Consider the following 48,568-nt stretch of genomic DNA (forward strand, 5'->3'; position numbering starts at 1 on the left):
CCTGTCGCAGCGAGCGGCTGGCCATGAGCCTGCTGCCGCCCGGCCGCTTCCTCATGCCCGGCGACCTCGAAGGATCGCCGGCCCTCACCTTCGCCCCGCTGGAGGTGGAGGACGCGCCCTCTCGCGCCGACACGCTAGGCGGGATGATGGAGCGGCGTTTCGAGGCCTACAAGCACGCCGTGGTGCGGCCGTTCTTCCGCAATCACTTCGCGCGGCTCGACCGGCAGATCGTGCTGGTGGATACGCTCTCGGCGCTGAATGCCGGGCCCGCCGCCCTCGCCGACCTGGAGCGGGCGCTGGACGGAATCCTCGCCGCCTTCCGCACCGGGCGGAACAGTCTGGTGAGCACCCTTTTCCGCCCCCGCATCGAAAAGGTGCTGTTCGCCGCCACCAAGGCGGACCACCTGCATCGGGCTAGCCATGACCGGCTGGAGGCCGTGTTGGGCCGTCTCGTGGAGCGGGCGCGCGAGCGGGCGCAGGACCGTGGCGCGACTCTCGATGTGGTGGCGCTCGCCGCCATCCGCGCCACCCGCGAGGCCCGCGTGCGGCGGGGCGGGCACGAGCTGGACGCCATCGTCGGCACGCCCGAGGCCGGTCAGGACGCCGGCGGCCACGTGTTCGATGGCGAGGAGGAGGTGGCGGTGTTTCCGGGCGAGCTGCCGGCGGACCCGGATGCCCTTTTCGATCCGTCCGGTGCAGGTTTCCGGGGTCTCGCCTCATCCATGGCAGGCGACGGGCAGGACGACGTGGATTTCCGCTTCCTGCGCTTCCGCCCGCCTGCGGGCATCGGCGACGCCCCCATCCCGCACATCCGGCTCGATCGGGCGCTTCAGTTCCTGCTGGCCGACCGGCTCGTCTGAACCAGCTGGCGGTTCAGGCGTCGGAAAGTCAGAAGCCGTTCAGAACTTGGTCGAAGCCCAGCGCACCATCTGCACCAGCACCTGCTCCTGCGCCTGATCGAGGGCGGCGGTGGCGGCGGGACCGGCCGATGAGGCGGCCGGCAAGGCGGCGCGGAACACCTGCGCCGCCAGAATGCGGCCGCTCTGCGTTCCGATGAGCTTGGCGGAAATCTCCACCACGGCCACCGGCCCCTGATCGGTAATGCGCAGCGCGAAGGTGCGGATGTCCGTCACCAGCGTGTAGTCGGCATTCACGCCGTCGCCGGGACGGGCGACGCGGCGCAGCTTGCTCGCATTCTCGAACGCCTGGATGGTGCGGGCGTGCAGCAGCGCCGGGAGATTGTCGCTCCACTGGGCATCGGCGAGGTAGGCGACCTGCCCCGCTCCGGGCTCCACCATGATCTTGTCGGTGTTGAGCACGGCAAGCGCCGTCGGCGCCACCACCACCAGCTGCCCGTTGCCGCTGCCGCCGGCCGTGAAGCCGCCGGGCGCCGAGAGGTTGTAGGTGGGCGTCGGGGTCGAACCACAGGCGGCGAGAGAGAGCGCGGCACCGACGAACAGGGACGCGGCAAGCAGGCGGCGCGCCAGGGAAGCGGCCTGGGTCAGCACAGCGGTACGGGAGACGGGAACGTCGCTCATGATCGGCTCATCGCCCGTATTTCGGAATGGAGTTGCCGCCGCCCAGGATGAATTGCTGAGGGTTGCGCTCGATGCCCTTGAGCACGCGGTCGATCTCGCCGAGGGTGCGGCGTCCGTCGGTGGCCAGCGCCTCGAACTGCTTCAGGCCGGGCCCGGTGAAGCGGCTGATCTCGGTGGTGAGGACCGCCGTCCGCTGATCGAGATTGTCCGCCAGCTTGCGCACGGACGTGGCAGCCTCGGTGGCCTGGTTGAGCAGGCCGTTCTTGTCTTCAGTGGCAGCCTGGAGACTGGAAACCACCTTGTCCACCCGCTCCGCCACACCGTTAAGCTGCTTCACCAGCGCGTTCGACTGCTCGATCACACTCGTCACATCGTCCGACTTGGAGGCGACCGCCTGGGCGAAGGTGTCGATGTTGTGGATGATGTTCTTGATCTCGTCAGGATTGATCGCGTCGAGAAGAAGCTCGATCTTCTTCGCGGCTCCCTGCGCGGTATTGATCAGGCCCGACATGCCGGCCCCGCCATCGGACGCGATGCGGGGATAGCCGTTCGGGCCCGGCGGCAGCGGGGGCGCTCCCGGCTTTCCGCCGCGGATCGACACCGCGATGATGCCGGTGAGGCCTTGCGACTCCAACCCCGCGCGGGCGTCGGAGAGCACCGGCACCTTGTTGTCGATGCCGATCTGGACCAGAACCTGCCCCGGCTGCCCCGGCACGAGGCCGAGGCTCGTCACCTGGCCGACAGGAATGCCGTTGAACAGCACCGAGTTGCCCTGGCGCAGGCCGGCGACCGAGCCGTCGAAGACGATCTCATAGACCTTGCGGGCCGTGGAATCGTGCGGTCCGGCGAACCAGTACACGAAGCCGAACGCGGCCGCGATGACGGCGAGCGTGAAGGCTCCGATGATGGTGTAGTTGGCCCGTGTTTCCATGCCTCATCCCGGTTCCGTTGCAGCCTGCCCCGCTTTACCGGCCCGCTCCTTGTCCTGGCGCACCGAAAGGCGCGCAATTGCCTCGATCGCGCCTAACGGCGCGCGCTCTGAACAGCCCGTGCCCGCGTGCCGTGGAAATAGGCCCGCAGCCAAGGGTGCTGTTCCGCCATCATGTCCTCGATCGTCCCCGCCGCGATCACCTTGCCGTCAGCGAGCGCCGCGATCCGGTCGCACACCGTGTGCAGGCTGTCGAGATCGTGCGTTACCATGAAAACCGTAAGCCCCAAAGTCTGTTGCAGCGTCCGGATCAGCTCGTCGAAGTCGCCCGCGCCGATCGGATCAAGGCCCGATGTGGGCTCGTCGAGAAAGAGGATTTCAGGGTCGAGCGCCAGCGAACGGGCAAGTGCCGCGCGTTTTATCATGCCGCCGGAAAGCTCGGAGGGTAACTTTTCGGCCACATCGCATTTCAGGCCGACCATCTCGATCTTGGTGAAGGCAATCTCGTCCAGAAGCCGCTGGGACAGCTTGAGATTTTCCCGAAGCGGGAACTGGATGTTCTGCTTCACCGTGAGCGAGGAGAACAGCGCGCCCTGCTGGAACAGCACGCCCCAGCGGCGCTCCAGCGCCGAGCGCTCGCGCTCGGAGAGGTCGTCGAGATTCTGCCCGAACACCTCCACCGTGCCCGAGGTCTTCGGCACGAGGCCGAGGATGGTGCGCGTCAGCACCGACTTGCCGCCGCCCGACGTGCCGACGAAACCGAGGATCTCGCCGCGGTAGACGTCGAGATTGAGGTGGTTCAGCACCACCCGGTCGCCGAATCCCACGACGATGTCGTGGACCCGGATGATGGCTTCCCGGCCGCTGGTCTGGAGTGTGGAGGGAGAGGTCTGCGCGTCCATGGCCGCTCACATGTCGATCGCGGCGAAGAACATGGCGAACACACCGTCCATGACGATCACAAGGAAGATGGCCTTCACCACCGAGGCGGTGGTGTGCTCGCCGAGGGATTCGGCGCTGCCGCCCACCCTCAGGCCTTCCATGCAGGCGACAAGGCCGATGGTCGCGGCCATGAAGGGCGCCTTGTACATGCCGACCTTGAACTGATCGAGATCGATGGCGAGCTTCAGCCGATCGAGGAACACGTCGGGCGTGATGCCGCCATAGCCCCAGGACACCAGTCCCGCGCCGAAAATGGCGGACATGGAGCCGATGAAGGTGAGCAGCGGCAAAGCGATGACGAGCGCCAGGATGCGCGGCACCACCAGCACCTCGATGGGATCGAATCCCATCACGCGCAGCGCGTCGATCTCCTCGCGCATGCGCATGGAGCCGAGTTCCGCCGTGTAGGCGCTGCCCGAGCGGCCGGCGATCATGATGGAGACGATGAGCACGCCCAATTCGCGCAGCACCAGCACGCCGACCATGTCCACGACATAGATGTCGGCGCCGAAGCGGCGGAAATTGAAGATGCCCTGCTGCGCCAGGATGCAGCCGATCAGGAAGGTGATGAGCAGGATGATGGGCACGGCGCGGAAGCCCACCCGGTCGACCTGGTTCACCATGGAGGTGAAGCGGAAGCTGCGCGGGCGCGCCACCACCCGTAGCAAGGCGGCCACGGTGGCGCCGACGAAGTTCAGAAGCGAAAGCGCATCCTTGGCGGCATTGACGACCTCGTGTCCGAAGCGCTCCAAAATGCCTTCGTGCCGGCGCTTGGGCGGCACCGGCTCGTGCCCCATGCGGGCGAGTTCGTCCAGGAGCACCCTGTAGCGCGGTGCCAGCCCGACAACCTTGGGCTCGATGCCGGCGCCCACCCACGAGCGGCGCAGCCGCTCCAGCAGCAGGGCGCCGAAGGTATCCATGCGCTCGACGGAGGCGAGATCGATCTCGACGTCCTTGGGCTTGGCATAGGAATGGGCGGTATCGTTGACCGCCTGTTCCAGCTCGTCGGCATATTCAGACGTCCACGCACCGCGGCCGGCCACGGTCAGGCGGTCGTCCTGGCTGTGCACGGAAATCAACGAGGCGTGCGGCAACGCGGCGTCTCCAAAGGCGACCGGCGCGACACGCCGGATGGTCTCAACCCCAGAACAGACTTCGGACCTTACCGTCCGCAGCCCTACCACGACACCTGCCGCGGTCAAACCGTCGCCCCGCTTGAATCCGGCAGCAGCCCAAGCCCCTGCCGAACACGCTCCCGCCCCGCAAGGCAAGAACGCAATCTAGCCATACAGATGAGCGGAGGCGGCGTCGAGATCAGCCAGGACACACCTCGCCACCATCGTCACCTGCCCCGCGATGGGCGGCGCGGAATCGGCTATTAAGCTTAACCCATGGCCGAACTGTCTCTCAGCGTCGAGCGCTTTCCCATCGCCGGCACCTTCACCATCGCCCGTGGCTCCAAGACGGAGGCCGTGGTGGTGGAAGTGCGCCTCACCGCAGGCGGCATCACCGGTCGCGGTGAGTGCGTGCCCTATGCCCGCTACGGCGAGACCGTGGAAGGCGTGGTCGCGGCCATCGAGCAGCTCAAGGCGGACCTTGCCGCCGGCCTCAGCCGGGAAATGCTGCAGCACCGTCTGCCCGCCGGCGCTGCGCGCAATGCCATCGACTGCGCCCTGTGGGATCTGGAGGCGAAATCCTCCGGCCTCGGCTGCGCCGAACTGGCCGGCCTGCCGCCCCTGCGGCCGGTGGTCACGGCCTATACCCTGAGCCTCGATACGCCAGAGGCCATGGCCCGCGCGGCGGCCACCGCCACGGACCATCCTTTGCTCAAGCTGAAGCTCGGCGCCCCCGGCGACCGCGAGCGCCTCGCCGCCGTGCGCGAGGCGGCGCCGGACAAGCGGCTCATTGTCGATGCCAACGAAGGCTGGAAGGCCGCCGATTTGCCCACCTTGTTCGATGCCTGCGCTGCCGTCGGCGTCGAACTCATCGAGCAGCCGCTGCCGGCCGACAACGACCGCCGCCTCGCCCGGATCGACCGGCCGGTGCCGGTCTGCGCCGACGAGAGCGTCCACGACCGGGCCGGGCTCGCGGATCTGCGCACGCGCTACGACGCCATCAACGTGAAGCTCGACAAGGCGGGCGGCCTCACCGAGGCGCTGGCATTGGCGGAGGCGGCGCACGGGCTCGGCTTCTCTGTCATGGTGGGGTGCATGCTGGCGTCATCGCTGGCCATGGCCCCTGCCCTTCTGGTCGCCCAGGGCGCGAAGTGGGTGGACCTCGACGGGCCACTGCTGCTCGCCCGCGACCGCAGCCCCGGGCTTCACTACGAGGGCGCTGTCGTCTCCCCGCCCGAGCCCCTGCTCTGGGGCTGAAGCCGCGCGGCGGCTAGGGCCACGCCCGCCCCCGCCAGACCCAGCGCGCAGCCCGCCAGAAAGGCCATGGGTCCGAACACGGCCCAGAGCGGCCCGGCGGCCACGTTCGCAGCGGACGACATGAGGCTGGAAGTCCAGGCAGCGGTGGTCTGCCCCGTGCCGGAGCGATGCTCGCTCACGCCGCGCGTCACAAGATCGACCATGGCGAGATAGGTCGCCGCGAAGGTCAGGGCATGCAGCAACTGCAGCGGCAGCAACACGGCGAGGGGCGGATCGCTCGCCATCACCGCAAAGCGCACCACGGCCGCCGCACCGCCGATGGCGATCATTCCATAGGCGCCGAAGCGGCCCAGCAGTGGCCGACCGAAGCGGAACAGCACCATTTCGGCCGCGACACCCACCGCCCACAGGACACCGATGACCGTGAGCGAAATGCCCTCCGACCGCCAGTGGACGGTGGCGAAGAGGTAGAGCACCGCATGGCTCGCCTGCACCAACCCGGCCGCGACGATACCGGCGAGAAAGCCGAGCCGCGCCCGCCGGCCCGTGAGCGGAGACGGCATGGGCTCGGCCCGCGGCAGTTCCGGCAAGGCGAAGGTCGCGAGTACATAGGACACATGGCCGGCGACCATGAGCAGAACGACCGAATCCGCGCCCAGCGCGCCGACGATCACGCCGCCGGCGAGATTGGCCGCGAGGAAGCTCGCCGAGCCCCACTGCCGCGCGCGGCCATATTCCGCCCGTCCCGCCCGGGCGAGGCGCGAGGTGTAGGAATCCAGCAGCGAGAAGCCGGGGAACCACGCCGCCGACATGGCGCCGAGGATCAGGAGGATCGCCGGGAGGCTGGAGGTGAAGGCCAGAAGCACCATGGCCGCGACCGTGACCATTCCCAAGAGGGTGAGCAGCGCCCTCGGCCGTCCCAGCCGGTCCGAGAGCAGGCCGAGCAGGGGTGTCGCGGCAAGCCGGCTGAGCATGGGCACGGCCAGCACGAGGCCCATGGCCTCCGGTCCCAGTCCCCGCGCCTGCAACCAGAGCGGCAGATAGGGCTGGAAGATGCCAAGGGCGATGAAGAAGGTGCCGTAGGCTACCCCAAGCCGCAGCGCGAGCGCGCGCGGCGGCAGATTGCCCTGCCCGTTCTCCCCGGCTTCGTCCACGATGCGTCAGGCGGCGGCGAGGCAGCGGGTGAAAGTTTCCGCATCCACATTGCCGCCGGAGAGCACGATGACGGCCGTGCCGCCGGAGACGTTGAGCCGCCCCTCCAGCAGGCTCGCCAGCGCCACGGCACCGCCCGGCTCCACCACGAGCTTGAGTTCGCGGAAGGCGTATTCAACCGCCCGTGCCACCTCGGCGTCGGTCACGGACGCCGCCTCGCCGACGATGCGGCGGGTGATTTCGAAGGTGATGGCCCCGGGGGTGGGCGCCAGCAGCGCGTCGCAGAAGGAGCCATCGGGCTGGGCATTGCGCTCGCGCACGCCGGAGCGGAAGGAGCGGGCGTGGTCGTCGAAGCCCGCCGGCTCGCAGACTACCACCCGCGCCTGCGGCGCAACCCGCTTCACGGCGAGCGCGATGCCGGCCACGAGACCGCCGCCGGAGGCGTTGGCCGCCACGAGGTCGGGCACGCGGCCGAGGGCGGCGAGGTCCTGCACGATCTCAAGGCCCACGGTGCCCTGCCCGGCGATGATGTGCGGATCGTCATAGGGCGGCACCATGATGGCTCCGCGCTCGGCCGCGATGGCGCGGGCGATGGCGTCGCGGTCCTCGGTGCGGCGGTCGTAGCCCACCACCTCGGCGCCGAGCGCGCGGGTGCGGTCGCGCTTCAGGGCCGGCGCGTCGTGGGGCATGACGATGACGGCCGGCATGCCGAGGATCTTCGCCGCGGCGGCGACACCCTGGGCATGGTTGCCCGACGAGCAGGCGACGACGCCGGCAGCGCGCGCCTCTTCGGGGATCTGCACCATGCGGTTGAAGGCACCGCGAAACTTGAAGGAACCGGTGCGCTGCAACGTCTCCGGCTTCAGGAAAACGTCGGCGCCCATGCGCTCGCTCAGCGCCGGCGAGAACACCAGCGGCGTGCGGACGGCAAAGCCGAGGAGGCGCGCGGCGGCGGCATCGACATCTTCGGCGGTGGGAAGCGGGGCGGGCTGAATCTGGGAGGCGCTCATGCGCCGGAAGCTACCCGACGCCGCCGCCGAAGGCGATAGCGCCGCGCGATCGGTCCAATGTCATGCGCGATCAGCACGTTGTCGAGGAACTGCCGGGCACTCTCCCGCCACGTATAGCGCAGCGCGAAGCGGCGGGCGGCGGCGGGCGACAGCTCCAGCGCCTTGAGGCAGGCGGTGCGCAGATCCTCGTCCAGGATGCCCACCTGCTCCGTCGCATCGGCCAGCACGTCGGTCGGGCCGGTGACGGGATAGGCCGCGACGGGAAGGCCGCTCGCCAGCGCTTCCAGGAGCACGATGCCGAAGGTGTCGGTGCGGCTCGGGAAGCAGAAGACGTCGCAGGCGGAATAGACCTGCGCCAGGTCCTCGCCTTCCTTCGAGCCCAGGAAGTGCACGGCGGGGAAGCGCTCCTTCAGGCTGGCGAGGGCCGGGCCGTTGCCCACCACCACCTTGGAGCCGGGCAGATCGAGATTGAGGAACGCCTCGATGTTCTTCTCAACAGCCACGCGGCCGACGAAGAGATAGACCGGGCGCGGCAGGTTCAGCGTCGCCTCGGGGCGCGGACGGAACAGGTCTGCATCCACGCCGCGCGACCAGCGCATCAGTCGCTTGAAGCCGCGCGCCTCGAGATCCCGCTCCAGCGTGGCGGTGGAGACCATGACGCCGCCGCCGGCATTATGGAAGGAGCGCAGCCACGCATAGGTCAGCCGCTCCGGCACCGGCGCGCGGGCGGCGAGGTATTCCGGGAATTTCGTGTGGTAGGAGGTGGTGAAGGTGCGGCGCGAGGCGATACAAGCCCGGCGCACCAGGATGCCGATGGGCCCCTCGGTGGCGATATGCACGAAGTCCGGCTGCAGCGCCTCGATGCGCCGCATGATCATACGAGGCGTGGCGAGGGCGAGCCTGATCTCGTTGTAGGTGGGCAGCGGGACAGTGCGGAAGCCCTGCGGGGTCAGGAACTGCATGTCCGCCCCGAGGTTCTCGGCCTCGCGGGCGGTATGCTCCAGGGATCGCACCACGCCATTGATCTGGGGATGCCACGCATCGGTGGCCACGAGAACCCGCATCAGGCCGCCGCGCGCGCCCCCTCGACGACCTCGCCCTCCTGGGCCGGCGCATTCTTCTCCAGCTTGCGCGTCCAGGAAATGATCTCGAGGCGGCCGTCCTCATGCTCGGCAACGGCGGTGCAGCTCTCCACCCAGTCGCCGCAATTGACGTAGCGGACACCGAACTGGTCGTGGATGGTGGCGTGATGGATGTGGCCGCAGATCACACCGTCGACCTGATGGCGCTTGGCCTCCTCGGCCACCGCCTCCTCGAACTTGCCGATATAGTTGACCGCGTTCTTCACCTTGAGCTTGGCCCACTGGCTCAGCGACCAGTAGGTGAGCCCGAGGCGGCGGCGAATCTTGTTGAGGTAGGTATTGATGCCGAGGGCGGCGGTGTAGGCCCAGTCGCCCAGGAAGGCGAGCCACTTGGCGTGGCGCACGACCAGATCGAACACGTCGCCGTGGATCACCAGGTAGCGCTTGCCGTCGGCCGCCTCGTGGATGGCGGTCTCCACCACCTCGATCCCGCCGAAGTGGGTGCCGTAATAATCGCGCAGGAACTCATCGTGGTTGCCCGGCAGGTAGAGCATGCGCGCGCCCTTGCGGCCCTTGCGCAGCAGCTTCTGCACCACGTCGTTGTGCTTTTGCGGCCAGTACCAGTTGGCCTTCAGCCGCCAGCCGTCGACGATGTCACCGACGAGATAGACGGTATCGGCTTCATTGTACTTGAGGAAATCGAGGAGCAGTTCGGCCTGGCAGCCCTTGGTGCCGAGATGCACGTCCGAGATGAAGAGGGCGCGATAGCGGCGCGTTTCAGGACTGTCGCTCACGCCCGATACCTCCACCTTCCGCGGCCCACCGGTGCGACCGTAACAGCCAGCCCCGGCTAAGGCGCCATCGTGGCACCGGTAAGGCGCCCCGCTCAAGTTCGCCGGCAGGCTGGCCCATTGACCTTCCCGAGGGGCCGGCGCGCTTGCTTTCGACGCTTCGGACTTAGCCGGAGTCGTGTATCCCTTTTATGACGTCCGCCCGCGAAAAGGAAGGCCACCTGCCCAATCGTGCGACTTGCACAGATTAGATGCAGATCATTGTTACCTCGGGAAGGCGGCTAATAGTCGAGGGTCGAATCGTCCAAGTCATTCCCTCCCGCGCCCGGTCAGGCGACCTGTCAAATCGCAACATCTCATCTCTGCCGACGAGCGCGCGCGACCAGCGCTCACCGTCGAGGGGCGCATCCCGGGGCGCGGCATATTCGCCCCGCTCCTTTCGTCGCATGCGGCGTGCATCGCCTCAGAGCGCGCCGCCTCGGCTCCTGCCAGCGAAAATTATCCGTTCCACCATTGACCTTGGCCGAAGACCGCGCCAGCGTGCCCCCGCCTTGGACGGAGCTGATCCTGCACCGCCCACACCAGAACAACGCCATACAATTCCATCAGGAGCTCCCCCGATGAAGCTGGTCCGCTTCGGCGATTTTGGACGAGAGAAGCCGGGTCTAATCGATTCAGACGGCAAGGTCCGCGACCTGTCCGGCGTCATCGCGGATCTCAACGGCGAGACGCTCGCGCCCGAGAGCCTGAAGAAGATCGCCGCCCTCGACCCCGCGTCCCTGCCGCTCGCGCCGGAAGGCGCCCGCCTCGGCGCCTGCGTCGCCCGTCCGGGCAATTTCGTCGCGGTGGGCCTGAATTTCGCGGACCACGCCGCCGAGACCAACAATCCCATCCCCGAGGAGCCGGTGCTTTTCAACAAGGCGCCGAACTGCATCGTCGGCCCCAACGACGACGTGATGATCCCCAAGGGCTCGCTGAAGCTCGACTGGGAGGTGGAGTTCGCCTTCGTCATGGGCAAGCGCGCCCGCTATGTCGAGGAGAAGGACGCCCTCGACTACGTGGCCGGCTACTGCATCTGCAATGACGTCTCCGAGCGCCATTTCCAGATCGAGCGCTCCGGCCAGTGGATGAAGGGCAAGGGCTGCGAGACCTTCGGCCCGCTCGGCCCCTGGCTCGTCACCACCGACGAGATCCCGGACACCTCCACCCTCGCCATGTGGCTGGAAGTGAACGGCGAGCGCGTCCAGAACGGCTCCATGAAGACCATGATCTTCCGCATCCCGTTCCTGGTGCACTACATCAGCCAGTTCATGGTGCTGGACGCCGGCGACGTCATCACCACCGGCACCCCGCCCGGCGTCGGCCTCGGCTTCAAGCCGCCGCGCTTCCTGAAGGCCGGCGACGTGATGCGCGTCGGCATCGAGGGCCTCGGCGAGCAGCTGCAGACCGTGGTTCCGTTCAAGCTCTGAACGGAGATGGCGGCGGGGCGTTGGTCCCGCCGCTTCACGCCATCGCATCGTCGGGCACCAGCCATCCCCGGTAGTGGACGACCCGGCCGAGCCCCGGAAGAGACACCTCCACATCGAACACCGCGCGGCCCTCGGCATCTACGCTCTCGGCCGTCCGGCTCATCGGCAGAAGCATGCGCGGCAGTGGAAGGCCGCAGCAGCGGCCGGCGACGACGGGATATGTGAGCCGACCGGCCTCTACCCCGAGCGCGATGTCGAAGCTGAGCGGCCCGAACTTTTCCCGCATCACTCCGCCACCACCCGGAGAGAGCCGCGAGCGGAGCGTACGGCCGCCGAAGCGGCGCTCCCAGACCTCGCTCCCCTCGTGCCGCTCCATCCGGACCGTTACGGGGACACGCTTTCCTCCTGTTGGAAATCCCATCAGCACCCGGATCAGCCGCGCCATGCGGCCACGGCCGGTCTCGATATCCGCCTCCCCCCGCCACCGCCGCACATCCATGACCGTGTGCAGATCGCGCAGGGCGGGCGGGAGCAGTCCGAACGCCGGCCCAAGCACTTCGGCGAATACGAGCGGAAAGGCCTTGGTCGTGCGGTCCGTGGCAATATTCAAATTCGCCATGGCCTGCTCAGCCTCGCCCAGCGCGAATGCCGCCACACAAGGCCGCGCACCGGCGGAGACCGCGCCTGCCCGCAGTCCGCCGAGCATGACCCGGGCTGGGATAGCGGGCACGTGTGGGCCATCGCCGGCGCCGGCGACAAGAACCCAGTCACGCACCTCCATGGCGCCCTCGCCCGTGAGGCCGGCCACGCGCACGCGCATGCCGCCCGTGTCCGAGCCGAACGGCTCCAGCCGCTCCGCCACCCATTTCAGCGCAGGCGCGAGGGGCGCGAGGGTCCGCACCCATCCCCAGCGCACGGGCAGGGACAGGAGCAGCAGGCCCCCGTGCATGATTTTCAGCTCAAGGCCCGCGCGGAACAGAACCGACCGCGCCTTGAAATGGCTTGGCAGAAGCGCGGGATCGGGTGCCGCGTTGAAGCTCGCCCAGCGTCCGGCAACCGGGCTTTTGCCCGGCACACGCAACGACACGCGCGATAGGCCGCTCCATCCCGGCACCTGCTCGGGGCGGCCGCCCCGCCACATGCGCGTCGGTCGGCCTGCCTGTCCGACGATGGCGCGTACCACGGAGAGGCCGCGCGGAGCGCGGTTGCCCGGCGCGATGACCGTGTCGATCAGATGGATATCGGCCATGTCCGACGCGAGCTCAGCCACGGCGGCAGAGGACAGAGCCGGGACGCTCGAAACGCCGGACAGAACGGCGAGGTCGGCCTGACGCGCGGCGGCGTCCAGCACGGCGATGCCGATCGTGAAGGCCGGGTCGTCGGACAGATCGAGATAGTGCGCCCCGGCCGCGATCGCCGCCTCGGCAACCCGGTAGGGCCGCGCACCGTAGGACTGGAACGGACCTGCGGCATCGATGACGAGAAAGGGCGACAGGAGCGCAACGCGATCCGCCAGCGCCGGATCCTCCCGATCGATGACCTCGGCCCGGCCGCCATGGACGGCGCAGAAGGCGGATGCGGCGTTCCGGTCCCGTCCGGCAACGACAAGGTCAACCCGCTCGTCCCGCGCAAGCGCCATGCAGATACGAGAGCCGAAGACGCCGTAGCCGCCGAGGACGAGGACAGTCTCACGCAATGAGACGCGCCTTCAGCTCCGCCGAAGGGGCCGGGCAGGCCTGCCGGCCGAAGCGATAGCGGTTGCGGGCGACGAAATCATACAAGGGGTCGGCGATCGCTTTGGGAATCCACCCGAGCGGAGCCAAGACAGCCCATGGCCAGCCGAGCGCCCCCATCGCTGCCGCGAATGCGTGCAAACGCACATACGGGCGGCCGGAGACGATGACGATGTTGGTCTCCATCAGGTCCGCATCGAGGCCGTGCTGCGCATAGAGTGCCCGCCCGGGTGCCGACTGGGCTGTGACGAACAGGAAGCGGCGCTTGCGATCATGGCGGGCGATAAAGCGCGCGAAACCCGAGCAGAAGACGCAGGCACCGTCGAAGACGATGAGGTTCTGGGTGGGCGGAATGGAATCCATGGACATCGCCTGTCTCCGGGTCATCCATCCTATCCGACACCGTCGGCCCGTCCATCGGTCGGCGCCACGCCGACCGCATAGCGCTTCACCCTCTGCGCGCAGGCGAGATAGACGAGGGTGATGCCGGCGACGGCGGCGAGGGTGGTTGCCGGAAGCGGCACGAAGCCGAACCAGCTGCCAATCCCGCTCAGAGGCACCACGAAGGCGACGGCCAGCGCGCCCAGCGCGGAGATGATCAGCGTCCGGTCCGGCGGCGTTTCGCCGAGCGGCAGGCGGGTGCGAATGAGGAAGACCACCAGCACCTGCGTGGCGATGGATTCCAGGAACCACGCCGTGCGGAACGCCTCCACACCGGCGCCGAGCACCAGCAACAGCACGGCGAAGGTGAGAAAATCGAACAGCGAGGAGAGCGGCCCCATCACCGCCGCGAACCGCACCAGCCCCTTCATGTCCCACTGCTGCGGCGTGGCGAGGTCCGCCTCGTCCACGGCGTCGAAGGGAATGCCGACCTCGGAGAGGTCGTAGAGCAGGTTGTTGAGCAGGATCTGCGTGGCGAGCAGCGGCAGGAACGGCAGGAACAGGCTGGCCGCCGCCATGGAGAGCATGTTGCCGAAGTTGGAGCTGGCGCCCATTCGCACATATTTCAGGATGTTGGCGAAGGTCCGCCGCCCCTCCTCCACCCCGTCCGCCACCACGTCAAGATCGGGCGCGAGGAGGATCATGTCGGCGGCAGCGCGGGCAACGCCCGTCGCCCCATCCACCGACAGGCCGACATCGGCGAGCTTCAGGCCGGGCGCGTCGTTCACCCCGTCGCCGAGGAAGCCGACGGTCTCGCCATCGGCCATCAGGGCCCGCACCACCCGCACCTTCTGGTTCGGTGTCATGCGGCCGAAGACGTTCACGCTGCGCACGCGCACCCGCAGGGCGTCGTCGGACAGGTGCGCCACTTCGGCGCCGGAGAGTATGTCCGCGGCATCGATGCCGAGTTCCCCGGCGACGCGGGCGACCACCGTGGGGTCATCCCCCGACAGCACCTTCACCCGAACCCCTGCCCCCGTCAGCCGGGCCAGCGCATGGGCGGCGGTGGGCTTGGGCGGATCCTCGAACAGGCAGAAGCCTTCCAGCACGAGACCGGATTCGTCCTCCGGCTCCAGACTGCCGGTGCGGGCCATGCCGTCCGGGGTGCCGGCGCGCGTGGCGATGGCGATCGCGCGCAGGCCCTGCTCCGCGTGCCGCTTGAGCTGGGTCGCGATGGCGGCACGGGCCTCAGCGTCCAGTTCGACGATTGCGTCCCCAACCCGGCGGCTGGTGCATACGTCCATCACCGCTTCCGGCGCGCCCTTGCAGACGAGGAGGCGTTCGGCGGCGCCGTCCCCTGCCCGCTCCGCCAGCACGGAACCACGTCGGCGCTCATAGCCGAAGCCGAGGCGGGAGGGGGCCGACCAGCCGTCCGCCGCATCCGGCGCGGCGGCGGCAAGGGCCGTGTCCATCCAGCTGCGGTCGCCGGCCAGCTCCGCGCACAGCGCTGCGAGTTCGGCTGGCCGGTGCGTCGCCTGCCCGCTTGCGTCCTCGCTGCCGGCGAGGACGATCTCGGCGGAGGTGAGCGTACCGGTCTTGTCCGTGCAGAGCACCGTCATGGCGCCGAGGTCGTGGATGGCGGTGAGGCGCTTCACGATCACCTTGCGCTGCGCCATGCGCACCGCCCCGCGCGAGAGGGTGACGGTGGTGATCATGGGCAGCAGCTCGGGCGTGAGGCCCACCGCAAGCGCCACCGCGAACATGAGCGATTCCAGCAGCGGCCGCCCCAGCACGAGATTCACCGCCAGCACCGCCACCGACAAGACGCCAGCGGCGCGGGCGATGACGAAGCCGAGGGCCCGCAGGTCGCGCTGGAAGGGCGACAATGCGGACTCTTCGGCGAGCAGGGCAGCAGCGGCGCCGAACAGGGTCGAGCGGCCGGTGGCGACCGCGAGGGCCACCGCCTCGCCGCTCTGCGCCACAGCACCACGGAACAGCGCGTTCGTCGCCTCCGCCGCCACCGTGGACGAGACGGCACCGGGCCGCTTCTCCACCGCATAGGGCTCGCCCGTGAGCGCCGCCTCGTTCGCGGCGAAGCCATCGGAGGAGAGGATCACCGCATCCGCCGGGATGATGTCTCCGGTGCGCACGCGGAACACGTCGCCGGGCACGATCCGGTCCGTGGGGAGCGTGCAGAAAACGCCATCGCGGCACACCTCGGCCGTCAGCGCGACCTGCTCGCGCAGGGCCGCCGCAGCCTTGGAGGCCCGCGCCTCCTGCACCGTGTCGAGACCGATGGACGCGACGATGACGAGGATGATGATGGCCGCGCTCGCCGCATCTCCCGTCGCGGCGGAAACGCCGGCGGCCACGAGCAGCATGAGGATCAGCGGTTCCAGCAGGCGGCGCAGCAGGGCGCGGATCGGTCCGCTCCGGCTCGGCGGCTTGTCGAGGTTGGGGCCGAAGCGATCAAGCCGCTCGGCCGCCTCGGCGGACGACAGTCCGGTGGTGCCACAGGTGAGGCGCCGGCAGAGGGCGTCCGGCGCCTCTGTCCAGAAGGCCGCCGTCCCCGCATCGACAGGTGCGCTCCCGACGGGAGAAGCCTCGTCCTGCGAACCCTGTCCGGCGATCTCCACGGGCGGCCTCCGGCGCTGTTCGAGCCGCCGGGAGCCTAGAGCACATTTGCGGCCAGCGGGTACCGGCCTCGATCAAGAAACGGCGGTGAAGGCGACCTTCCGCAGCGGTCTCATTGCATCGTGGTCGTGGCCAGCCAGCTCTTCACCGCGCCGAGGGCCTCGGTGCGGTTGCCGGTGCGATGCTGGGCCTCCTGGAAGACGGCGAGTTGCACGTCCGCGCTGGTGCCTTCCTCGGCAATGGTGCGCACGCGCATGAGGGCATCGAGGCAGCCCAGCGCTTCCGCATCCGAGGCCACGAGGTTGACGAGCCCATCCACCGCATCCCGCACAGCCACGGCGCGGCGCTGGGCAAGATCCACGAATGACCCGTGCACGCCATAGCGCTGGGCGCGCCACTTGTTCTCGTCGGCAATGGCCCGGTCCACAGGCCCCACATCGCGGTTGTGGTGGGGATTGCGGACGAGGAACCGCACCAGCGAACGGTAGAGGGCGGCGATGGCCACCGTGTCCGTCGAGCGGGTACAGCTGTCCGGCGCGCGCAGTTCCAGCGTCGGCAACTGGCGCGAGGGGCGGATGGCCCACCACACATAGCTCGAATCGGTGATGGCCCGCGCCGCGACCATGGCTTCCACATAGCGCTCATAGGCGGCGCTGTTCTCGAACATCTCCGGCAGGCCGGTGCGCGGCAGCTCGTCATAGGCGGCGAGCCGGTAGCCCATGAGCCCGGTCTGCTTGGCGCCCCAGAAGGGCGAGGAGGTGGAGAGGGCGATGAAGTGCGGGATATAGGGGACGATGCGGCGCATCACGTCCACCCGCTCGTCCGGGTCGGGCAGTTCCACATGCACGTGCAGGCCGCACACCATGTTGCGCTCGCCCAGCATCTTGAGGTCGTTCATCACGCCGTCGTAGCGGTTCGCCCGCGTGGCGCGCACACCGTCCCAGGTGGCGGTGGGGTGTGTGCCGGAGGCGATGACGGCGAGGCCGTGCTCGCCCGCGACCTGCGAGACGGCGTGGCGCAGTCCGCGGATTTCATCCAGTGCGCTGCCGATGCCGGTGACCGGGCGGGTCGCGATCTCCAGCTGCGACTGGAGCATCTCCACCGAGACGGCGTCGCCCAGCCGGTCCTTCAGCTCGTCGAAAAAACCTGCCGGCATGCGCTTTTGCACCGCCTTCGTCTGGGCGTCGACGACGAAGAACTCCTCTTCGATTCCGAAGCTGTAATCGTTCGACACGGAGCCCTCCACAGAACCTGGCGTCACGGCGAGCCAGTAACGCCCGCCCTATTGCGAAGTTCCGGGGAGACTGACGCGAAATCAGTCCAAATTTGGGCACTGATTCACGCGCCAGAATGCACGTTAAGGTTCAATGTCTTCCCGCGATGCACGCGAGATCGACAAAATCCAAAGTAGTTCGCGAACGAATCGCAAGAACTATTTTATGTCCACCGATGGAACAAAAGCCCCCTATGGGCGTTTAAACCGCCTCACCGGCGCGCCGCATTCACCAGCGCAAGGGCGGCGACGGCTGCCGTATCGGCGCGAAGGATGCGCGGACCGAGGCTGAGTGTGAGGCCTCTCGGGGCGATACGCGTGCGCTCCTCGGGGCTGAATCCCCCTTCCGGACCGATCAGGACGCTCACCGGTCCCGGCCGGGCCTGCTTCAGCGCGGCAATGGGGTCTTCGTCGGCCGAGGCCTCATCGCAGAACACCAAAAGGCGGTCCTCGGCGAGGGATGCAAGCCAGCTGTCGAGCGGGCGCGGCTCCTCCACATGGGGCAGGCTGAGGATGCCGCACTGCTCGGCAGCCTCGATGGCGTTGGCCGTCATGCGCTCGACATTGACGCGGGAGACCTGGGTGTAGCGGGTTATTACCGGGCTGAGGATGCCCGCGCCCATCTCCACCGCCTTCTGAACCATATAATCGAGCCGCGCGTGCTTCAGCGGCGCGAACGCATATTCCAGCGTCGGCGCGGGCGGCTGGGCGCGGGTCTCGCGCAGAACTTCGAGGCGCACCTCGCGCTTGCCGCCGGCGATCCGTGTCGCTCGCCACTCCCCGTCCCGGCCGTTGAACAGGAGAATGTCCTCGCCGACCCCGAGGCGGATGACATTGGCCACGTAATGCGCCGCCTCGCGCTCCAGCACGATCTCGGCGCCCTCGGCCAGATCGGCGGCGACGTGCAGGCGTTGGGCGTGGAAATCGTGCTCGGGCATGGCGGCTCCTCTCGCGGGAGGGACACCACGCATCGGCGCGCGTTGCAAGCTTGCGCTTTCGAGCCCCGGAAACGAAAACAGGCGGAGACCCGAAGGGCCCCGCCTGTCTCACCCCCCGAACGCCCCTCGGGAGACAACGCCCTGACCGGCGCTCAGGTATTATCCACAAGAGCAGCCTTTGGTTGCATCCCCCGAATGGAGGATGCGAGGGACGCAGATACCGTGTCAGACGCGGCAAGGCGTCGCCCGGAGCCCCTCAAGGCTCGGTATCGACGCCTCCCTGTCAGAGCTTACTTGGAGCCGTCGGGCTTGAACTGGGCGAGGAAGGCGATGAGGTCCTTGCGCTCGTCCTCATTCTTGACGCCGGCGAAGGCCATCTTGCCCTTGGGCACGAGGTGCTTGGGATTCTCGATGTAGTCGTTGAGGGTCGCCTCGTCCCACACCTTGCCGGCGGCGGCGCCGTCCTTGATGTCCTGGGAATAGGCATAGCCCTCGAAGTGCGCCCACTTGGCGCCGACGATGCCGTTCAGCGGCGGGCCGACCTTCACCTTGGCGTCGGGGCCGATGGCATGGCAGGCCATGCACTTCTTGAATACGGTCTCGCCCTTGGCGACGTCGGGGTCGGCATAGGCCGAACCGGTGGCGGCGGCGAGGACAAGGGCAGAAGCCAGAACAAGACGCATTGAGCTATATCCTCTCTGTCGGCCGGGCCCCGGCTGTGCATGGCGGTGGTGTTCGCACCTGCAGTTTCGCGGAAGCCAGCTTGGATGCTTTACCGGGCAGACGCCTCCACCTAGGACACGACATATACCCCCGGCGGAGGGGTCGGGTTCCTTAGCATGTTTCCAACCCGGCCTTCGATGCGACCTTGAGACCACCCGGAACGACGGCTTGAGCGTGACCCTTGTTGTCAAAATTGGTGGAAGCCTGACGCGGGGTGCCCCGCCCCGGCTTCTGCTTGAACGCCTCTCGGGCCGGAAGGGGCTGGTGCTCGTGCCGGGGGGCGGAGCCTTGGCCGATCAGGTTCGCGTGATTCAGCCGCAGATGGGGCTTTCCGATGGGGCAGCCCACCGCATGGCGATCCTCGCCATGGAGCAGATGGCCCACGCGTTCCTCGACATGGCCCCGGGCCTGCGCCCCGCGCGGACGCCGGCCGAGCTGACGTCCGCCGCCGCGACCGGCGCCGCCCTGTGGCTTCCCGCCACCATAACCCTCGACGCGCCGGACATCCCCCAGGGCTGGGACGTGACATCGGACAGCCTCGCCCTGTGGCTCGCCGTGCGGCTTCCGGCCCCACGGCTGGTGCTGGTGAAGGCGCCGGGTGTGACGATCCCTCAGACCGGCGACCGCGCGAGCGATATTGCGGCCTGGACTGCGGCCGGTCTGGTGGATGCGGCTTTTGCGACCATGGCACGGGGATATTCTGGCGATATTGTCCTCGTCCCCGCCGACGACGGGGCGCTGATGGAGCAGGCGCTCAAACCGCTTGCACCGCAGAGCATCGAGGAAACGAGAGAAGGCCCGCGCCGATCATGAGCGAGACCCGTTCCAGCAAGAAGCCGCCCCGCTGGGCCTGGGCCCTCACCGGCTCGGGGCACTATTTCACCGAGAGCATCGAGATCATCCGCGAGCTTCAGGACGTGGACCTGTTCATCTCGGACGCGGCGGACGAAGTGCTGCGCATGTACAAGCAGGACAAGGAACCCCTGCCGGCCCAGACCCAGGTGTTCCGCGACAATTCGGCGTCCTCCGCCTCCGTCGGGCGATTCTATCACGGCGAGTATCACACCCTCGTCGTCTCCCCAGCCTCCTCCAACACGGTGGCGAAGGCCGTGCACGGTATCTCGGATACGCTCGTCACCAATTGCTTCGCCCAAGCCGGCAAGTGCCGGGTGGCCTGCATCGTGTTCGCCTGCGACAGCCAGCCGGAGATGATCACCATGGCACCGGAAGGCCCGGTGCCGGTCTATCCGCGCCGCATCGATCTGGACAACACCGCGAAGCTCAAGACCTTCGAGGCGACCGTGGTGGCCGAGACGCTGGAGGAACTGCGCCTCGCCGTCGCCCGTCGCCGGGCCGAGCTTGCCACCCTCTATCCCGTCCCGGCCTGAGCCATGGCCGAGCGCGTCGCCCTCGTCACCGGCTCGCTGGCCGAGCCGCGCATCCGCCGCATCGCGGAGGAGCTTGCGGACGGCACGCTTGATCCGGTGGTGGTGAACATCGGGGTGAAGGTCGCGGCGCTGATGACGGCGGAGATTGTGGAGCGCCGCCTCAAGCTGCCCGAGGGCACGGACAAGGTGCTGATGCCCGGCCGCTTCCGGGGCGACTTGGAGCGCCTCGCCGCCCGCTTCGGACTGCCGTTCGAGCGCGGCCCGGAGGAGGCGGCGGACCTGCCCGGCTATTTCGGCCGCGGCAAGGGCCGCAACGTGCCCCTCGACCGCCACGATGTGACGCTGTTCGCCGAGATCGTGGACGCCACCCGCCTCACCATCCCGCAATTGCTGGACCGTGCCCGCTTCCTGAGGGGCGAGGGCGCGGACGTGATGGACCTCGGCGCCTTGCCCGACAATCCGTTTCCACATCTGGAAGAAGCCATCGCCGCCCTCAAGGCCGAGGGCTTCAAGGTGAGCGTGGACAGCTTCGATCCGGAGGAGCTGCGCCGCGGCACCCGCGCCGGGGCGGACTATCTGCTCAGCCTCAACGAAACCAACCTCGCCATCGCCGATGAAGGCGCGGCCGTGCCGGTGCTGGTGCCGGCGCAGGCTGGCGATCTTGCGTCCCTTATCCGGGCCGTCGAGGCTTGCGAGGCTGCCGGGCGGCCCTTCCTCGCCGATCCCATCCTCGATCCCATCCATCTCGGCTTCACCGCCTCGCTCGTGCGCTATGCGGAGTTGCGGCGGCTGAAGCCGGACATCCCCATCCTGATGGGCATCGGCAATGTCACCGAGCTGACGGACGCCGACACCACCGGCATGAACGCGCTGCTGATGGGCATCATCTCCGAGCTGCGCCTCAATGCCGTCCTGGCGGTTCAGGTGAGCCCCCATTGCCGCACGGCGGTGCGCGAGTTCGACCGGGCGCGGCGAGAATATTACGCCGCGCGCGAGGCCGGCGCCCTGCCGCAGGGCTTCGGCGGCGGGCTGATGGCCCTGCGCGACCGGCGCCCCTGGTCCACTACTCCGGAGGAGGTGGAGCGGCTCGCTGCGACCGTGGCCGACCGCAATTTCCGCATCGAGGTGACGGAACAGGGCATCCACGTCTACAACCGCGACGGCCACCATGTGGCGGCGGACCCCTTCGCCCTCTTCCCCCACCTCAAGGTGGAGGATGACGGCGCCCACGCCTTCTATCTCGGCGTGGAGACGGCGCGGGCGGAGATCGCCCACCACCTCGGCAAGCGCTATGCGCAGGACGAACCCTTGAAATGGGGCGTCGCGGGCGAGACCGGCGGCAGCGCCGAGGAGGCCCATCGGTTGACATTCAAGGAAGCGGGCTCGACGCTTTCATCGAAGAAGAAAGGCGAAAGCGCGTGATCCGGGAGACCATCGTCACCACCGTCTCGGCCGCCGGGGAGGCGCATATCGCCCCCATGGGCGCGACCGTGGTGGAGGGCGGCTATCTGCTCCAGCCCTTCCGCCCCTCGCGCACGCTGGACAATCTGGCGTCGGCGAAGAGCTGCGTGGTGAACTTTTCGGACGACGCCCGCATCTTCGCCGGATGCATCACCGGCCGGCACCGCTCCTGGCCCACCGTTCCCGCCACCCTTCTCAAGGGCGCGGCGCGCCTCGCCGACTGTCTCGCCCATGACGAGGTGGAAGTGGTGCGCATGGAGGACGACCCCACCCGGCCCCGCTTCTTCTGCCGCACCATCCACCGCGAGACCCATGCACCCTTCCTCGGGCTGAACCGCGCCGTCGCCGCCGTGCTGGAAGGCGCCATCCTCGTCTCGCGCCTGCACATGATGGACACGGACCGGGTGGACCGGGAGATGAACTATCTCTCCATCGCCATCGACAAGACCGCCGGCCCGGCCGAGCGGGAGGCGTGGGACTGGCTGTGCGAGACCATCGCCGACCACCGGGCGCGAGCGGCATCATGACGGCGCACGTTCCGGCCCGGCCGGGCCTCCTTGCATCGGTGGCGACCCTCGACGAGATGCGCACGGCGCTGGCGGCGGGCGTCGATATCCTGGATCTCAAGAACCCGTCCGAGGGCGCGCTGGGCGCCTGGGCGCCGGAAGCGCTGCTGGACGCCGTGGCCCTGTGGCGCGCCGCCGGCGCACCGGGCAGCCTCAGCGCAACGGTTGGCGACCACCCGCTGGACCCGGACGCGCTGCGCGCCGCCGCCGAGCGCACCTCCGCCACCGGCGTGCCCCTCGTGAAGATCGGATTTGCCCGCGGCGATGGCGCCGCCCTACCGCCCGTACTCGAAGCCCTTCGCCCCTTCGCCCGCGAGACCCGGCTGATCGCCGTGCTCTTCGCCGATCAGGCGCCGGACCTTGCTGCCGTGCCGCTGTTCGCCGCCGCCGGCTTCCATGGCGTGATGCTGGACACGGCGGACAAGGCGGCGGGCGGCCTGCTCGCCCATCTACCGGTGGAAACCCTCGCCCGCTTCGTCGCGGCCGCCCGAGCTGAAGGGCTGCTGACCGGCCTCGCGGGTTCACTGAAGATGGCGGATATCGCTCCGCTGGCGGCGCTGCGGCCGCATTATCTCGGCTTCCGTGGAGCCCTGTGCGCCGAGGGGCGGACCAGTGCCCTCGATCCGGCGCGTCTGTCCGCCGTGCGCAATACGCTGGCGGGGCGCATCCGCGCCTGAGGCAGGTCAGGCGGTCGAAGTTGCTGCCACCACCGCATCCAGAATATCGCCCGCCGCTGCAATCTCCGCCTCGGTCACGGTCAGCGGCGGCAGCATGGCGAGCACATTGCCGAGCGGCCGGGCGAGAAGCCCCTGGGCGGCTAACGCCTCCGCCAGAGGCGCGGCCGGCCCGGCGCAGACCAGCCCCTGAACGAGGCCGGTGCCCGTGGTGTCGGTGAAAAGGTCGGGCCGGCGCCAGCGCAGGGTGGCGAGACGGTCCTCCAGCTTCCAGCCTATCTCCTGCACCCGCGTCTCGAAGCCGGGCGCAAAAGCGGTCGCGAGGACCGGCAGCAGGCCGGCGGCTGCATCCTCACCCAGCAGCAGCAGGCCGGAGGGCAGGCTGCGGGCCAGACGGGCGCTGAGCACCAGTGCCGAAGCCCCCTCCCCCTCCTCGGCCTTGCCCGGCAGCCCATCGATGACCATCACATCCGGGGCCACGCCGCGCCATTCGTGGGCGAAGGCCATGCCGGTACGTCCGAGGCCGGCGTCGGTCTCGTCGAACATCAGCACGACGCCATACTCATCCGCCGCCTGCCGTGCCGCCGCGAGGAGGAAGCCCGGCAGAAAGCGCAGGCCGACATCTATGGCGGCAGGCGCGAGCAGCAGCGCCGCCACATTCGGCCCCATGGCGGCCTCGATGGCCGCTTCGTCTTCCGGGATGCGCCGCGCACCCGCATCCTGCGCGAGCGCCGGGGGAAGCCGCGGGTCGTCGGAGACAACGACGATCTCCCGCCGCTTTGGCCGTCCCGCCGTGCGGTGGTGGGCGCGGATGGCCTCGACCGCCGCGCGCCACGCTGTCGCGCGATCGGCAAAGAAGCGGGCGACGTCGCCGAAGGAATGGTCTGTCAGGAGGGCGGCGCATCTGGCGGAGGCGGAAGCACCTTCCCCTTCGCCCATCTCTCCTTCGATGATCCGCGCGGGATCGAAGCGGACGGCGCCCGAGAAATCGAGCACCGGCGCCGCAACGGCGGCTGCGTCGTCGGGCGGCGCTTCAATGCCGTCAGCATCTGGGGCGATTGCGGACACGCTCTCCTCCATCCCCGGGATGAAGCAAGGAGCGCGCCGGGATCAGTCGTACTTGATGTAGGAAAAGCGCAGATCGTGCTGCGGCGTGCCCTCAAGCGGCGCATCCTCGCCGGCACCGGGCTGCCACTGCACCACCTCCTCGATCTTCTTCGCGAGGGCGAGATCGCGCACGGTGATGCCCTTGGCGTCGTGGGACTGGAGCCGCACCTCCACCCATGCGTAGGAGGCGGTGAGGTCGGGATGGTGCCACGCCGCCTCCGCCAGATGGCCGACGGTGTTGATGACCATCAGCGTGCCCTTCCAGCTGTTGGTCTTGTAGGTGCGTTTGATCCAGCCGTCCTCGTAGCGCCAGTCGGGCAGCTCGGCGGCCAGGTGGGCCGCCACCTCTTCCGGCGTGAAGGTCTTCTTGCGATCGACGGTCATGGTCGGCTCCGCGGCAGGGCCCGGGCGCGCGCAGTTGATCTTGCCAGTTGATCTTGCACAGTGCGCCACGCGCCGGGTGATGCTGTATAAGGACGAGGCCCGCGGCAGCCCCGGGGATATCCCGTTCTGCCGCAGCGGATGGAGAACCATGTCGAACGCGCTCGCCTTCCTCGTCAACACGTCGATCGTGCTCCTCACCGTCGCCGCCATGGAAGGCGTGGCGTGGGCGGCGCATAAATATGTGATGCACGGCTGGGGCTGGGGCTGGCACAAGTCGCACCACGAGCCGCGCGAAGGCGTGTTCGAGCGCAACGACCTCTACGCCGTCGTGTTCGCCGGCATCGCCATCCTGCTCATCTACTTCTACCGCAATGGCGGCCCGCTGCTGTGGGTGGGCGTGGGGATGACCGTCTACGGCTTCCTGTATTTCTTCGTCCACGACGGCATCACGCACCAGCGCTGGCCGTTCCGCTACGTGCCGCGCAACGGCTATCTCAAGCGGCTCGTTCAGGCGCACCGGCTGCATCATGCGGTGGAGGGCAAGGAGGGCTGCGTCTCCTTCGGCTTCATCTACGCGCCGCCGCCGGCCGCGCTGAAGGCCAAGCTGAAGAAGCTGCACGGCGGCAGCCTCAAGAACGGCGAGGCGGCGGAATAGCCGCGCAATTCCTGATCCTGAAACGAAAAGAGGCGGCACGGGAGCCGCCTCTTTCTTTTGATCGCAGTGCCGTCAAGCCTTGACCAGCGGCAGCTTGGGCACCGGGCTGCCGGAGCGTCCCGGACCACCGGCCGGCCCGCCCTTCGGGCCCTTGCCCTTGGGGGTGGGCTTGGCCTTCGACTTGGCCGCCGGCTTGCGGCGCTTGGCGGGGGCCGGGACGATCTTCTCCGGCTTGGGGGTGACGGGGCCTTCGGGGAATTCGAAGCCGAGCTTCGACTCCCTGCCTTCGCCCTCCACCACCACGCGCACGTGGCCGCCATTCTTGAGCGCGCCGAACAGCACGAGGTCCGCCAGCGGGGTCTTGATGAACTCCTGGATGACGCGGGCCATGGGCCGCGCCCCCATCTGCTCGTCGTAGCCGCGCTCCACCAGCCACGCGCCCGCCTCGTCGGAGAGCTCGATGGTGACGTTGCGGTCGGCGAGCTGGGCCTCCAGCTGGAGCACGAACTTCTCCACCACCTGGGTGATGACCTCGGGCGGCAGGTGGCCGAACGGGATCACCGCGTCGAGGCGGTTGCGGAACTCCGGCGCGAAGGTCCGGTTGATGGCCTCCGAATCGTCGCCCTCGCGCTTGCTGCGGGTGAAGCCGTAGGCGGCCTTGGCCAGATCCGCCGCACCCGCATTCGTGGTCATGATCAGAATCACGTTGCGGAAGTCGATCTGCTTGCCGTTGTGGTCGGTCAGCTTCCCGTGGTCCATCACCTGCAGGAGGATGTTGAAGAGGTCCGGATGGGCCTTCTCGATCTCGTCCAGCAGCAGCACGCAGTGCGGGTTCTGGTCCACGCCGTCCGTCAGCAGCCCGCCCTGGTCGAAGCCCACATAGCCGGGAGGCGCGCCGATGAGGCGGCTCACGGTGTGGCGCTCCATATACTCCGACATGTCGAAGCGCAGGAGCTGCACGCCCAGGATGGAAGCGAGCTGCTTGGCCACTTCCGTCTTGCCGACGCCGGTGGGGCCGGAGAACAGGTAGCAGCCGATGGGCTTCTCCGGCTCGCGCAGGCCGGCACGGGCCAGCTTGATGGAGGCGGAGAGCGCCTCGATGGCCTTGTTTTGCCCATAGACCACCCTTTTCAGGGTCGTCTGCAGGTTGGCCAGCACCTCGGCATCGTCCTTGGAGACGGTCTTGGGCGGAATCCGCGCCATGGTGGCGATGGTCGCCTCGATCTCCTTCAGGCCGATGGTCTTCTTGCGCTTGGCCTCGGGCAGCAGCATCTGGGCCGCACCCGACTCGTCGATCACGTCGATCGCCTTGTCCGGCAGCTTGCGGTCGTGGATGTAGCGGGCCGACAGCTCCACCGCCGCCTTGATGGCGTCGTTGGTGTAGCGCAGCTTGTGGTAGTCCTCGAAGTAAGGCTTCAGCCCCTTCAGGATCTCGATGGCGTCCGGCACGGTGGGCTCGGCCACGTCGATCTTCTGGAAGCGGCGGACGAGGGCGCGGTCCTTCTCGAAATACTGGCGGTATTCCTTGTAGGTGGTCGAGCCCATGCAGCGGAGCGAGCCCGAGGCGAGCGCCGGCTTCAGGAGGTTGGACGCATCCATGGCGCCGCCCGAGGTCGCACCGGCACCGATGACCGTGTGGATCTCGTCGATGAACATGATCGCGTTGGGATAGGCCTCGATCTCCTTCACCACCTGCTTGAGACGCTCCTCGAAGTCGCCGCGATAGCGGGTGCCGGCGAGCAGCGCGCCCATGTCGAGGGCGAAGACGGTGGCGGTGGCCAGCACCTCCGGCACCTCGCCGTCGTTGATGCGCTTGGCGAGACCCTCGGCGATGGCGGTCTTGCCGACGCCCGGATCGCCCACGAAAAGCGGATTGTTCTTCTGCCGGCGGCAGAGCACCTGGATGGTGCGGGTGATCTCGCTGTCGCGGCCGATGAGGGGATCGATCTTGCCCTCATGCGCCTTCTTGTTGAGGTTGATGCAGTAGGCGTCGAGCGCGTCGGCCTTCTTCTGCTTGTCGTCGCCAGACTTGGTCTCGGTCTCCTCCTCGGCGCCGCGTACGGGGCGGCTCTCGGACATGCCGGAGCGCTTGGCGATGCCGTGGGAGATGTAGTTGACCGCGTCGTACCGCGTCATGTCCTGCTCCTGCAGGAAATAGGCGGCATGGCTCTCGCGCTCGGCGAAGATCGCGACGAGCACGTTGGCGCCCGTCACCTCCTCGCGGCCCGAGGACTGGACATGGATGACCGCGCGCTGGATAACGCGCTGGAAACCGGCCGTGGGCTTTGAATCGTCGGAGCCGGACTGGACGAGATTTTCCAGCTCGGTATCGACATATTCGATGAGGTTGCGACGGAGCTTCTCCATGTCGACGTTGCAGGCGCGCATGACGGCGGCCGCATCCTGATCATCGACGAGCGAGAGAAGCAGGTGCTCGAGAGTCGCGTATTCGTGGTGGCGTTCGTTCGCGAGGGCCAGAGCGCGATGGAGCGACTGTTCGAGGCTGCGTGAGAATGTAGGCATCGACACCTCTTTCGCGCGTCGCACCGGACTTTCGGAATCTTCCCCCAGATCCGGAGCACGTGCACCATTCACACAAACTTCGTACTGGATGCCGCAGTGCGCAAGTCCCTCGGCGAAAGGAAAGCGCGCGGGCCCGCCGCCGAATTCCGCTTGACGACGGCACAACGCCCCGCCGGCCCGAACTTCCGCCCGGGTCGGGGCACGATCACTTTTTCTGCGGGAAGTCTGAACGCCGCCTGCTGCGGCTCACTTCTTTTCCATCACGCACTGAAGCGGATGCTGATGCTTGCGGGCAAAATCCATCACCTGAGTCACCTTGGTCTCGGCGACCTCGTAGGTGAAAACGCCGCATTCGCCGACGCCGTGGTGATGGACGTGGAGCATGATGCGGTTCGCCTCGTCCCGGTTCTTGCTGAAGAACCGCTCGAGCACGTGCACCACGAATTCCATGGGCGTGTAGTCGTCGTTGAGCAGCAGCACGCGATAAAGGCTCGGCCGCTTGGTCTGGGGCTTGGTGCGGGTGATGACGGCCGTGCCCGGTCCGTCGCCCTTGCGCGGCGGCTCGCCCGCCATGGCGCGCGGCAGCGTGCGCGCGGGCATCACGCGGGCCGAATGGGCGCCAGCCGGATGAGACGGATGGAAAACGTGCTTCATGATCCTCGCGCCCTGTCGCGATCCCCGGCGGCAAGCCGGAGCCTCGGCGCAGCCCCTGACGGCTGGCAATCATAGAAAAATCGATGCGTCCGCGCCAGTACCGCAGTGCGCAAGGAGGACACCAAGCGCATGCGACCGCATGGACGTTCGGTCGGCTTCTATGTCGGGAGCAATGCTGACGAGCGCAAGGTCAGGTGCGCATATCCCGCGTGCGGCGCATTGATGCGCGGTCAGGGAGCGGGCGCGACCGGATCGTCACAGATGGGGGCGCCGGGGCGCGACGCGATACGAGCCCCCGGCGCGGAACCGGGAGGCCATCCCTGACGGGGCGACCTCGCGGGATCATCCAGCCCCCGGCACGCAGTGCTGCGCGCCGGACGGGGCGAGCCTCAGGCCGCAAGCCCGAGGAATTTGCCTCAGCGGCCGAACTTGCCGAAGGAGGTCTCGAAGGGCTTGTAGCTCTCCTTCGCCAGCTCCGTGTAGAGCTCGCCGAGCTTGGTCGCCTGGGCGACGGCGCCCTCGTAGGCGGTCTTGAGGTACGACTGCTGGATCTCGATGGCCTGCTCGAGGGTCTTGGCACCGAGCAGCTTCTCGAGGGCAGCGGTGCCCTGCTCGAAGGAAGCCTTGGTGTAATCGGCGATTTCCACCGCGATCGCCTGCGCGCTCTTGGAAAGCGTGCCGAAGCTCTTCATCGCGGCTTCGACATTGTCCTTGCTGAGCTTCTGGAGCTCTTCAGCGCCCTGAACCATTGGATGTCCCCTTTCGCGCCAGCAAACGCGCCGGCCTAGCGTCGAGTGGATTATGCCTCCGCTCAGTTGTGGATATTATGCACTGCACAACGAAAGTCAAGCGATATGGTGCACCGCACAATATGGCAGAGGCGCCCGGTTTACGCCTTGGTAACTCCGCGTTTTTAGGGTCAGGCACTGGTCGCTTCCCTGGACCTCCGGTGCGACGCACAAGCCTCTCACAAGGCTTCCCTGTCACATCGGTCTTCCGGAAAAGGGGCGGCGTCTGCGACCAGCGACACGGGACAAAAGTACATGCGTTACGCTCGCGGCGGTCTGCCACATTGCTCGAAAGCCCTTGCCCTTGCGGTGCTTGCGGCCTTCTCCCTGACGGCAACGGTGGCCGACGCGAAGCCGCGCAAGAAGACGCAGGTGGAGCGCAGCGCGAAGTCGTCCTCCAAGTCCGCGTCGAGGTCCGCATCCAAGTCGAAGCCGTCCTCCAATACCAAGACCGCTGCCGCTGCGGACCCGGACGGTGGTCGCTGGCGCTACGGCTCCGCCGCCATCATCGTGGACGGGAATACCGGCAAGGTGCTGTACGAGGAAAATCCGGACGCCCTGCGACATCCTGCCTCAGTCACCAAAATCATGACGCTTTACCTCCTGTTCGAGCAGCTGGAGGCCGGAAATCTTCGCCTCGACAGCAAGTTGGAGGTATCCGCGAAGGCGGCGTCGCAGCAGCCCTCCAAGCTCGGCATGAAGCCCGGCCAGACCATTGAAGTGGAAGACGCCATCAAGGCGATTGTCACCCGCTCGGCCAACGATGTGGCGGTGGTGATCGCGGAAAATCTCGCTGGGTCCGAGTCCGCCTTCGCCGAAGCGATGACCGAGAAGGCCCACGCCCTCGGCATGAGCCGCACGGTCTATCGCAATGCCTCCGGCCTGCCGAACGTGAACCAGGTGACGACAGCCCGCGACCTGTCCATCCTCGGCCGCGCCATCCAGGAGCGCTTTCCCAAGCAATACAAGTACTTCGCCACCCGCACCTTCTATTATCGCGGTCAGGCCATCGGCAATCACAACCGCCTGCTCGGCCGGATCGACGGCGTGGACGGCATCAAGACCGGCTACACCAATGCCTCGGGCTACAATCTCGTCACCTCGGTGAAGCGGGACGGTCGGTATCTGGTCGGCGTCGTGCTCGGCGGCTCCAGCGGCGGTTCGCGCGATGCGCGGATGACCAGCCTCATCAGCCAGAACCTGCCCACCGCCTATGCCGGCGGCCGCATCGCGCCGAAGATCACCGAAGTGGCGGACAACGCCTTCTCCATCAGCAGGCCCGGCACCTTCAACGCGCCCATGCCCATCGTCGCCGCCCGCGACGACGTCCAGCCCCATGCGGTTGCGCCGTTGCCGAAGCCGGCCGTGGTCGAGGCCAACGCCGAGCCGACCACCACCGCTTCCATCCCCGCCAAGCCCGCCACGCGCACGGCCAATCAGACCGTCGCCGCCGCAGCGCCTTCGGCCCCCCTGCCCCAGGTGAAGCCCGGCTCGGCCGAGCCCATCAAGCCGGTGGCCGTGAAGACCGTCGCCATCCAGAAGCCCATCGCCGCCAACGTGGCTGCGGCGCCGGCCGCCGCCCCCGCCCCGGTCCAGGTGGCCTCCAACACCCAGTTCACCTCCGCTCCCTCGGGCGTCCTCGGCTATCTCGGCCCCTCCCGCCTTGCCCAGTCGCCGGCCGCCGCCGCCGCGACCGCCGCGGCCGAGGGCCGGGCCCACGCCAAGCCGCAGCAGGTCGCCGCGCGTACCGATGTGCCCGCTCCGGCCGCCCCGCCGTCCGGCAAGGACAATTCCCGGCTCGGCGCGCACGATGCCGCTGCCGAGCAGGCCATGCGCGCCGCGCGCATCGCCGCCATGGAGCCGGATGATCCCTATGCCCGCGCCCTGCGCGCCGCCCGTGAAGGCGTGGTGGACAACCGCGCCAACCCGCAGGCGGTCCAGCAGGCGGCAAAGCCGGTGCGCACGGCCTCCCTCGCCCCGGTGGCCGAGCCCCAGCCCGCGCCTGCCGCTGCCCCCTCCCAGCGCAGCCACGTGCCGGCTTCCGCCAAGACCGGCTGGAGCATCCAGATCGGCGCGTTCGATGCCGAGCGTGCGGCCCGCACCAAGCTCGATGCCGCACGCACGCGGGTGAAGTCGGCGCTGGCCGGCGCGGACCCCTACACCGAGAAGGTGACCAAGGGTTCGACCGAACTCTACCGCGCCCGCTTTGCCGGGTTCGATGAGAAGTCGGCCAAGGAAGCTTGTCGTTTACTCAAGCGTAACGATTTCGACTGCATGCCTATCAGGAATTGAAGTTCTGACAGAGAATCAGCGATGCTTGCGCAAGATCACGTCCTTCGCTCGGTTGATCCTCGCCGCGAGATAATCGGAGCCCCCATGATCGGGGTGGAGCTTCTTCATGAGGGAGCGGTGCGCCGCGCGGACAGCTTCCGCGCTCGCGCCCGGCTGAAGGCCAAGGATCTGATAGGCCTCCTCCTCGGGCATCGCAGCGTCCAGGCCACCGCCTCCGCCCATATCCCCCGCACCCGCGTTTCCCTGTGCGTTCTCACGCCAGGCGGGCGCCCGGCGGTCGAGATAAGCTTCGAGTAAGGCGAGCGACTGCGCATCGCACTGCGGGCGCAGCGCCACCAGGGAGGGGATGTCCAGCTCCTCCAGACGCCGCCCGGCATGGACCCCGGCAAGCACCGTTCCCCGCATGTCCCCGGTGGAATGGTCCAGTTCCATCTCGATCATCGCGGTGCGCACGCCCGAGGTTTTGGGTGCGCTCCGCCGTTTGAACAGCCCGCCGAGATAACCGCCGATCCCCTGCGGATCGAGCCGCCCGAGCAGGGCGATGCCCACCGCCCCGAGCGGAATCGCGATGCCGATCCGCCCTGTCACCAGAGCGCCTGCGGCCCCGAGAAGCGCGGCATAGGCCAGCGTCCGCATCATGGCGGCGATGAGGGCCTTCGGATCGGCTTTGGTCCAGACCGAAAGGCCATAGAGGCCGATCAGCAACAGCAACGCACCGGCGACAAGGCTAATCACGCGGAACTCCGGATCGGGTCGCCGCGCCCCTGCGCCGGCGGGATGGTTTCGAAAGACGGGCGAAACGCCACCGGTCAGCGGCCCATGGCGGCGATGAGGCGCCGGGCGCCGTCGTCGCGACGGGACGTCAACGCCATCTGGCCGCCGGCCGCATAGGCAGCGACCGCCGCGAGCAATTGGCGAAGCTCGCCGGGGGCCGAGGGGTCGAACCGGCACCACGCGCCACCTGTGACCTGCGCAAGGCCGCGGAAGACGTCTTCCACCCGCGCATCGTGGCCTTCCTGGAACATGAACAGCTTCACGCCGCGCAGGGCGAGCTGCCCCGCGGCCTCCTTCAGCACCGCCGGGTCTTCCTCCACCGCGTCGCCGACGAAGACCGCGGCGCGCAGCCCCGAGCGCTCGGCCTCCTTGCCGAGATGGCCCAGGATGCGGTTGATCTGGGTGAGGCCGCCCATGCAGGAGATGCGCCGCATCAGCCCGCCCAGCGTCGCGGCATCGCGCACGAAGGGGGAGGCGCGGCACTCGTCCTGCCCGCGGTAGTAGACGATCTGCATGTCGAGCCCGCCATGGGCGGCGGCAGAGGCGAACATGTCCGCCTGGATGTCGCACGCGAGCGTCCAAGTGGGCTGGCGCGAACCGGTGGCATCGAGCGCGAAGGACAGCCGACCGCGGCCATCCGCAGGTCGGGCCGGCGGCATGCTGCGGGCCGCGGCCAGGAACGCCTCCACCTCGGCCGAACCGGAAACCGGAACCGATCCGGCGGCTTTGGTTTCCGCCAGTTTCCCCTTGCTGTCGTCGCGCGTGGCCATGCGTTCCTCTCTGTTCCCACACATAAGCCGCATCGAACGACGTACCAAGGCCCTCGCCCGACCGGCCGGACGGCGGCAATGGCTTGAAGCGGACCGGCCCAGGGCCTATCTGCACCCCCCAGCGGCCGGGCGCCGTATCGAGGGGATGGGACGATGGCAACTTTGCCGAGGGTTGTGGGCCGGGTGCGCGAACTGAGGTCGGCGGTGGCCGGCTTCCGGGCCGAGGGCTCCAAGGTGGCGCTGGTGCCGACCATGGGCGCGCTGCATGTGGGCCACATGGCGCTCGCCGAGAAGGCGCGGGAACGCGCCGGCCGCACAGTCGTGTCGATCTTCGTCAATCCGGCCCAGTTCGCCCCGAACGAGGATTTCGACAAATATCCCCGCGCGCTGGAGGCGGACCTCACCAAGCTCGCCGAAGTCGGCGTCGATCTCGTCTATGCGCCCACATCGACCGAGATGTATCCGGCGGGCTTTGCCACCCGCATCAGCGTGGGCGGCCCCTCCGAAGGGCTGGAGACGGATTTCCGCCCGCACTTCTTCGGCGGCGTGGCGACCGTGGTGGGCAAGCTCTTCATCCAGTGCGCGCCCGACTTCGCCATGTTCGGTGAGAAGGACTACCAGCAGCTCAAGGTGGTGACGCGGCTTTCGAGGGATCTCGATCTCGGCGTCGAGGTAGTGCCGGTGCCGACCATCCGCGAGGAGGATGGCCTCGCCCTCTCCTCCCGTAACGCCTATCTCGACGAGGAGCAGCGCAAGGTCGCCCCGGTGATCTATGCCGCGCTCACCCGCGCCGCCGAGCAGATTCGCGCGGGCGCGGAGCCGCAGGCGGCGGTGGATACCGCCTCCGGCATGATCTCCGCGCTCGGCCTCAAGGTGGACTATGTGGCGGCCCGCAACGCCGAGACCCTGGCGCCGCTCAAGGATGCCAAGGAGCCCATCCGCCTGCTCGCCGCTGCCTGGCTTGGCCAGACCCGCCTGATCGACAACATTGCCGTGTGAGGACCATGGGCGGCGGTCTACACCGCGCCCATGTAGCTCGCCGCAAAGCCGATCACCACCAGCGCGAGGCCGACGGACAGGACCATGAGCATGCGTCCGGATGTGACGCCCTGCCTGGCCTTGGCAGCCGTCTTCACCGGCGCCCCATCCACCGTGCGGCCATCGGTGCGGTGGAACTCCACGTCCTCGCGGGCTTCCTTCGGATCTTGCATGGCGTTCTCCTGACGGTGTTGTGTTCCGTTAGGAGAACGCTCCCCGGCGCCATGGGTTTCCCCGTGGCGCCGGCGAAGGCTTCTAGCCTGCGGCCACCTCGCGCATCCGGGCGAAGGCCTGGTCGAGGTCGGCCTTGAGATCGGCGGTATCCTCGAGCCCGATGTGCACGCGCACCGCCGGCCCTTCCACCCCCCACCGCGTCGCGGTGCGGTAGTCCTTGCAGTCGAAGGGGATGGCGAGGCTCTCGTAGCCACCCCAGGAATAGCCCATCCCGAACAGCGTCAGCGCATCGAAGAAGGCCGCGACCGCCTTCTCGGGCACCGGCTTCAGGATGAGGCTGAACAGGCCGCTGGCGCCGCAGAAGTCCCGCTTCCAGATGGCATGGCCGGGATCGGACGGCAGCGCGGGATGCAGCACGCGCGAGACTTCCGGCCGCGCGGCGAGCCACTCGGCCATCTCCAGCCCCGCCTTCTGGTGGTGGGCGAGCCGCACCGCCAGTGTGCGCAGGCCGCGCGCGGCGAGCGCGATGTCGTCGGGACCGACCGTCATGCCCAGCGCGCTGTAGGTGGAGCGCACCTTGCCGAGGGCGGAGCCGATGGCGGAGATGGTGCCGATGCTCACATCCGCGTGGCCGCAGATATATTTGGTGCCGGACTGGATGGAGATATCCACGCCGAAGGCATGGGGCTTGAAGAAGACCGGCGTCGCCCAGGTGTTGTCGATAAGGGTGGTGATTCCGCGCGCCTTCGCCACCGCGACGATGGCCGGCACATCCTGCATCTCGAAGCTCTGGGAGCCGGGCGCCTCCAGGAAGATGGCCTTCGTGTTCGGCCGGATCAGCGCCGCGATGCCCGCGCCGATCAGGGGATCGTAATAGGTGGTCTCGACGCCGAGGCGGGCGAAGAGCCCGTCGCAGAAGTTGCGGGTGGGCCGGTAGACGCTGTCCACCACGAGCACGTGATCGCCGCTGCCGGCGACCGCGAGCAGCGCCGTCGTCACCGCCGACAGGCCGGACGGGGTGAGCACCACGCCGTCACCGCCTTCCAGCGCGGTGAGCGCCACCTGAAGGCTCTCGCTGGTGGGATTGCCGTGGCGGCCGTAGGTGTAGCGCGCGCGATGGTGAATGAGGTCGTCGTAATTCGGGTAGAGCACGGTGGAGCCGCGCACCACCGGGGTGTTCACGAAGCCGTCGAAGCGGCGGGGATCGCGGCCGGCATGGACGATCTTGGTGGCCGTGCCCCGCCCCTCGCCTGACGCTCCGTCTGCCCCGTGGTCATCCCTGCTTGCGTCCGACATGCGCATCTCCTGTGGTCACGGCAGCTTGCGACCGGCCGGCCGCTATTGACCGCTCCGCTGTGAGGGGTTGTGATGGGCGGGATAGACGGCCTTGATCCGTCCGTCGAGCCATCTCGTGCCGGATCGCGGCGGGAGGCGGCCGCGGCAGGGCTCGTCGTCGCGAAAAAAGGAACCTTCCGTGAAACGCATCCTCCTCGCAGCAGCAGGACTTCTGTCGCTGGCCGGTGCCGTGCAGGCCGCGACCCTCGACGACGTGAAGGCGAGAGGCGCCCTCAACTGCGGCGTGACGCAGGGCCTGCCCGGCTTCTCCAGCCCCAACGACAAGAATGAATGGAGCGGGCTCGACGTGGACTTCTGCCGCGCCATCGCCGCCGGCATCTTCAACGATCCCACCAAGGTGAAGTTCACCCCCCTCTCCGCCAAGGACCGCTTCACGGCGTTGACCTCGGGCGCCATCGACGTGCTGTCGCGCAACACCACCTGGACCATGTCGCGCGACACCACCCTCGGCTTCAACTTCGCCGGCGTGATGTACTACGACGGCCAGGGCTTCCTGATCCGCAAGTCGGTGGGCCTGAAGTCCGCGAAGGAGCTGCAGGAAGCCTCCATCTGCGTGCAGACCGGCACGTCGAACGAGCTGAATGTGGGCGACTACTTCCGCGCCAACAACATGAAGTATCGCGAGGTCATCGCCTTCGCGACCCTCGACGAGACGGTGAAGGCCTATGAATCCGGCCGCTGCGACGTGTTCACCTCGGACAAGTCCCAGCTCGCCGCCGTGCGCCTCAAGCTCACCAACCCGGCCGACCACGTGCTCCTGCCCGAGACCATCTCCAAGGAGCCCCTCGGCCCGCTGGTGCGCCACGGCGACGACCAGTGGTTCGACCTCGTGAAGTGGACCTACTTCGCGCTGCTGAACTCTGAAGAGCTGGGCATCACCCAGAAGAACGTCGACGAGATGGTGAAGTCCGAGAACCCGGACATCAAGCGCCTGCTCGGCACCGACGGCAAGTATGGCGAGGGCATCGGCCTCACCCCCGACTGGGTGGTGCGCATCATCAAGGCGACCGGCAATTACGGCGAGATCTATGACCGCAATGTCGGCCCCGCCACGCCGCTCGGCATCGAGCGCGGCCTCAACAACCTCTGGACCAAGGGTGGCATCCAGTACGGCCCGCCGGTGCGCTGAGCGCATCCGGGACCTGATGGCCCACGCCTTGCTTGAGAACTTGGCTTGAAGACGGGGCGGAGGACGCGGGCATCGTGCCCTCCGCCACCAAGAACACAGGCCAAAGGCCTGAGCTTTCGGGGGTTTCATGTCTGAAGTCAGCCCTGCCGCGCCGCCGCGGCCACGGGGCCGTCGCTGGTCCTGGACGGATCCCAAGCTGCGGTCCCAGGTGATCCAGATCACCGTCGCGGTCATTCTCCTCTGGTTGCTGTGGTCGTTCTATTCAAACGCCCAGTCCAACCTCTCCCGGCTCGGCATCGCCTCAGGCTTCGGCTTCCTCGACAATCGCGCCGGCTTCGCCATCAGCCAGTCGCTGGTCCCCTACAACGAATCCATGTCCTACGGCCGCGCCTTCCTGGTGGGCCTTCTCAACACGTTGCTGGTGGCGTTCCTCGGCATCATCCTCGCAACCCTCATCGGCTTCCTGATGGGTGTGGCCCGGCTGTCGAAGAACGTGGTCATCAAGGCGCTGGCCTCCGCCTATGTGGAGATCACCCGCAACCTGCCGCCGCTGTTCCAGATCATGTTCTGGTATCTCGCCGTGCTGGCCACCCTGCCGGGTCCGCGCCAAAGCTGGGGCTTCGGGCTGCAACCGCTGCTGGGCGCCATCGACTCGGGCCTGTCCTCCATCGGCCTCGGCTTCCTCGGCGGCCCGCTCTCGACCTATGCCGCCACCCTCGCGGCACCCGGCGTGTTCGTGAACAACCGCGGCCTCGTGGTGCCGCGCCCGATCTTCGAGGACGGCTCCATGGCCATCCTCTACGCCCTCATCGCCGCCTTGATCTTAAGCTTCCTGCTCGGCCGCTGGGCAAAGAAGCGGCGGGAGGCGACGGGACGCTTCTTCCCCGTCTTCTGGACCTCGCTCGGCCTCATCATCGTGCTGCCGCTCCTCGCCTCCGCGGCGATGGGCTTCCCGGTCGGCGTCGAGAAGCCGGAGCTGCGCGGCTTCAACTTCGTTGGCGGGCTGCGCGTCATCCCCGAATTCGTGTCGCTGCTGCTGGCGCTGTCCATCTACACCGGCGGCTTCATCGCCGAGATCGTGCGCTCGGGCATCCTCGCCGTGTCCAAGGGCCAGACCGAGGCGGCCCATTCGCTCGGCCTGCGCAACGGGCCGACGCTGCGCCTCGTCATCATCCCGCAGGCCATGCGGGTGATCGTGCCGCCTTTGACCAGCCAGTATCTCAACCTCACCAAGAACTCGTCGCTGGGCGTCGCGGTGGGCTACCCGGACCTGTTCGCCGTGTTCGCCGGCACCACGCTGAACCAGACCGGCCAGGCCATTGAGATCATCGCCATCATCATGGCGGTCTATCTCACCATCTCCATCGTCACCTCGACGATCATGGGCTGGTACAACAAGCGCGTCGCGCTGGTGGAGCGGTGATATGACGGACATCTCCGCCCCCCGCCCGTCCATCACCCCCGCGACGCCCTTCGTCTCGACGGCGTTCCACGAGCCGCAGCCGGCCCCGGTCGCGACCCGCGGCCCCATCCTGTGGGCCCGCCAGCATCTGTTCGGTTCGGTGCCGCAGGTGCTGCTCACCCTGTTCGGCATCTGGCTGCTCTATGTGACGGTGCCGCCGCTCATCAAATTCTTCCTCATCGATGCGGTGTGGACCGGCACGAACCGCGACGCCTGCCTCGCCGAGAAGCTCGGGCGGCCGGTGGGCGCCTGCTGGCCCTTCATCTGGGCTAAGCTCGACCAGCTCATCTACGGCTTCTACCCGGCCAGCGAGCGCTGGCGGGTGAACGTGGTCTACTGGCTCGGCGCCATCCTGCTGCTGCCGCTGCTGATCCAGAGCCTGCCCTACAAGCGGCTCAACGCGATTCTCTTCTTCGGCGTCTATCCGGTGGTGGCCTTCGTGCTGCTCACCGGCGGCAACCTCGATCTCCAGCGCTTCGTCCTCGGCTGGCTCGGCGTCGATTTCTCCACCATCGGCGGCGCGCAGGGCCTGCGGATCGGCTTCTGGATCGATTACGTCCTCTCCACCGTCCTACTGACGGCCATCGCCTACGGCATCTCCCGCTTCCTTGCGGGCCCGGAGGGCGGACGCTCGGCTGCGCAGACGACGCTCAGCGTGCTCGGCGTCCTTGCCGTGGTGCTGCTGGCGGTGGACATCGACACCGGCCTGCCGCAGGTCGAGACACGCCTGTGGGGCGGCCTGCTGGTGACGCTGGTGATCGCCGTCACCGGCATCACCGTGTCCCTGCCCTTCGGCATCCTCCTCGCCCTCGGCCGGCGTTCGCGGCTGCCGCTGGTGAAGTGGCTGTGCATCATCTTCATCGAGTTCTGGCGCGGCGTGCCGCTTATCACGGTGCTGTTCTTCGCCACCTACATGCTGCCGTTGTTCCTGCCCGGCCGCTTCACCATCGACGGACTGCTCCGGGCGCTGGTGGGTGTGGCTTTGTTCGCCTCGGCCTACATGGCGGAGGTGGTGCGCGGCGGCCTGCAGGCCATTCCCAAGGGCCAGTATGAGGGCGCCATGGCGGTGGGCCTCAGGTCGGGGCTGATGATGCGCCTCGTGGTCCTGCCGCAGGCGCTGAAGCTGGTGATCCCCGGCATCGTCAACAACTTCATCGGCTTGTTCAAGGATACGACGCTGGTGCTGATCGTCTCGATCTTCGACCTGCTCGGCTCCATGCGGGCGGCCTTCACCGACCCCAACTGGGCCTCGCCCACCACCCTGTTCACTGGCTTCGGCTTCGCCGGAATCATCTATTTCGTCTTCTGCTTCGGCATGTCCCGGTACTCGATGGCGCTGGAAAAGCGCCTCGACCGGGCGCACCGGCACTGAGAGGGGCAACACACGTGAGCGCAGATCCCATCATCGCCGCCGACGAGGCCACCGCCCCCAAGATCGCCGTCGAGATGACCGGCGTGAACAAATGGTACGGCGACTTCCACGTCCTCAGGGACGTGAACCTGACCGTGGAACGGGGCGAACGCCTCGTCATCTGCGGCCCGTCCGGCTCGGGCAAGTCCACCCTCATCCGCTGCATCAACCGTCTGGAGGAGCACCAGAAGGGCCGCATCGTGGTGGATGGCATCGAGCTGACCGACGACCTCAAGCGCATCGACGAGGTGCGCCGCGAGGTGGGCATGTGCTTCCAGCACTTCAACCTGTTCCCGCACCTCACCATCCTCGAGAACTGCACGCTTGCCCCCATGTGGGTGCGCAAGATGCCGAAGAAGGAGGCCGAGGATCTGGCGATGCACTTCCTCGAGAAGGTGAAGATCCCGCACCAGGCTCACAAATATCCCGGCCAGCTCTCCGGCGGCCAGCAGCAGCGCGTGGCCATCGCACGCGCGCTCTGCATGCGCCCGCGCATCATGCTGTTCGACGAGCCCACCTCCGCCCTTGACCCCGAGATGGTGAAGGAGGTGCTCGACACCATGGTCTCCCTCGCCCAGGACGGCATGACCATGCTGTGCGTCACCCATGAGATGGGCTTTGCCCGTCAGGTGGCGAACCGGGTGATCTTCATGGATGCCGGGCAGATCGTGGAGATGAACGAGCCCAACGCCTTCTTCTCCAACCCGCAGCACGAGCGGACCAAGCTGTTCCTCAGCCAGATCCTGCACTGAGGCAAAGGCACTTTCCGCGCTATGCCGCGGCCCTCCGGCCTCACCGGAGGGCCGGAGCTTGGGTCGGTTGCGATGTTGGCCCTGCTGCGGCTTGGAAGGGCGCGGCCTACGTCACCGCCCGGTTCGCCCGCCGCTCGCGCAGGGCGAACTGCAGGTTGCGGATGTAGATGAAGGTGGAGAGCGCCTGCCCGGCGATGAACACCGGGTCCTTGCGGTAGATGGCATAGACCAGCAGCAGCGAGCCTCCGCCAAGGGAAAAGGTCCAGAACGCAAAGGGGATGACCGAGCGCTGCGCCCGCTCGCTGGCGATCCACTGCACCACGAAGCGCATGGTGAACATGAACTGCGCCACCAGGCCCAGTGCCACCCACCAGTCGAACTGGTCGATGAACACCTCGGTCATGTAGCGACCGATCTGCGACAGGTAATAGACCATCAGCCGCGCTCCACCACTTTCGGCGGGCGGCGACGGCGGACCAGCCAGAACACGCCGAACATGTCGATGATGCCGACCCCCAGGCGGTTCCAGAACCCGTACTTCGATACGCCGTGCCAGCGCTCGCGATCCACCACCTTCACGGTGAGGATCTCATGGCCGTCGCGCCGCACCAGCGCCGCCATGAAGCGATGCTGGCCGTCGAACATGGGCAGGCGCAGCTGCACCTCCCGGCGCACCACCTTGAGGCCGCAGCCGGTATCGCGCGACCCGTCGTTGAGCAGGCTGCGGCGGACCCGGTTGGCGAGACGCGACTGGAAGCGCTTGAAGCCCGTGTCCTTGCGCCCCTGACGCTCGCCCTGCACCATGCCGATGCTTGGTCCGCCCGCGTCCATGACGCGGACCATCTCGGGCAGATAGGCGGGGTCGTTCTGGCCGTCGCCGTCGAGCAGCAGGAGAAGGTCGCCCCTGGCCGCCCACGCGCCGGTTTCGACGCCGGCCGACTTCCCGCAGGCCTTCGCATGCACCACGATGCGCAGATAGGGCCGCGTCTGCTGCGCCAGCCGAAGATTGGCGAGGGTGGCGTCGGTGGAGCCGTCATCCACGAAGATCAGCTCGAACGGTTCGAACGACAGCGCCGCATCGATCTCTTCGATCAGCGGCAGCACGTTGTCCGCCTCGTCCTTGACGGCGATCACCACCGACAGCCGCGGGGCCGCAGGGGTTTCGGAAGAAAGGGAAGTCAAGGTCTCGCCTCTTGGGCTGGAACGGCTGTGCTCATGTCTTGCGGCGGCGGGAGGGATGCTCCAGCCCGCGCGGGATTGACGGGAGCGAGGAGCCGCGCGAGCCGTCGCGCGGACGGCCCCGCCATGGGCACGATCGCCCCGCCCGCGTCAACCGCGAAGACGACGCGGCGGGCAGCGAACAGCTTGACCGTCCACAAGGCGGCGGCGGTCCCCAGCACCGCGCCGGCCACCACGTCGCTCGGATAATGGGAGCTGAGCACGATGCGGGTGGCGGCAATGGGAAAAGCCGCCACGAGGAGGATCGTCCGCGCCCGCGGGAACAATGCGGCGAACGCCACCGCGGCCGCGAAGGTGGTGGTGGCATGGCCCGAAGGGAACGAGGCGAAGCTCGATTTCCAGATCATGACATCAAACGTCATCTCCGGGCTCGGCCCCTTGATGTGCATGGCGGCATGCGGGCGAGCCCGGCCGAGGCTGTGCTTGACGATGGCCACCAGCAGCCCCACCGGCGCAATGGCGAGGAACAGGAAGCCGAGGCGCGCGGCGACGCTGGCGGCGATCCGCCGGGTCATCTCGTCACCCGCGTGGGTGAGCATCAACGCATAGGCGAGGCCGATACCGAGCGGCCACAGCACCACCCCGCTGAAGCCGAGGTCCGTGACACGGTCGCTCATGACGACGAGCCAGGACGGGGCCTTGAGCCTGAGGCCGAGGGTGAGCGGGTCGACCAGCAGCATCAGTGCGGCCACCACGCCGACCGTCAGCGCCGCGAGCGCCAGCGCCTCCCAGCACCCGAGAAAGCCGAGGCGCGAGCGCGGCACGCCGATGCGGCGCCCGCGCAGATAGGCGAGCCCGCGTCCGATGGAGATGAGGAGCAGGCGCACGGCTTCTCCCACCCACCGCAAGCCTGCGGCGAACGAACCGGACGGAGCCGCGCCGGTGCCGGCCTCCGGGCTCACGGGGCGGCCTCATCGGAGCGGAACACCGTGATGGAGGTGGATCGCCCGCCGTTGTAGGTGAAGCCGGAGATGGTCGCGACCGCGTGATACTTCAGGGCGAGCAGGCCCGCGTGCCGCTCGAAGGCGGGGGTAAAGCGCGCGTCCATGAAGGCGAGGGCGCAGCCGCCCTTCTTCAGCAGCGCCGCCGCCTCGTTGGGCAGGACGTAGTTGATCTGCGTCCCCACCAGGAAGACGAGGCTCGGCTCCTGATAGGGGAAGGACGCGACCTTGGCGGCCGGGCAGCCCTGCTGCTTCACCACGGCGGCGAGGCGCTCGGAAATCCACAGCGCCCGCATCTGCGGCAGCATGGTCTGCCAGACGGCGAGATAGAGCACCATGGCGCCGGCCAGGGCAGTGAGGAACGCCCCCTCTATGCCGACCCGCGGGAACGCCCGCGCCGCCCACCACAGAAGCATGACGCCCAGCAGCAGCAGCGGCCACGCAGCGAGGCCGAAGCCGCTGCCGAAATAGAGGTAGGCCCCGCCCAGCCCCAGCGCCACCGCGATGGCAAGCCCCGGCCAGATCCACACCAGCCCGGCCAATCGCGAGCCCGCCTGAACCAGCCCGCCCCGCTCGACGACGAGGGCCGAGAGGATCGCCAGCGCCGGATAGACCGGCAACACATAGTGCGGGAGCTTGGTGACGGCGATCTCGAACACCACCCAGCTCGGCACCAGCCAGCACAGCAGAAAGCGCTCCGCCCGCCCGCGCCGGTGGCGCCAGACATAGGGCGCCGCCAATGCGGCAACCACGATGGACGGCCAGAACGTGCCCCATGCGGCGAGGAAATAAGTGCCCGGCGGCCCCCAGTGGCCTTCCGCGCCTTCGGCCACCTTGCCCATCATGTCGACGCCGACGGCCAGCTGGTAGAAGGCGCCGTTGGTGAGGAGGTAGATGGCGACAAACCACGGCAGCACCAGCAACAGGCACCACAGCAGGCCCGCAAGGGGCTTCAGCGGCCGCAGGAAGGCGCCGGAGCGGTCCGCGATGGCGAGCGCGGCGATGGCGGGGCCGATGAACAGGGGCGCCACCGGCCCCTTCACGAGGATGCCCGCCGCAAGGGCGGTCCAGAAGATGAAGGCGAGGGTCCAGTCGCCCTGACGCGCCTCAGGCGGGCGGACATAGGCCCGCGCCAGCGCCCCGAAGCAGGCGAGGATGGTGAAGAGCAAAACCGCGTCGGTCTTGGCAAGCCGCGCTTCCACCCCCAGCAGCACGCATCCCGCCATCATGAGGGATGCGAACAGCGCGCCGCGGCGGGAGAGGAAGACGAGGGCCGTCCAGTAGGTGAGCAGCACGGCGCCGATGGCGGCGACCAACGACGGCAGGCGATAGAGCCAGATGGAGGTGCGGGCGGACGGCCCGATCACCGCCTCACCGGCTTTCACCGTCGCGGCTTGCAACCAGTAGATGCCGATCGGCTTCTTGTAGCGGACCTGGGTGTGGAAGCGGATGTCGACGTAATTGCCGCTCTCCAGCATCTGCTTGGTCGCCTGGGCGAAGCGCGCCTCGTCGCGATCGACGGGCGGGAGGCTGAAGAAGCCCGGCAGAAACGTGATGAGGGCGACCACCACCAGCAGCAGCACGGCACGGCCATGACGCGCCGACGCCGTGTCGAGGATCCCCACGAGGCGCTGCGGCAGGTCAAGATCGAACGCCCGCCGGTCGTCGGATGCGGGCTGTGAGATGGCCATGCTTCGGTCTGGATCCGCTCGAATTGGGCGCGGACAATAGCAGAAACGCCCGTGCCGAAAAGGACCGGACGGTCGTGCGCGAAAGCCGCCTTCCGCCGGGGCGCCTCCTCATGAAGAGCAAACGCGGCGAAGGAATGGCACCGGCCAAGCTCAAGCGGACTGCGGCGTCAGATGGGATCGAAGCGTGGGCTGCGCTATTTAGTCAGGATCAGCTTGTTCTGCGCCGTGAGCCGCAACTGATACGTGTGCTCGCCGTGGGCGATCGTCACCAGCCGCCCGGCCGCGAACAGGTCCCGGCTGTCGAGCTGCGCGTCCACCATGGGGATGGTCCGGCAGGTTTCATCCGCGGGACGATAGGTCCACTCGCCACCGGCCTTGTCGTTATCGAGATGAGCGCTCCCGTGTTCGTACCTGTTCATTTTGAATCGCTCCAGATCCGGGCGCGGGCCACGACCAATGCTGAGGGTCGCGGCTCACTTTAGAAGCATTCAATACTTGAATACCACCGCCTTATCCTTGAGTAATGCATGCGGCCTCCGCGATCAATCCCCGCGAAGCGCGTGATGTACTGGACGCACGGCTTCGCGCCCGCAGCTTCCGCTGCGTTCGTTCCGGCCGGCCCGAATGATGGCTTGGAAACGGTGCGCGAAGGCGCGTCAGAAGGCCTTGAAGGTGATGATGGTGCGGGTGTCCTGGATACCCGGAATGGTCTGCACCTTCTGGTTCACGTAGTGGCCGATGTCGGTGCCGGGCTCCACATAGAACTTCACCAGCAGGTCGAACTCGCCGGCCGTGGAATAGATCTCGGAGGCGATCTCCGCATTGGCGAGGGCATCAGCCACCTCGTAGGACTTCCCGAGCTGGCATTTGATCTGGACGAAGAAGGGAACCACGGCGTGCTCCGCTGGCGGCGGGATCGGAAGGCCCTCGCGGGCCGCGCCAAGGTGGACAAATCCGCCGGGACTGGCAAGGGTGGCGGCTCGATCATCCCTGCCCCACCGGAGCCTCACCGCGTCCATGAGCCGGCCCATTCCCATCGCCCTCACCATCGCCGGCTCGGATTCGAGCGGCGGCGCCGGCATCCAGGCGGACCTGAAGACCTTTTCCGCGCTGGGCGTCTACGGCGCCAGCGTCATCACCGCGCTCACGGCGCAGAACACGACGGGCGTCAGCGCCATCCACGACGTGCCGGACGATTTCATTGCCGCGCAGATGGATGCGGTGTTCTCGGATCTCGCGGTGAAGGCGGTGAAGATCGGCATGCTGTCGCGCCCGGGCGCCATCCGCACGGTGGCGGAGGGGCTGGCGCGCCACAAGGCGCGGCCGGTGGTGCTCGATCCGGTCATGGTCGCGGCGTCGGGGGCGCGGCTCCTGAGCGATGATTCGCTGAACGACCTGCGCACCATCCTCATTCCCGCCGCCGATCTCATCACGCCGAACCTGCCGGAGGCCGGCGCGCTGCTCGGCCTTGAGGCCGCGCACACGGAAGAGGAGATGCAGCGCCAGGGCGCGGCCCTGCTGGCGCTCGGCGCCCGTGCCGTTCTCATGAAGGGCGGACACGGCGAGGGGCCGGAGAGCGTGGACCTCCTCGTCACGCCAGCCGGCACGCAGCGCTTCACCGCCCCGCGCCATGCCACCCGCAACACCCACGGCACCGGCTGCACCCTGTCGTCCGCCATCGCCGCGGGGCTCGCCTCCGGGCTCGGCCTGCCTGATGCGGTGGAGAAGGCCAAGGCCTACATCACCGGAGCCATCGCCGCCGCCGACCGCCTCGACGTGGGCGCCGGCCACGGCCCGGTGCATCACTTCTTCCAGCTCTGGCGCAACTAGAACGCGGAAAAACGCTCCTTTGCCTTACGTCCCCTTCCCTCCCGCGCGCCCGGACGGTAACGTCCGCTGAAGCGAACGCTCGTTCGGTTGAAAGGATATTGGGGCATGGCCGTCAGGGAACGCGGGGGCAGCTCTCTCGAAACCGGCGCGCAGGTGATTACCGGGCAGCTGGGCAAGACCATCCAGCGCCTGCGCAAGGCCTACAACCTCTCCTTGTCGGACCTTGCCGAGCAGTCCGGCGTGGCGAAGTCCATCATCAGCCAGATCGAGCGCAACGAGACCAATCCGACGCTGGCCACGGTGTGGCGCCTGTCGCAGGCGCTGGACATGTCGGTGGAGCGGGTGCTCGCCTCCTCCGACGATGCGCCTTTCGTGGAGAAGCTCTCCCGCGCCGACACGCCGATCCTGCTCTCCGAGGACGGGCTGGTGCGCCTGTCCATCATCGGCTGGATCAAGACGGTGGAGTGGCTCCAGTATTACGACATGGAGGCCGCGCCCGGCGGGGAGCTCGATTCGGACGGGCACCAGCGCGGGTCCGTGGAATGCCTCACGGTCATATCCGGCACGCTGGAAGTGGACGTCGCGGGCCAGGTGGAGACGGTGAAGGAAGGCGAGACGGTGCGCTATCGCTGCGACCGCCGCCACGTCATCCGCAACCGAAGCGGCGCGCCTGCCCGCGCCTTCATGGTCTGCCTGCTCAAGGCCGCGGTTCTGGAGTGAATGGGGAGGGGCGCCCCTCCCCTTCACGCAAGCTCACTCGTCCGTCAGCGGGCCGAGGATGAGCATCTCCAGCTTCACCCAGTTGGCGAGCTGGGCGTAGGTCAGCTTCTCGGCCTTGAGGTCCCAGGTGACTTCCGAGCGGGTGGGGCCGACGCACTTGTCCCGGCCGTTGTCGCCCTTCACCCTTTTGCAGGCGTCCTCGCTGTCGTTGTAAAAGACGCGGCCGTAGAGACCGGGCTTCGACTGGTCGGCGGACGAGAAGAAGGCGTCGGACTGCGCCTGCGCCGCGCTGGCATCGAAGAAAGACTGGTCGGTGTTCACCGCCTGCTCGTTCCAGCGCAGATTGTACTCGTAATAGCCGGTATAGGGCTTCTTCTTGCCCGCCTTGTCGGTGAAGTTGCCGTTCTCCTCCACATAGCGGATCGAGCCGGACACGCGGTCGGTGAACGACTTGTCGGCGACGGTGTAGGCGAAGGTCACGCCATTGGCGTCGGTCAGCCAGTTGCCAAGCTCGTAGTCGTAGTCGAGGTTGCCGGAGACCCGCACGTCCGGGAGGAAGGAGAAGGGGCCGGCGGCGAGCTGGGTGCGCTCGAAGCGCAGCGGATCGGGGTTCTTCACCTGGATCGACACCACCTTGCCGTCGACCATGCGGGAATAGATCTTGTCCGCCTCCTTCTGCGCCCGGCGGAACTGCTCGGCCACTTCCCACCAGCGCGTCACGTTGCGACCCTGGATGGAGCCGCCGAAGGGCGAGGAGGTCTGGTTGCCCTTCACCACGTCGATGCGCAGCCGGCCGGCATCGGGGATGTAGCGGCCGTTGGCGTCGATCTGCAGGTCGCCGCGCAGGATCGCCACCTCCCGCGCCACCTGGGACGGGTTGGACGGATTGATGACGTCGAACTTCACGGAATAGACGAGGCTCTTGCCCGGCGTGCGCTGAACCGAGCCCTTCAGGATCATCAGGTCGGCGACCGAGAGGTCGCTGATCTCGTAGAGATCGGTGCCGCTGGTGGAGCGCAGGGACCGGGAGTTGTAATCCACCGTCATGGCGCCGGTGAGCTTCGCCTTGTCGGCGGGAATCTCCTTCAGCGCCTGGCTCTGCTGCGCCATCGCGGCGCCCGGCGCCGTCAGGCTGGCCGCGCACAGGCCGGCGGCACAGGCGAATATGGCCGGCGCGAAGCGGATGGTCATGTGGATCTCCCTCGATGGCACCGGGCGCGGGGCACCTGGCGTTTCGGGGCGGACCATGGCGAAGGCTTCCTGAACGGCAGATGACCGAACGTCATCAATTCCGTTCAGAGAAGGCCCAGATCGCGCAGCTCGCGGCTGAGGGCTTCGGGCAGATCGGCGGCGCCGGCGCTGGTGCCGAGATCGCGGGGCGCCTCCCGGTCGGAGAGGTAGCGCCAGCCCTGGAAGGGCCGCGAGGGGCGCGGCTCCACGCGGATGACGGCGGGATCGAGCACGAGGCCGCAGCGGCGTACCCCATCCGGATCGACCACGGTCCGCAACTCAAGCAGGCGCTGGCGTGCCGCCACCTCTCCCTTGATGACCCAGTAGAGCGAGCCGCCGTCGATCAGCTCGTCCTTGCGGCTCGGCACCATGCGGGTGACGTGGATCTGCTCGAACGGGACGCCGGCCCGCCGGGCGGTATCGGCACGGTCGGCGATCCAGCCTTCGAGGTCGGCGATGGAGGTCGCGCCGACGCACAGCTTGATGAGGTGGAGCGCCATCGCGCCCGCGCTATTGGCCGTTCGGGGCGGCGGGTGCGCCCTCGGCGGCGGGTTCCGCTTCGGCCGGCGCCGCAGGCTGGGGCCGCGGACGGG

At 68.0% G+C, this 48,568-nt stretch carries 48 protein-coding genes (1 of these 48 cut by a window edge); 17 read left to right on the top strand and 31 right to left on the bottom strand.

Going from position 1 to position 48,568, the window contains the following annotated elements; all coding sequences use genetic code 11:
- Positions 1–860 carry the 3' portion of a YcjX family protein gene (locus ACE3QW_RS13220; protein WP_374251809.1) on the top strand. Its footprint begins 607 nt before the window's first position, so only the last 860 of its 1,467 coding nucleotides appear in the window; its start codon lies off the left edge, out of view; the stop codon is at positions 858–860.
- 39 nt (positions 861–899) lie between these two features.
- On the opposite strand, the gene ACE3QW_RS13225 is transcribed toward ACE3QW_RS13220, so the two are convergent.
- From ACE3QW_RS13225 to ACE3QW_RS13240, 4 genes are all read right to left on the bottom strand, one after another.
- Positions 900–1,538 carry an ABC-type transport auxiliary lipoprotein family protein gene (locus ACE3QW_RS13225; protein WP_374251810.1) on the bottom strand — a complete coding sequence of 213 codons (639 nt, stop codon included), beginning with the start codon at positions 1,536–1,538 and terminating at the stop codon, positions 900–902.
- 7 nt (positions 1,539–1,545) lie between these two features.
- Positions 1,546–2,469 carry an MlaD family protein gene (locus ACE3QW_RS13230; protein WP_374251811.1) on the bottom strand — a complete coding sequence of 308 codons (924 nt, stop codon included), beginning with the start codon at positions 2,467–2,469 and terminating at the stop codon, positions 1,546–1,548.
- 92 nt (positions 2,470–2,561) lie between these two features.
- A complete protein-coding gene (locus tag ACE3QW_RS13235; RefSeq protein WP_024278880.1) occupies positions 2,562–3,368 on the bottom strand; it encodes an ABC transporter ATP-binding protein in 807 nt (268 codons plus the stop codon).
- A gap of 6 nt (positions 3,369–3,374) precedes the next feature.
- Positions 3,375–4,478, bottom strand: coding sequence for an MlaE family lipid ABC transporter permease subunit (locus tag ACE3QW_RS13240; RefSeq protein ID WP_374251812.1), 1,104 nt, complete (start codon positions 4,476–4,478; stop codon positions 3,375–3,377).
- Positions 4,479–4,799: 321 nt separating this feature from the next.
- Between ACE3QW_RS13240 and dgcA the strand changes: the two genes are divergently transcribed.
- Entirely contained in the window at positions 4,800–5,780 is a 981-nt protein-coding gene (gene dgcA, locus ACE3QW_RS13245; RefSeq protein ID WP_374251813.1) for an N-acetyl-D-Glu racemase DgcA, read from the top strand.
- On the opposite strand, the gene ACE3QW_RS13250 is transcribed toward dgcA, so the two are convergent.
- Genes ACE3QW_RS13250 through ACE3QW_RS13265 form a run of 4 tightly spaced genes read right to left on the bottom strand, consistent with a single transcriptional unit; the run spans position 5,732 to position 9,818 of the window.
- Positions 5,732–6,934, bottom strand: coding sequence for an MFS transporter (locus ACE3QW_RS13250; protein WP_374251814.1), 1,203 nt, complete (start codon positions 6,932–6,934; stop codon positions 5,732–5,734). The genes dgcA and ACE3QW_RS13250 overlap by 49 nt on opposite strands.
- A 6-nt stretch (positions 6,935–6,940) precedes the next feature.
- Positions 6,941–7,942, bottom strand: a complete 1,002-nt coding sequence (locus ACE3QW_RS13255) for a threonine/serine dehydratase (RefSeq protein WP_374251815.1) — start codon at positions 7,940–7,942, stop codon at positions 6,941–6,943.
- The gene (locus tag ACE3QW_RS13260; protein WP_029558659.1) at positions 7,939–9,006 is read right to left on the bottom strand and encodes a glycosyltransferase family 1 protein; all 1,068 of its coding nucleotides are present in this window, start codon (positions 9,004–9,006) and stop codon (positions 7,939–7,941) included. Before ACE3QW_RS13260 ends, ACE3QW_RS13255 begins: the two co-directional genes overlap by 4 nt.
- Positions 9,006–9,818: a UDP-2,3-diacylglucosamine diphosphatase gene (locus tag ACE3QW_RS13265; protein ID WP_024278874.1), complete on the bottom strand. Its 813-nt coding sequence runs from the start codon at positions 9,816–9,818 to the stop codon at positions 9,006–9,008. Before ACE3QW_RS13265 ends, ACE3QW_RS13260 begins: the two co-directional genes overlap by 1 nt.
- Before the next feature lie 617 nt (positions 9,819–10,435).
- Here ACE3QW_RS13265 and ACE3QW_RS13270 point away from each other — a divergent pair.
- On the top strand, positions 10,436–11,284 hold the full coding sequence (locus tag ACE3QW_RS13270; protein WP_374251816.1) for a fumarylacetoacetate hydrolase family protein: 849 nt from the start codon (positions 10,436–10,438) through the stop codon (positions 11,282–11,284).
- 34 nt (positions 11,285–11,318) lie between these two features.
- Here the strand turns inward: ACE3QW_RS13270 and ACE3QW_RS13275 are convergent, their stop codons facing one another.
- The 6 genes from ACE3QW_RS13275 to ACE3QW_RS13300 form a co-directional block, all read right to left on the bottom strand.
- Positions 11,319–12,980 (bottom strand): DUF4166 domain-containing protein, encoded by a 1,662-nt coding sequence (locus ACE3QW_RS13275; RefSeq protein ID WP_374251817.1) that lies wholly within the window; start codon positions 12,978–12,980, stop codon positions 11,319–11,321.
- Positions 12,973–13,386 carry a thiol-disulfide oxidoreductase DCC family protein gene (locus ACE3QW_RS13280; protein ID WP_374251818.1) on the bottom strand — a complete coding sequence of 138 codons (414 nt, stop codon included), beginning with the start codon at positions 13,384–13,386 and terminating at the stop codon, positions 12,973–12,975. The genes ACE3QW_RS13275 and ACE3QW_RS13280 overlap by 8 nt, the downstream gene beginning before the upstream one ends.
- 23 nt (positions 13,387–13,409) lie before the next feature.
- On the bottom strand, positions 13,410–16,034 hold the full coding sequence (gene mgtA / locus ACE3QW_RS13285; RefSeq protein WP_374251819.1) for a magnesium-translocating P-type ATPase: 2,625 nt from the start codon (positions 16,032–16,034) through the stop codon (positions 13,410–13,412).
- A gap of 110 nt (positions 16,035–16,144) precedes the next feature.
- Positions 16,145–17,266 (bottom strand): carboxylate-amine ligase, encoded by a 1,122-nt coding sequence (locus ACE3QW_RS13290; protein WP_374251820.1) that lies wholly within the window; start codon positions 17,264–17,266, stop codon positions 16,145–16,147.
- Between the two features lie 251 nt (positions 17,267–17,517).
- On the bottom strand, positions 17,518–18,243 hold the full coding sequence (locus ACE3QW_RS13295; protein WP_374251821.1) for a 16S rRNA (uracil(1498)-N(3))-methyltransferase: 726 nt from the start codon (positions 18,241–18,243) through the stop codon (positions 17,518–17,520).
- Positions 18,244–18,533: 290 nt separating this feature from the next.
- Complete coding sequence (locus ACE3QW_RS13300) at positions 18,534–18,926, bottom strand: cytochrome c family protein (protein WP_024278867.1); 393 nt, start codon at positions 18,924–18,926, stop codon at positions 18,534–18,536.
- A 328-nt stretch (positions 18,927–19,254) separates the two neighbouring features.
- Here ACE3QW_RS13300 and ACE3QW_RS13305 point away from each other — a divergent pair, with 328 nt between their 5' ends.
- From ACE3QW_RS13305 to ACE3QW_RS13325, 5 genes are read left to right on the top strand one after another with little or no spacing between them, the layout of a single operon-like run.
- Positions 19,255–19,779, top strand: coding sequence for an aspartate kinase (locus ACE3QW_RS13305; protein WP_374251822.1), 525 nt, complete (start codon positions 19,255–19,257; stop codon positions 19,777–19,779).
- A complete protein-coding gene (locus ACE3QW_RS13310) occupies positions 19,776–20,354 on the top strand; it encodes a flavoprotein (RefSeq protein ID WP_029558668.1) in 579 nt (192 codons plus the stop codon). The genes ACE3QW_RS13305 and ACE3QW_RS13310 overlap by 4 nt, the downstream gene beginning before the upstream one ends.
- Before the next feature lie 3 nt (positions 20,355–20,357).
- The gene (locus ACE3QW_RS13315) at positions 20,358–21,776 is read left to right on the top strand and encodes a DUF6513 domain-containing protein (protein ID WP_374251823.1); all 1,419 of its coding nucleotides are present in this window, start codon (positions 20,358–20,360) and stop codon (positions 21,774–21,776) included.
- Positions 21,773–22,342 carry a DUF447 domain-containing protein gene (locus tag ACE3QW_RS13320; protein ID WP_374251824.1) on the top strand — a complete coding sequence of 190 codons (570 nt, stop codon included), beginning with the start codon at positions 21,773–21,775 and terminating at the stop codon, positions 22,340–22,342. Before ACE3QW_RS13315 ends, ACE3QW_RS13320 begins: the two co-directional genes overlap by 4 nt.
- Complete coding sequence (locus ACE3QW_RS13325; protein WP_374251825.1) at positions 22,339–23,058, top strand: (5-formylfuran-3-yl)methyl phosphate synthase; 720 nt, start codon at positions 22,339–22,341, stop codon at positions 23,056–23,058. Before ACE3QW_RS13320 ends, ACE3QW_RS13325 begins: the two co-directional genes overlap by 4 nt.
- A 6-nt stretch (positions 23,059–23,064) precedes the next feature.
- Here ACE3QW_RS13325 and ACE3QW_RS13330 read toward each other — a convergent pair whose 3' ends face one another.
- Positions 23,065–24,123 carry an aminotransferase class III-fold pyridoxal phosphate-dependent enzyme gene (locus ACE3QW_RS13330; RefSeq protein WP_374251826.1) on the bottom strand — a complete coding sequence of 353 codons (1,059 nt, stop codon included), beginning with the start codon at positions 24,121–24,123 and terminating at the stop codon, positions 23,065–23,067.
- A 42-nt stretch (positions 24,124–24,165) separates the two neighbouring features.
- Positions 24,166–24,546: a 4a-hydroxytetrahydrobiopterin dehydratase gene (locus tag ACE3QW_RS13335; RefSeq protein ID WP_374251827.1), complete on the bottom strand. Its 381-nt coding sequence runs from the start codon at positions 24,544–24,546 to the stop codon at positions 24,166–24,168.
- 148 nt (positions 24,547–24,694) lie between these two features.
- Here ACE3QW_RS13335 and ACE3QW_RS13340 point away from each other — a divergent pair, with 148 nt between their 5' ends.
- Positions 24,695–25,201, top strand: coding sequence for a sterol desaturase family protein (locus ACE3QW_RS13340; protein WP_024278859.1), 507 nt, complete (start codon positions 24,695–24,697; stop codon positions 25,199–25,201).
- A gap of 72 nt (positions 25,202–25,273) precedes the next feature.
- Here ACE3QW_RS13340 and clpA read toward each other — a convergent pair whose 3' ends face one another.
- The 3 genes from clpA to ACE3QW_RS13355 form a co-directional block, all read right to left on the bottom strand.
- The gene (clpA, locus tag ACE3QW_RS13345) at positions 25,274–27,724 is read right to left on the bottom strand and encodes an ATP-dependent Clp protease ATP-binding subunit ClpA (protein ID WP_250165760.1); all 2,451 of its coding nucleotides are present in this window, start codon (positions 27,722–27,724) and stop codon (positions 25,274–25,276) included.
- Between the two features lie 246 nt (positions 27,725–27,970).
- A complete protein-coding gene (gene clpS / locus ACE3QW_RS13350; RefSeq protein WP_029558675.1) occupies positions 27,971–28,324 on the bottom strand; it encodes an ATP-dependent Clp protease adapter ClpS in 354 nt (117 codons plus the stop codon).
- Positions 28,325–28,794: 470 nt separating this feature from the next.
- Positions 28,795–29,127 (bottom strand): phasin family protein, encoded by a 333-nt coding sequence (locus ACE3QW_RS13355; protein WP_024278856.1) that lies wholly within the window; start codon positions 29,125–29,127, stop codon positions 28,795–28,797.
- Positions 29,128–29,421: 294 nt separating this feature from the next.
- On the opposite strand from ACE3QW_RS13355, the gene ACE3QW_RS13360 reads away from it, so the two are divergent.
- On the top strand, positions 29,422–31,458 hold the full coding sequence (locus tag ACE3QW_RS13360; RefSeq protein ID WP_374251828.1) for a serine hydrolase: 2,037 nt from the start codon (positions 29,422–29,424) through the stop codon (positions 31,456–31,458).
- Between the two features lie 15 nt (positions 31,459–31,473).
- Here ACE3QW_RS13360 and ACE3QW_RS13365 read toward each other — a convergent pair whose 3' ends face one another.
- Together ACE3QW_RS13365 and ACE3QW_RS13370 are read right to left on the bottom strand one after the other, a co-directional pair.
- Positions 31,474–32,163 (bottom strand): DnaJ domain-containing protein, encoded by a 690-nt coding sequence (locus tag ACE3QW_RS13365; RefSeq protein ID WP_284145351.1) that lies wholly within the window; start codon positions 32,161–32,163, stop codon positions 31,474–31,476.
- 104 nt (positions 32,164–32,267) lie between these two features.
- A complete protein-coding gene (locus tag ACE3QW_RS13370) occupies positions 32,268–33,002 on the bottom strand; it encodes a hypothetical protein (protein ID WP_051679269.1) in 735 nt (244 codons plus the stop codon).
- Positions 33,003–33,155: 153 nt separating this feature from the next.
- On the opposite strand from ACE3QW_RS13370, the gene panC reads away from it, so the two are divergent.
- Positions 33,156–34,001 (top strand): pantoate--beta-alanine ligase, encoded by an 846-nt coding sequence (gene panC / locus ACE3QW_RS13375; protein WP_374251829.1) that lies wholly within the window; start codon positions 33,156–33,158, stop codon positions 33,999–34,001.
- A gap of 17 nt (positions 34,002–34,018) precedes the next feature.
- Here the strand turns inward: panC and ACE3QW_RS13380 are convergent, their stop codons facing one another.
- Both ACE3QW_RS13380 and metC read right to left on the bottom strand, forming a co-directional pair.
- Entirely contained in the window at positions 34,019–34,213 is a 195-nt protein-coding gene (locus ACE3QW_RS13380) for a hypothetical protein (protein WP_029558680.1), read from the bottom strand.
- A gap of 82 nt (positions 34,214–34,295) precedes the next feature.
- Positions 34,296–35,510 carry a cystathionine beta-lyase gene (gene metC / locus ACE3QW_RS13385; RefSeq protein ID WP_374251830.1) on the bottom strand — a complete coding sequence of 405 codons (1,215 nt, stop codon included), beginning with the start codon at positions 35,508–35,510 and terminating at the stop codon, positions 34,296–34,298.
- A 178-nt stretch (positions 35,511–35,688) separates the two neighbouring features.
- On the opposite strand from metC, the gene ACE3QW_RS13390 reads away from it, so the two are divergent.
- The 4 genes from ACE3QW_RS13390 (at position 35,689) to ACE3QW_RS13405 (ending at position 40,324) form a co-directional block, all read left to right on the top strand.
- The gene (locus ACE3QW_RS13390; RefSeq protein WP_024278849.1) at positions 35,689–36,699 is read left to right on the top strand and encodes an amino acid ABC transporter substrate-binding protein; all 1,011 of its coding nucleotides are present in this window, start codon (positions 35,689–35,691) and stop codon (positions 36,697–36,699) included.
- 127 nt (positions 36,700–36,826) lie between these two features.
- Complete coding sequence (locus tag ACE3QW_RS13395; RefSeq protein ID WP_374251831.1) at positions 36,827–38,122, top strand: amino acid ABC transporter permease; 1,296 nt, start codon at positions 36,827–36,829, stop codon at positions 38,120–38,122.
- A gap of 1 nt (position 38,123) precedes the next feature.
- Complete coding sequence (locus tag ACE3QW_RS13400; RefSeq protein ID WP_029558683.1) at positions 38,124–39,533, top strand: amino acid ABC transporter permease; 1,410 nt, start codon at positions 38,124–38,126, stop codon at positions 39,531–39,533.
- Positions 39,534–39,607: 74 nt separating this feature from the next.
- Positions 39,608–40,324: an amino acid ABC transporter ATP-binding protein gene (locus ACE3QW_RS13405; RefSeq protein ID WP_155982441.1), complete on the top strand. Its 717-nt coding sequence runs from the start codon at positions 39,608–39,610 to the stop codon at positions 40,322–40,324.
- Positions 40,325–40,430: 106 nt separating this feature from the next.
- On the opposite strand, the gene ACE3QW_RS13410 is transcribed toward ACE3QW_RS13405, so the two are convergent.
- The 6 genes from ACE3QW_RS13410 to ACE3QW_RS13435 all read right to left on the bottom strand — a co-directional run bounded on the left by ACE3QW_RS13410 (position 40,431) and on the right by ACE3QW_RS13435 (position 45,088).
- A complete protein-coding gene (locus ACE3QW_RS13410) occupies positions 40,431–40,760 on the bottom strand; it encodes a lipid-A-disaccharide synthase N-terminal domain-containing protein (RefSeq protein ID WP_029558685.1) in 330 nt (109 codons plus the stop codon).
- Positions 40,760–41,506: a glycosyltransferase gene (locus tag ACE3QW_RS13415; RefSeq protein WP_374251832.1), complete on the bottom strand. Its 747-nt coding sequence runs from the start codon at positions 41,504–41,506 to the stop codon at positions 40,760–40,762. Before ACE3QW_RS13415 ends, ACE3QW_RS13410 begins: the two co-directional genes overlap by 1 nt.
- Positions 41,503–42,465 carry a phosphatase PAP2 family protein gene (locus ACE3QW_RS13420; protein WP_374251833.1) on the bottom strand — a complete coding sequence of 321 codons (963 nt, stop codon included), beginning with the start codon at positions 42,463–42,465 and terminating at the stop codon, positions 41,503–41,505. Before ACE3QW_RS13420 ends, ACE3QW_RS13415 begins: the two co-directional genes overlap by 4 nt.
- Positions 42,462–44,195, bottom strand: coding sequence for an ArnT family glycosyltransferase (locus ACE3QW_RS13425; RefSeq protein ID WP_374251834.1), 1,734 nt, complete (start codon positions 44,193–44,195; stop codon positions 42,462–42,464). The genes ACE3QW_RS13420 and ACE3QW_RS13425 overlap by 4 nt, the downstream gene beginning before the upstream one ends.
- Positions 44,196–44,389: 194 nt before the next feature.
- Positions 44,390–44,614, bottom strand: a complete 225-nt coding sequence (gene hemP / locus ACE3QW_RS13430; protein WP_024278841.1) for a hemin uptake protein HemP — start codon at positions 44,612–44,614, stop codon at positions 44,390–44,392.
- A gap of 237 nt (positions 44,615–44,851) precedes the next feature.
- Entirely contained in the window at positions 44,852–45,088 is a 237-nt protein-coding gene (locus ACE3QW_RS13435) for an Lrp/AsnC ligand binding domain-containing protein (RefSeq protein WP_024278840.1), read from the bottom strand.
- Positions 45,089–45,212: 124 nt separating this feature from the next.
- On the opposite strand from ACE3QW_RS13435, the gene thiD reads away from it, so the two are divergent.
- Together thiD and ACE3QW_RS13445 are read left to right on the top strand one after the other, a co-directional pair.
- Complete coding sequence (gene thiD / locus ACE3QW_RS13440; protein ID WP_374251835.1) at positions 45,213–46,025, top strand: bifunctional hydroxymethylpyrimidine kinase/phosphomethylpyrimidine kinase; 813 nt, start codon at positions 45,213–45,215, stop codon at positions 46,023–46,025.
- Positions 46,026–46,130: 105 nt separating this feature from the next.
- Complete coding sequence (locus tag ACE3QW_RS13445) at positions 46,131–46,745, top strand: helix-turn-helix domain-containing protein (RefSeq protein ID WP_250165749.1); 615 nt, start codon at positions 46,131–46,133, stop codon at positions 46,743–46,745.
- 33 nt (positions 46,746–46,778) lie between these two features.
- Here the strand turns inward: ACE3QW_RS13445 and ACE3QW_RS13450 are convergent, their stop codons facing one another.
- On the bottom strand, positions 46,779–47,936 hold the full coding sequence (locus ACE3QW_RS13450) for a hypothetical protein (RefSeq protein WP_029558690.1): 1,158 nt from the start codon (positions 47,934–47,936) through the stop codon (positions 46,779–46,781).
- A gap of 104 nt (positions 47,937–48,040) precedes the next feature.
- Complete coding sequence (locus ACE3QW_RS13455) at positions 48,041–48,475, bottom strand: DUF1489 family protein (protein WP_374251840.1); 435 nt, start codon at positions 48,473–48,475, stop codon at positions 48,041–48,043.
- Between the last annotated feature and the right edge of the window lie 93 nt (positions 48,476–48,568).

It is taken from the genome of Xanthobacter sp. (genome assembly GCF_041911315.1).
In the GTDB taxonomy this organism is placed as follows: Bacteria; Pseudomonadota; Alphaproteobacteria; order Rhizobiales; family Xanthobacteraceae; genus Xanthobacter; species Xanthobacter aminoxidans.

Excerpts from the sequence above, each read along its gene's own strand:
- ACE3QW_RS13225 (WP_374251810.1), bottom strand. The coding sequence starts at position 1,538 with ATGAGCGACGTTCCCGTCTCCCGTACCGCTGTGCTGACCCAGGCCGCT.
- ACE3QW_RS13230 (WP_374251811.1), bottom strand. The coding sequence starts at position 2,469 with ATGGAAACACGGGCCAACTACACCATCATCGGAGCCTTCACGCTCGCC.
- ACE3QW_RS13235 (WP_024278880.1), bottom strand. The coding sequence starts at position 3,368 with ATGGACGCGCAGACCTCTCCCTCCACACTCCAGACCAGCGGCCGGGAA.
- dgcA (WP_374251813.1), top strand. The coding sequence starts at position 4,800 with ATGGCCGAACTGTCTCTCAGCGTCGAGCGCTTTCCCATCGCCGGCACC.
- ACE3QW_RS13255 (WP_374251815.1), bottom strand. The coding sequence starts at position 7,942 with ATGAGCGCCTCCCAGATTCAGCCCGCCCCGCTTCCCACCGCCGAAGAT.
- ACE3QW_RS13260 (WP_029558659.1), bottom strand. The coding sequence starts at position 9,006 with ATGCGGGTTCTCGTGGCCACCGATGCGTGGCATCCCCAGATCAATGGC.
- ACE3QW_RS13270 (WP_374251816.1), top strand. The coding sequence starts at position 10,436 with ATGAAGCTGGTCCGCTTCGGCGATTTTGGACGAGAGAAGCCGGGTCTA.
- ACE3QW_RS13280 (WP_374251818.1), bottom strand. The coding sequence starts at position 13,386 with ATGTCCATGGATTCCATTCCGCCCACCCAGAACCTCATCGTCTTCGAC.
- ACE3QW_RS13295 (WP_374251821.1), bottom strand. The coding sequence starts at position 18,243 with ATGCCCGAGCACGATTTCCACGCCCAACGCCTGCACGTCGCCGCCGAT.
- ACE3QW_RS13300 (WP_024278867.1), bottom strand. The coding sequence starts at position 18,926 with ATGCGTCTTGTTCTGGCTTCTGCCCTTGTCCTCGCCGCCGCCACCGGT.
- ACE3QW_RS13310 (WP_029558668.1), top strand. The coding sequence starts at position 19,776 with ATGAGCGAGACCCGTTCCAGCAAGAAGCCGCCCCGCTGGGCCTGGGCC.
- ACE3QW_RS13315 (WP_374251823.1), top strand. The coding sequence starts at position 20,358 with ATGGCCGAGCGCGTCGCCCTCGTCACCGGCTCGCTGGCCGAGCCGCGC.
- ACE3QW_RS13325 (WP_374251825.1), top strand. The coding sequence starts at position 22,339 with ATGACGGCGCACGTTCCGGCCCGGCCGGGCCTCCTTGCATCGGTGGCG.
- ACE3QW_RS13335 (WP_374251827.1), bottom strand. The coding sequence starts at position 24,546 with ATGACCGTCGATCGCAAGAAGACCTTCACGCCGGAAGAGGTGGCGGCC.
- ACE3QW_RS13340 (WP_024278859.1), top strand. The coding sequence starts at position 24,695 with ATGTCGAACGCGCTCGCCTTCCTCGTCAACACGTCGATCGTGCTCCTC.
- clpA (WP_250165760.1), bottom strand. The coding sequence starts at position 27,724 with ATGCCTACATTCTCACGCAGCCTCGAACAGTCGCTCCATCGCGCTCTG.
- clpS (WP_029558675.1), bottom strand. The coding sequence starts at position 28,324 with ATGCCCGCGCGCACGCTGCCGCGCGCCATGGCGGGCGAGCCGCCGCGC.
- ACE3QW_RS13355 (WP_024278856.1), bottom strand. The coding sequence starts at position 29,127 with ATGGTTCAGGGCGCTGAAGAGCTCCAGAAGCTCAGCAAGGACAATGTC.
- ACE3QW_RS13360 (WP_374251828.1), top strand. The coding sequence starts at position 29,422 with ATGCGTTACGCTCGCGGCGGTCTGCCACATTGCTCGAAAGCCCTTGCC.
- ACE3QW_RS13370 (WP_051679269.1), bottom strand. The coding sequence starts at position 33,002 with ATGGCCACGCGCGACGACAGCAAGGGGAAACTGGCGGAAACCAAAGCC.
- panC (WP_374251829.1), top strand. The coding sequence starts at position 33,156 with ATGGCAACTTTGCCGAGGGTTGTGGGCCGGGTGCGCGAACTGAGGTCG.
- ACE3QW_RS13380 (WP_029558680.1), bottom strand. The coding sequence starts at position 34,213 with ATGCAAGATCCGAAGGAAGCCCGCGAGGACGTGGAGTTCCACCGCACC.
- metC (WP_374251830.1), bottom strand. The coding sequence starts at position 35,510 with ATGTCGGACGCAAGCAGGGATGACCACGGGGCAGACGGAGCGTCAGGC.
- ACE3QW_RS13395 (WP_374251831.1), top strand. The coding sequence starts at position 36,827 with ATGTCTGAAGTCAGCCCTGCCGCGCCGCCGCGGCCACGGGGCCGTCGC.
- ACE3QW_RS13400 (WP_029558683.1), top strand. The coding sequence starts at position 38,124 with ATGACGGACATCTCCGCCCCCCGCCCGTCCATCACCCCCGCGACGCCC.
- ACE3QW_RS13405 (WP_155982441.1), top strand. The coding sequence starts at position 39,608 with ATGACCGGCGTGAACAAATGGTACGGCGACTTCCACGTCCTCAGGGAC.
- ACE3QW_RS13410 (WP_029558685.1), bottom strand. The coding sequence starts at position 40,760 with ATGGTCTATTACCTGTCGCAGATCGGTCGCTACATGACCGAGGTGTTC.
- ACE3QW_RS13425 (WP_374251834.1), bottom strand. The coding sequence starts at position 44,195 with ATGGCCATCTCACAGCCCGCATCCGACGACCGGCGGGCGTTCGATCTT.
- hemP (WP_024278841.1), bottom strand. The coding sequence starts at position 44,614 with ATGAACAGGTACGAACACGGGAGCGCTCATCTCGATAACGACAAGGCC.
- thiD (WP_374251835.1), top strand. The coding sequence starts at position 45,213 with ATGAGCCGGCCCATTCCCATCGCCCTCACCATCGCCGGCTCGGATTCG.
- ACE3QW_RS13445 (WP_250165749.1), top strand. The coding sequence starts at position 46,131 with ATGGCCGTCAGGGAACGCGGGGGCAGCTCTCTCGAAACCGGCGCGCAG.
- ACE3QW_RS13450 (WP_029558690.1), bottom strand. The coding sequence starts at position 47,936 with ATGACCATCCGCTTCGCGCCGGCCATATTCGCCTGTGCCGCCGGCCTG.
- ACE3QW_RS13455 (WP_374251840.1), bottom strand. The coding sequence starts at position 48,475 with ATGGCGCTCCACCTCATCAAGCTGTGCGTCGGCGCGACCTCCATCGCC.